The organism is Streptomyces sp. NPDC048417, from assembly GCF_040651615.1.
GTDB lineage: Bacteria > Actinomycetota > Actinomycetes > Streptomycetales > Streptomycetaceae > Streptomyces.
Genome location: NZ_JBEZKI010000027.1, coordinates 55,563 through 111,663 on the forward strand (window position 1 = coordinate 55,563; position 56,101 = coordinate 111,663).

At 71.2% G+C, this 56,101-nt stretch carries 51 protein-coding genes and 1 pseudogene (1 of these 52 running past the window's edge); 17 read left to right on the forward strand and 35 right to left on the reverse strand.

What is annotated here, in order from left to right; all coding sequences use genetic code 11:
- Together AB0D59_RS36040 and AB0D59_RS36045 are read left to right on the forward strand one after the other, a co-directional pair.
- Positions 1-1,142, forward strand: the 3' portion of a protein-coding gene (locus AB0D59_RS36040) for a dolichyl-phosphate beta-glucosyltransferase (protein ID WP_362574709.1). Its footprint begins 1,282 nt before the window's first position; the window shows 1,142 of its 2,424 coding nt (coding positions 1,283-2,424); the start codon falls outside the window, past its left edge; its stop codon occupies positions 1,140-1,142.
- Positions 1,143-1,231: 89 nt separating this feature from the next.
- Positions 1,232-1,882, forward strand: a complete 651-nt coding sequence (locus tag AB0D59_RS36045; protein ID WP_362574711.1) for a hypothetical protein — start codon at positions 1,232-1,234, stop codon at positions 1,880-1,882.
- A gap of 43 nt (positions 1,883-1,925) precedes the next feature.
- Here AB0D59_RS36045 and AB0D59_RS36050 read toward each other — a convergent pair whose 3' ends face one another.
- From AB0D59_RS36050 to AB0D59_RS36065, 4 genes are all read right to left on the reverse strand, one after another.
- Positions 1,926-2,330, reverse strand: coding sequence for a hypothetical protein (locus tag AB0D59_RS36050; RefSeq protein WP_362574881.1), 405 nt, complete (start codon positions 2,328-2,330; stop codon positions 1,926-1,928).
- Positions 2,331-2,335: 5 nt separating this feature from the next.
- Positions 2,336-2,599 carry a hypothetical protein gene (locus AB0D59_RS36055; protein WP_351708232.1) on the reverse strand — a complete coding sequence of 88 codons (264 nt, stop codon included), beginning with the start codon at positions 2,597-2,599 and terminating at the stop codon, positions 2,336-2,338.
- Between the two features lie 75 nt (positions 2,600-2,674).
- A complete protein-coding gene (locus AB0D59_RS36060; RefSeq protein WP_362574713.1) occupies positions 2,675-3,022 on the reverse strand; it encodes a hypothetical protein in 348 nt (115 codons plus the stop codon).
- A gap of 137 nt (positions 3,023-3,159) precedes the next feature.
- Positions 3,160-3,567, reverse strand: a complete 408-nt coding sequence (locus tag AB0D59_RS36065; protein ID WP_362574715.1) for a hypothetical protein — start codon at positions 3,565-3,567, stop codon at positions 3,160-3,162.
- Positions 3,568-3,691: 124 nt separating this feature from the next.
- Here AB0D59_RS36065 and AB0D59_RS36070 point away from each other — a divergent pair, with 124 nt between their 5' ends.
- Positions 3,692-4,534 carry a helix-turn-helix transcriptional regulator gene (locus AB0D59_RS36070; RefSeq protein WP_362574717.1) on the forward strand — a complete coding sequence of 281 codons (843 nt, stop codon included), beginning with the start codon at positions 3,692-3,694 and terminating at the stop codon, positions 4,532-4,534.
- On the forward strand, positions 4,531-4,770 hold the full coding sequence (locus tag AB0D59_RS36075; protein ID WP_362574719.1) for a DUF397 domain-containing protein: 240 nt from the start codon (positions 4,531-4,533) through the stop codon (positions 4,768-4,770). Before AB0D59_RS36070 ends, AB0D59_RS36075 begins: the two co-directional genes overlap by 4 nt.
- 1,180 nt (positions 4,771-5,950) lie before the next feature.
- Here AB0D59_RS36075 and AB0D59_RS36080 read toward each other — a convergent pair.
- Entirely contained in the window at positions 5,951-6,577 is a 627-nt protein-coding gene (locus AB0D59_RS36080) for a YbhB/YbcL family Raf kinase inhibitor-like protein (RefSeq protein ID WP_362574721.1), read from the reverse strand.
- Between the two features lie 146 nt (positions 6,578-6,723).
- Between AB0D59_RS36080 and AB0D59_RS36085 the strand changes: the two genes are divergently transcribed.
- Positions 6,724-7,581, forward strand: a complete 858-nt coding sequence (locus AB0D59_RS36085) for a helix-turn-helix transcriptional regulator (protein ID WP_362574723.1) — start codon at positions 6,724-6,726, stop codon at positions 7,579-7,581.
- On the opposite strand, the gene AB0D59_RS36090 is transcribed toward AB0D59_RS36085, so the two are convergent.
- From AB0D59_RS36090 to AB0D59_RS36105, 4 genes are all read right to left on the reverse strand, one after another.
- Complete coding sequence (locus tag AB0D59_RS36090) at positions 7,544-8,923, reverse strand: HupE/UreJ family protein (protein ID WP_362574724.1); 1,380 nt, start codon at positions 8,921-8,923, stop codon at positions 7,544-7,546. The genes AB0D59_RS36085 and AB0D59_RS36090 overlap by 38 nt on opposite strands.
- Entirely contained in the window at positions 8,920-10,263 is a 1,344-nt protein-coding gene (locus AB0D59_RS36095) for a DUF3500 domain-containing protein (protein ID WP_362574726.1), read from the reverse strand. The genes AB0D59_RS36090 and AB0D59_RS36095 overlap by 4 nt, the downstream gene beginning before the upstream one ends.
- Positions 10,264-10,547: 284 nt before the next feature.
- Positions 10,548-12,380, reverse strand: coding sequence for a 5'-nucleotidase C-terminal domain-containing protein (locus tag AB0D59_RS36100; RefSeq protein ID WP_362574728.1), 1,833 nt, complete (start codon positions 12,378-12,380; stop codon positions 10,548-10,550).
- A 336-nt stretch (positions 12,381-12,716) separates the two neighbouring features.
- Positions 12,717-14,000: an adenylosuccinate synthase gene (locus AB0D59_RS36105; protein ID WP_362574730.1), complete on the reverse strand. Its 1,284-nt coding sequence runs from the start codon at positions 13,998-14,000 to the stop codon at positions 12,717-12,719.
- Between the two features lie 197 nt (positions 14,001-14,197).
- On the opposite strand from AB0D59_RS36105, the gene AB0D59_RS36110 reads away from it, so the two are divergent.
- Positions 14,198-15,037 (forward strand): diacylglycerol kinase family protein, encoded by an 840-nt coding sequence (locus tag AB0D59_RS36110; protein ID WP_362574732.1) that lies wholly within the window; start codon positions 14,198-14,200, stop codon positions 15,035-15,037.
- A gap of 225 nt (positions 15,038-15,262) precedes the next feature.
- On the opposite strand, the gene eutC is transcribed toward AB0D59_RS36110, so the two are convergent.
- Both eutC and AB0D59_RS36120 read right to left on the reverse strand, forming a co-directional pair.
- Complete coding sequence (eutC, locus tag AB0D59_RS36115) at positions 15,263-16,030, reverse strand: ethanolamine ammonia-lyase subunit EutC (protein ID WP_362574734.1); 768 nt, start codon at positions 16,028-16,030, stop codon at positions 15,263-15,265.
- Positions 16,027-17,409 carry an ethanolamine ammonia-lyase subunit EutB gene (locus AB0D59_RS36120; protein ID WP_362574736.1) on the reverse strand — a complete coding sequence of 461 codons (1,383 nt, stop codon included), beginning with the start codon at positions 17,407-17,409 and terminating at the stop codon, positions 16,027-16,029. Before AB0D59_RS36120 ends, eutC begins: the two co-directional genes overlap by 4 nt.
- Before the next feature lie 160 nt (positions 17,410-17,569).
- On the opposite strand from AB0D59_RS36120, the gene AB0D59_RS36125 reads away from it, so the two are divergent.
- From AB0D59_RS36125 to AB0D59_RS36135, 3 genes are all read left to right on the forward strand, one after another.
- Positions 17,570-19,081, forward strand: coding sequence for an APC family permease (locus AB0D59_RS36125; RefSeq protein WP_362574738.1), 1,512 nt, complete (start codon positions 17,570-17,572; stop codon positions 19,079-19,081).
- A gap of 89 nt (positions 19,082-19,170) precedes the next feature.
- On the forward strand, positions 19,171-20,190 hold the full coding sequence (locus AB0D59_RS36130; protein WP_362574740.1) for a DUF6801 domain-containing protein: 1,020 nt from the start codon (positions 19,171-19,173) through the stop codon (positions 20,188-20,190).
- Positions 20,183-22,243, forward strand: a complete 2,061-nt coding sequence (locus AB0D59_RS36135) for an NACHT domain-containing protein (protein WP_362574742.1) — start codon at positions 20,183-20,185, stop codon at positions 22,241-22,243. The genes AB0D59_RS36130 and AB0D59_RS36135 overlap by 8 nt, the downstream gene beginning before the upstream one ends.
- 7 nt (positions 22,244-22,250) lie before the next feature.
- Here the strand turns inward: AB0D59_RS36135 and AB0D59_RS36140 are convergent, their stop codons facing one another.
- Positions 22,251-22,745, reverse strand: a complete 495-nt coding sequence (locus AB0D59_RS36140) for a MarR family transcriptional regulator (RefSeq protein WP_362574744.1) — start codon at positions 22,743-22,745, stop codon at positions 22,251-22,253.
- 83 nt (positions 22,746-22,828) lie between these two features.
- On the opposite strand from AB0D59_RS36140, the gene AB0D59_RS36145 reads away from it, so the two are divergent.
- From AB0D59_RS36145 to AB0D59_RS36160, 4 genes are all read left to right on the forward strand, one after another.
- The gene (locus AB0D59_RS36145) at positions 22,829-23,725 is read left to right on the forward strand and encodes an ABC transporter ATP-binding protein (protein WP_362574746.1); all 897 of its coding nucleotides are present in this window, start codon (positions 22,829-22,831) and stop codon (positions 23,723-23,725) included.
- Entirely contained in the window at positions 23,722-25,290 is a 1,569-nt protein-coding gene (locus AB0D59_RS36150; RefSeq protein WP_362574748.1) for an ABC transporter permease, read from the forward strand. Before AB0D59_RS36145 ends, AB0D59_RS36150 begins: the two co-directional genes overlap by 4 nt.
- 48 nt (positions 25,291-25,338) lie before the next feature.
- Positions 25,339-25,557 (forward strand): hypothetical protein, encoded by a 219-nt coding sequence (locus tag AB0D59_RS36155; protein ID WP_362574750.1) that lies wholly within the window; start codon positions 25,339-25,341, stop codon positions 25,555-25,557.
- An 83-nt stretch (positions 25,558-25,640) separates the two neighbouring features.
- Positions 25,641-26,180 (forward strand): hypothetical protein, encoded by a 540-nt coding sequence (locus tag AB0D59_RS36160; protein ID WP_362574752.1) that lies wholly within the window; start codon positions 25,641-25,643, stop codon positions 26,178-26,180.
- On the opposite strand, the gene AB0D59_RS36165 is transcribed toward AB0D59_RS36160, so the two are convergent.
- The 12 genes from AB0D59_RS36165 to AB0D59_RS36220 form a co-directional block, all read right to left on the reverse strand.
- Positions 26,166-27,377 carry a cytochrome P450 gene (locus AB0D59_RS36165; RefSeq protein WP_362574754.1) on the reverse strand — a complete coding sequence of 404 codons (1,212 nt, stop codon included), beginning with the start codon at positions 27,375-27,377 and terminating at the stop codon, positions 26,166-26,168. The genes AB0D59_RS36160 and AB0D59_RS36165 overlap by 15 nt on opposite strands.
- Before the next feature lie 52 nt (positions 27,378-27,429).
- Positions 27,430-27,900, reverse strand: coding sequence for a ricin-type beta-trefoil lectin domain protein (locus AB0D59_RS36170; protein ID WP_362574756.1), 471 nt, complete (start codon positions 27,898-27,900; stop codon positions 27,430-27,432).
- 140 nt (positions 27,901-28,040) lie between these two features.
- Positions 28,041-28,838 carry an MHYT domain-containing protein gene (locus tag AB0D59_RS36175; protein WP_362574757.1) on the reverse strand — a complete coding sequence of 266 codons (798 nt, stop codon included), beginning with the start codon at positions 28,836-28,838 and terminating at the stop codon, positions 28,041-28,043.
- 251 nt (positions 28,839-29,089) lie between these two features.
- A complete protein-coding gene (locus AB0D59_RS36180) occupies positions 29,090-29,755 on the reverse strand; it encodes a response regulator transcription factor (protein WP_362574758.1) in 666 nt (221 codons plus the stop codon).
- Positions 29,752-31,116 carry a histidine kinase gene (locus AB0D59_RS36185; protein ID WP_362574760.1) on the reverse strand — a complete coding sequence of 455 codons (1,365 nt, stop codon included), beginning with the start codon at positions 31,114-31,116 and terminating at the stop codon, positions 29,752-29,754. Before AB0D59_RS36185 ends, AB0D59_RS36180 begins: the two co-directional genes overlap by 4 nt.
- Before the next feature lie 108 nt (positions 31,117-31,224).
- On the reverse strand, positions 31,225-31,914 hold the full coding sequence (locus AB0D59_RS36190) for a response regulator transcription factor (RefSeq protein WP_362574762.1): 690 nt from the start codon (positions 31,912-31,914) through the stop codon (positions 31,225-31,227).
- Entirely contained in the window at positions 31,911-33,311 is a 1,401-nt protein-coding gene (locus AB0D59_RS36195; RefSeq protein ID WP_362574764.1) for a sensor histidine kinase, read from the reverse strand. Before AB0D59_RS36195 ends, AB0D59_RS36190 begins: the two co-directional genes overlap by 4 nt.
- A 10-nt stretch (positions 33,312-33,321) precedes the next feature.
- On the reverse strand, positions 33,322-34,560 hold the full coding sequence (locus AB0D59_RS36200; protein ID WP_362574883.1) for an acyltransferase: 1,239 nt from the start codon (positions 34,558-34,560) through the stop codon (positions 33,322-33,324).
- Positions 34,561-34,588: 28 nt separating this feature from the next.
- The gene (locus AB0D59_RS36205; protein ID WP_362574766.1) at positions 34,589-35,599 is read right to left on the reverse strand and encodes an alpha/beta hydrolase; all 1,011 of its coding nucleotides are present in this window, start codon (positions 35,597-35,599) and stop codon (positions 34,589-34,591) included.
- A 309-nt stretch (positions 35,600-35,908) separates the two neighbouring features.
- Positions 35,909-36,784 carry an alpha/beta hydrolase gene (locus AB0D59_RS36210; RefSeq protein WP_362574768.1) on the reverse strand — a complete coding sequence of 292 codons (876 nt, stop codon included), beginning with the start codon at positions 36,782-36,784 and terminating at the stop codon, positions 35,909-35,911.
- Positions 36,785-36,976: 192 nt separating this feature from the next.
- Entirely contained in the window at positions 36,977-38,158 is a 1,182-nt protein-coding gene (gene kynU / locus AB0D59_RS36215; RefSeq protein WP_362574770.1) for a kynureninase, read from the reverse strand.
- A complete protein-coding gene (locus tag AB0D59_RS36220; RefSeq protein WP_362574772.1) occupies positions 38,151-38,996 on the reverse strand; it encodes a tryptophan 2,3-dioxygenase family protein in 846 nt (281 codons plus the stop codon). Before AB0D59_RS36220 ends, kynU begins: the two co-directional genes overlap by 8 nt.
- Positions 38,997-39,332: 336 nt before the next feature.
- Between AB0D59_RS36220 and AB0D59_RS36225 the strand changes: the two genes are divergently transcribed.
- Positions 39,333-39,752 (forward strand): DUF3151 domain-containing protein, encoded by a 420-nt coding sequence (locus AB0D59_RS36225; protein ID WP_362574774.1) that lies wholly within the window; start codon positions 39,333-39,335, stop codon positions 39,750-39,752.
- 79 nt (positions 39,753-39,831) lie between these two features.
- Here the strand turns inward: AB0D59_RS36225 and AB0D59_RS36230 are convergent, their stop codons facing one another.
- The 10 genes and pseudogenes from AB0D59_RS36230 to AB0D59_RS36275 form a co-directional block, all read right to left on the reverse strand.
- A complete protein-coding gene (locus tag AB0D59_RS36230) occupies positions 39,832-41,277 on the reverse strand; it encodes an MFS transporter (protein WP_362574776.1) in 1,446 nt (481 codons plus the stop codon).
- Between the two features lie 57 nt (positions 41,278-41,334).
- Positions 41,335-42,357 (reverse strand): class II fructose-bisphosphate aldolase, encoded by a 1,023-nt coding sequence (fbaA, locus tag AB0D59_RS36235; RefSeq protein ID WP_351708122.1) that lies wholly within the window; start codon positions 42,355-42,357, stop codon positions 41,335-41,337.
- 169 nt (positions 42,358-42,526) lie between these two features.
- The gene (gene pyrE, locus AB0D59_RS36240) at positions 42,527-43,075 is read right to left on the reverse strand and encodes an orotate phosphoribosyltransferase (protein ID WP_362574778.1); all 549 of its coding nucleotides are present in this window, start codon (positions 43,073-43,075) and stop codon (positions 42,527-42,529) included.
- A gap of 25 nt (positions 43,076-43,100) precedes the next feature.
- Positions 43,101-43,889: an aldose 1-epimerase gene (locus tag AB0D59_RS36245; RefSeq protein WP_362574780.1), complete on the reverse strand. Its 789-nt coding sequence runs from the start codon at positions 43,887-43,889 to the stop codon at positions 43,101-43,103.
- 265 nt (positions 43,890-44,154) lie between these two features.
- Complete coding sequence (locus AB0D59_RS36250) at positions 44,155-44,877, reverse strand: SRPBCC family protein (RefSeq protein ID WP_362574782.1); 723 nt, start codon at positions 44,875-44,877, stop codon at positions 44,155-44,157.
- A 92-nt stretch (positions 44,878-44,969) separates the two neighbouring features.
- Positions 44,970-46,604, reverse strand: coding sequence for a polyamine aminopropyltransferase (locus AB0D59_RS36255; RefSeq protein ID WP_362574784.1), 1,635 nt, complete (start codon positions 46,602-46,604; stop codon positions 44,970-44,972).
- Positions 46,605-46,689: 85 nt separating this feature from the next.
- The gene (locus tag AB0D59_RS36260) at positions 46,690-47,220 is read right to left on the reverse strand and encodes a DUF2617 family protein (protein ID WP_362574786.1); all 531 of its coding nucleotides are present in this window, start codon (positions 47,218-47,220) and stop codon (positions 46,690-46,692) included.
- Positions 47,221-47,574: 354 nt separating this feature from the next.
- Positions 47,575-47,856, reverse strand: a complete 282-nt coding sequence (locus AB0D59_RS36265; RefSeq protein ID WP_362574788.1) for a hypothetical protein — start codon at positions 47,854-47,856, stop codon at positions 47,575-47,577.
- A gap of 1,006 nt (positions 47,857-48,862) precedes the next feature.
- Positions 48,863-49,105: pseudogene (locus AB0D59_RS36270) on the reverse strand (tyrosine-type recombinase/integrase); the annotation flags it as partial.
- Positions 49,106-49,358: 253 nt separating this feature from the next.
- A complete protein-coding gene (locus AB0D59_RS36275; RefSeq protein ID WP_362574790.1) occupies positions 49,359-49,721 on the reverse strand; it encodes a hypothetical protein in 363 nt (120 codons plus the stop codon).
- Between the two features lie 247 nt (positions 49,722-49,968).
- Between AB0D59_RS36275 and AB0D59_RS36280 the strand changes: the two genes are divergently transcribed.
- Positions 49,969-51,165 carry a pyridoxal phosphate-dependent aminotransferase gene (locus AB0D59_RS36280; protein WP_362574792.1) on the forward strand — a complete coding sequence of 399 codons (1,197 nt, stop codon included), beginning with the start codon at positions 49,969-49,971 and terminating at the stop codon, positions 51,163-51,165.
- A 75-nt stretch (positions 51,166-51,240) separates the two neighbouring features.
- On the opposite strand, the gene AB0D59_RS36285 is transcribed toward AB0D59_RS36280, so the two are convergent.
- Positions 51,241-51,519, reverse strand: coding sequence for a Uma2 family endonuclease (locus AB0D59_RS36285; protein WP_362574885.1), 279 nt, complete (start codon positions 51,517-51,519; stop codon positions 51,241-51,243).
- A gap of 417 nt (positions 51,520-51,936) precedes the next feature.
- Between AB0D59_RS36285 and AB0D59_RS36290 the strand changes: the two genes are divergently transcribed.
- Complete coding sequence (locus tag AB0D59_RS36290) at positions 51,937-55,692, forward strand: hypothetical protein (protein WP_362574794.1); 3,756 nt, start codon at positions 51,937-51,939, stop codon at positions 55,690-55,692.
- Positions 55,682-56,038, forward strand: coding sequence for a hypothetical protein (locus AB0D59_RS36295; RefSeq protein WP_362574795.1), 357 nt, complete (start codon positions 55,682-55,684; stop codon positions 56,036-56,038). The genes AB0D59_RS36290 and AB0D59_RS36295 overlap by 11 nt, the downstream gene beginning before the upstream one ends.
- Positions 56,039-56,101 lie beyond the last annotated feature (63 nt).

Genomic DNA, 56,101 nt, shown 5'->3' on the forward strand with positions numbered 1-56,101 from the left:
TGTTACTGGGCGAGGAGCCGTTCCTGCTCGCGGCGCTGGGCATGGCCCTGTTCGCCGTCGCCTACGCGGCCGTACGACCGCAGGTGGCGAAGGAGTCCTGGCGCCCGCTGGGCAAGGGCCTCCTGATCGCGGGCGCGGTCTGCCTCCCGGTCGTCGCCTTCCCGCTCTACTGGCAGTTCACCGGGCCGCAGAGCTACCACAGCGTCCTGCACGGCGACAACGCCGGAAACAGCCCGCTCTCGCTCCTCGCCTTCGCCGAGCGCTCGCTGCTCTTCGGGGACGCGGGCCGTGCCAACGAACTCGCCCTCAACCCCACCGAGCAGAACGCGTTCTACGGCTGGCCGCTGGTCCTGCTCGCCTTCGGGATCGTCGTACGACTGTGGGAGCGGCCGCTGGTCAAGGCGCTGGCGTTCACCTCCGTGGCCGCGGCCGTGCTGTCCCTGGGACCGAAGATCCGCGTCCCGCTGACCGACACCGTGTATCCCGGCCCCTGGGCGCTGGTGCGGAAGCTGCCGCTCTTCGAGTCGGTGATCGAGGGCCGGGTGGCGATGATCTGCGCCCCGGCGCTGGGTGTGCTGCTCGCGCTCGCGATCGAGAAGGTGCTGGCCACCCGTCGTATCGGCACCCAGTACCTCGGCCTGCTCGCCATCGCGCTCGCGGTGCTCCCGATCGTCCCCGCCCCGCTCAAGTCCGAGCAGCGGACGCCGGTGCCGGAGTTCATCGCGAGCGGGATGTGGAAGTCGTACGTGGGGAAGGGCGAGTCCCTCGTCCCGATCCCGCTCCCCGATCCCGGGTACGCGGAGGCGCTGCACTGGCAGACGGCGGCGGACCTCGGCTTCAAGCTCCCCGGCGGATACTTCAACGGCCCCTACGGCGAGGACCGCATCGGTATCTACGGTGCCGTCCCGCGCTACACCTCCAGCATGCTGCGGGACGTCCGCTACACCGGGAAGGTGCCGGTGATCGGCAAGAACTGGCGGGCGCAGGCGGCGAAGGACTTCGCGTACTGGAAGGCGGGCGTCCTGGTGGTCGCCCCGCAGCCCAACGACGACAAGCTGCGGCAGGCGGTCCAGGCTCTGACCGGAAAACCCGGTAGGTGGACCGGTGGGGTCTGGGTATGGGATCTGCACGAGGGGAGCTGACCGGCGCCGCACCGATTACTCTTCCCTGACCACCTAGCTGAGCACTTGCTGTGAACGCGCTGATATCGCGCTGATATGAGGAGCCCTCTTTGGCCTGTGACCTCTGGCTGGTACCGCTCGTCGACGTGTTGTGCCACACGCCCGACAACCCGTTCGCCGAGGAACTCGCACAATACAACAAGGTGCTCGCCGAGGCCGGGCTGCCGCCGGTGCCGGTGTACCAGTACATGCCGGGCCTGTCCGGCGAGGTCGCCCCGGTGGCGGGCTTCGACTACGACGCGCTGCACTTCCTGCGCCGCGCCTATCTCCTCCAGGTCTGCGGCCTCCCCGTCTCCCCGGTGGACGACCTGGGCGGTGACTACGAGCAGCTCCTGGAGATGTTCGAGTCGACGGCCCAGCAGTCGCATCTGGTCTGGCACTACGACCACGCGGGCGCGTACGTCCCGGTCGACTTCCCGAACCCGCTCTCCAGCGACGAACTCCTCGCGAGCGGCGGCCCCTTGGGCTCCTCCCAGTCGCTGCTGCGCGAGCTGGAGTACGTCGCCCCGTCGATCGGCATCGACCCGGCGAACCCGCCGGCGGCCCCACAGGCCCCTTCCGCCCCGACCGACCTGGAGGAACCGGCGATCCCGGCTCCCTACGACCCGAGCCCCTTCGCCCGCGAACGCCACGTCTGGCTCGGCCTGCACGCGGCGGCGACGCGGAGCCTGGCGCAGGGGTCGATGATCGTCTTCAGCTGACGGACGGGGCGCCAGGCGGAGAGGCGCCCCGGCCGGAGTGCGGTTACCGCTGGCGCGGCAGCCTGATCGTGCGGACGAGGGGCATGTCGGCGTAGAGGTCGGGGTCGACGGTCACCACATGGCGCCCGTCGGGCCAGTCGACCGTCGGCCGGGACAGATGGACCGCGTGCCCGAGCCGCCATTCCACGCCGTCCCGCAGCAGCGCGCCGACCGTGGAGGCACCGGCGAAGTCCAACTCCACGATCTCGACAGCCGGAAGCGCGCCGATGTGCTCCGCGACGCCCTTGCGCATGCCGTCGGCGGCGGCCAGGCAGAGCGCGGGGACGTAGACATGCCGGGTGGGTCCGTGCTCCGTGTTCGCCACGAAGTGGGAGGCCAGCGAGTTCCCCGAGCCGAGTGCCAGCAGGGCGGACTCGTCGAAGACGACACCGGTGGAACCGGCCCTCATCGCGCTCACAGGCTGTCCACGGGCCGACCGGCCTCAAGGTCCTGCCAGACCTTCTCCATCCGGTCGTGCTCCTCGTCGGTGAAGGTCACCCCGAAGTGCGTCTCGCAGTACGCCTTCGCCTCCTCATACCGCTTGCGCAGTTCCTCCTGCGTGGGCGTGGCCCCAGCGAGCTCGGCGATCAGGTCGCGCATGGTCATCCCACGCTCACGGGCGAGCACCATGAGGCGATCACGGACAGCGGGGTCGACCTTGACGGTGGTGTCAGCCATGATGCAAGTATACCTCCGGTATACCGTCTCGGGCCGATCAAGCACAGCGGTCATTACGTTCCTTTCTCTTTGGGACTAGGCCGCCACGGGGTGAACTTTTTGCAGTCCACCCATTGGTGGCCGAGATTCGTACGACCTCTCGAATACCTCGCAGGTCGTCGAGTACTGCCGCGTCACCGGATCCCGCCGCACCACCCGCCGCAGATAGCCCCGTTCCTCCAGCTCACGCAGGGAGGCGACGACCGTCATGCAGCCTTCCCGGCGCCGCGCCGCAAGCATGCGCTCCGTGATCCACGAGCCGCTCGGAAGACTCAAGAGGTACGCCAGTACGCCCGCCGCCGCCCAGGACAGACGTCGGTCCCCGAAACGGGAGTTGGCGAGGGCTGCGAAGGCGCGCAGGGGCGCCGTACGATGAACGCGCATCGGAGTGGTAGCTCCCGGTGTCGAGCCCCCGGGTGTTGGCGCACCGCGGGGGCAATCTGTTGATCGTGACTTTAGGGCCACACAAAGCGCCGCACGCAAGCCACAATCCCCTTTTCCTGGCTGTTTGTTCACGCATTTCACTCCGGCGAGTGAAGCGCGGTGCGCAGCAGTCGCGTGTGCACGAAACGGTCGGGGCAGGTCGGTCGATAGCGCCACGCCAACGGCCAGGTCATGTCGTCCAGCGCGGGGATCGGGATGTACGACACCCGGGCCGGGACGGCGGTCAGTCTGGTCACCTCCGGGGGCCACGGCAGGTGATCCGTGCTCCCGGCCGGGACGAGGAAGTACACACACCGCCGCCTGCTCGCGACCTCGATGACCGGCCCCGGATCCCCGCCGGTCATCCGCGCGAGCCGGTCGGCGAGCCGACGTCCCCAGTCGCCGTCGTCCACGCGGACGGCATCGAACTGGACGCCGGCCTTGCGGAGTTGGATGCCGCGGGTTGGTAGCCAGTCTAGGTTTAACTGGTCGCTTTGCGTGTTCATGGGACCAGTTTCGGCACGTAGGGCTACCGTCGCCATAACTCAGAGTCAAGAGCTGCAAACTCTGGGAATTCGAGGTCCGGTGGTTGTGACCGGTTGAGTTCGGTTGAGTTCGGGGGTGACCGCAATGGCGCGGACCGAGAACAAGGCGGAGGCGGGCAGCACGGCACAGCTCCTGGCCGCCCTCGCGAAGGCCTTCCGCGAGCAACGGCAGCTGACACAGGAGGAGTTGGGGCAGCGCATCGGCTACACCGGGTCCGCGATCAGCGCGATGGAGACGGGAGCGCAGCCCGCCAGCGACAAGATGCTCGCCAAGCTGGAGGAGGCGATCGGCGGCGGGTTGGGGATCTTCGAAAAGGCACGCAGGTTGGTACTGCTGGACAGGTATCCGGCGCAGTTCAAGAACTTCGCGTTGGTGGAGCAGGAGGCGGTGACGCTGTCGTCGTACCAGACGTTCGTGGTCGACGGTCTGTTCCAGACACCGGAGTACGCGCGGGCACTGATCGGCGGCGGCTTCCCGAAGCTGCCGGTGGAGAAGGTGGAGGAACTGGTCGAGGCTCGGGTGGAGCGGCGAGTGCTGTTCGACCGGGCGGACCCGACGGCCATGATCGAGCTGATCCTGGAGGAGTCGGTACTGCGGCGGCCGTTCGGGAGCTGGGAGGTGCTGCACGGCCAATTGCGGTCGCTTGCGGAGGACGCGGAGAGGGACAATGTGAGCGTCCAAGTGCTGCCGATGGAGCGGGGGTTGAGGGTCGGCCACGCTGGCGCACGCGGAGACATGCAACTGGTGGAGACCAAGGAGCACCACCGCCTGGTCTACATGGAGATCGAGGACGAAAGTGTGCTGGTCAGCGATCCCGCAAAGGTCGCTCGCCTCACCCACCGATATGCGAAGATCCGAACTCAGGCGCTGAGCTCGGACGACTCGCTGAGCCTCATCCGAAAGTTGGCAGGAGAAGAGCGGACATGACGACCCTGCGGTGGTTCAAGTCGAGCTACAGCAACGACAGCGGCGGGCAGTGCGTCGAAACCGCCTACACCTGGCGCAAGTCCTCCTACAGCGACGGCGGCGGCGGGAACTGCCTCGAAATATCCCCCTGCCCCCACATCATCCACATACGCGACTCCAAGACGGCCCCCGACGGCCCCCACCTCGCCCTCTCCCCCGCCGCCTGGGCCGGCTTCCTCACGCATCTCACGAAGTGACCGTCGGGCCACTCGCTTCTCGGCAGTGTCGTACTTCCGCGAGGTGAGTCAAGGGCGCTCCACTCCGCTGCGCTGCGTTCCGCGTCGGCTACGCCGATGGGCCTCCGGCCCACCCTTGACACACCTCGCTCCAGCACGGGTTAGAAGCGAGCGAGCGGCCGGAAAGACGCGGGGGCCCTGACCGGCGTTCGCGGTCAGCCGTCGGCCGCGTCCGCATCGTTGTCCGACGGGCGCGCTCCCACCTCGCAAGCACGCCGGGCCGGCCAAGCGGCGAACGGTGAGTCGTGGGCGCGCCCACGGCAGAACACTCGGCCTGGCTCCCAGCACCGCGGCACCTCACCACACGAGTCACGTGTTCCTCATCAGTCGCGGGGAGGGAGTGATTGGTGGATTTGTGCCGGGCCTCTGCCCGTCCTCCCAGGCAGGGCAGGCTCGGATCCGTTCGGACGTGGCACAAGTCCGCCAATCGTCCCCACCGCCGCCGCCGGTGGGCCGCGGAGCCGCCGGGCGCGGCCCCGAGCCACCTCCGCGACCAACCCCCACCGCTCGCCGCCAGCGCATCGAGTGCACCGACCGGCGGGTGGGCCAGGCCCGAGACGGGCGAAACTGGCGAGACGGGAACGCGCCCGCCACGCACAGCCCGCCACCCGCCGCCGGGCCCACCCCCCGCCAGGCCCACCCCCCGCCAGGCCCACCCCCCGCCAGGCCCACCCACCACGAGCCGCGCACCACCGACCATCGACCACCCGCCGCCCACCGCCTCGCCCACCCACCACCGGCCACCCGCCATCCGCCGCGCACCGCCCCACCCCCTGCCCCACCGGCCGCTCGCCCCACCGGCCGCTCGCCGCTTGGCCGGCCGGGCGTGCCCCCCCCACCCCGTCCGCGCCCGTCAACCGGCGATGACGGCTCGGCCGACGGCTGATCGTGAACGCCGGTCGGGACCCCGCGTTTCCGGGCCGCTCGCTCGCTTCTACCCCGTGGTGGAGCGGGTCGTGTCAAGGGTGGGCCGGAGGCCCATCGGCGCAGCCGACGCGGAACGCAGCGCAGCGGAGTGGAGCGCCCTTGACTCGGCCCGCGGAAGCACGACACTGCCGAGAAGCGGGCGGCCCCAACGGTCACTTGGTAGCGTGCGTGAGGCCCTGGGGCCATACCCCTGGCGATCGGGCGACTGGACGGCCTACCTGCGCGCCGTCGCCGTGATGGTCGCCGTGCTGATCACGTGGCTCGACATGGTGAACGTGGTGATCGCGGCCGGGGTCGCCGCGGGCAGTTGCAGGCTCGGGGTGTCCAGGGCGTAGACCGTGATCCGGTAGTGGTGGGTGATGTCGCCGACCGGCGGGCAGGGGCCCAGGTAGCCGGTCTGGCCGGCACCGTTCGTGCCGGCCACCGCGCCGGTCGGCAGGGCGGCGCCCAGCTGGGTGTCCGTGGCGGGGATGTCCCAGGTCAGCCAGTGCCACAGGCCGGAGCCGGTGGGAGCGTCGGGGTCGAACATGGTGACCGCGTAGCTGCGGGTGTCCTTCGGAGCGCCGTGCCAGGACAGCCGTATCTGCTGGTTGGCGCCGGAGCAGCCGAACGAGTCCGCGTAGGAGTCGGCCGGGATGGTGCCGCCGTTGCGGATGTCCGGGCTGGTGACCTTGAAGCGGGTGGCGGAGTCGGGGACGCCCTGGCGGACCCTGGTGTAGCCGTACCCTCCGTCGCCGGCCCGACCGGTGTGGGGGTGGCTGTCGGCGTTGGCGGTGGTCACGCTGGTGGTGACGGCGGCGACCGCGGCCAGTGCGGCGGCGGCTCGGATCGGTGCTCTCATCGTGCCCTCCTGGACGGGTGGTGCCTGTCGGTGCGTACACGATCAAGGACGGGGGGCAGTCGGAGGAAGGCGCTCGCGATCCTGGCATTCGGGATGCCAGGATCCGGGGTCGACAGGGCACGGCACGGGTCAGGATCATGGCGGGCATGGCGAGCGACCGGGCATCGAGGCGGGCGGAACTGGGTGAGTTCCTGCGTGCCATGCGGGCGCGGCTGCGGCCCGAGGACGTCGGGTTGCCGGAGCTGGGCCGGCGCCGGACGCCGGGGCTGCGGCGGCAGGAGGTGGCGCAGCTCGCCGCCGTCAGTATCGACTGGTACATCCGGCTGGAGCAGGGCCGGGTCGGCACCCCGGGTGCCGCCGTGCTGGACGCGGTGGCCCAGGCGCTGCGGCTGTCGCCCTCCGAGCAGCACCATCTGCATCTCCTCGCGCGGGACGAGACCCCGGTGACCCGGCACCTGTCCGCTCCGGTCGGCGACTCGCTGCGTGTGCTGCTGGCGGGGATGCCACTGCTCCCGGCGTATGTCGTGGACTTCCGTTTCGACGTGCTGGCGCACAACGCGGCCGCGACGGCCCTGTTCGGCGCGGACTTCGGCACCGCCGGGGAGATCACCGGCAACACCGCGCGCGTGCTGTTCCTGGAGCCGGGGATGCGCGAGGTCCAGCTGGACTGGGCCCGAGTGGCCCGCGAGACGGTCGGCAACCTGCGGGCGAACCTGGCCCGCCACCCGGACGACCCCCGGCTGCGTGAAGTGATCGCCGAACTGCGGGGCCGCAGCGTGGAGTTCACCGCATGGTGGGACGACCACACGGTGCAGCAGCGCGCCCACGGCCGCAAACGCCTCCGGCACCCGGTCGTCGGCGAACTGGCCGTCTGCTACGACACGCTGGCCACCCTCGACGACTCGGACCAGTGCCTGATCGCCGTCACCCCGGCCGACCCGGCGGCCGAGGCGGCCCTGCGTAGACTCATGATCGGCCCGGGTCTGCACGCCATCGGGGCCTGAGCCCCTGTGGGGTGCCGCGCAGGCGGGTGGCCAGGGTCCACCCGGCGCTGGTGAGTGCGGCCAGCGCGAGTGTGATCAGGAGCAGCGTGGTGTGGGCGCCGGCGCTGTCGGCCGCGCGAGCGACGGGGTTGGCCAAGCCGAGGCGGTCGACCAGCCAGCCGAGGGCCGCCACGCCCGTGAGCGCCGCGCCGGTCAGGCGGAGTGCGGGCTGGACGCGCAGCCGGGCCAGGACCAGGAGCGAGGGCAGGGCGAGGCAGACCAGCAGCAGCTGGACCAGCTCGATGCCCAGGTTGAAGCCGAGCAGGCTGGTCACCAACTGGCCGGTGGAGAGGTGCATTTCGGCCAGGACGAAGGAGAACGCCATGCCGTGGCCCAGGCCGAAGACGCCTGCCACGATCGCCTCCCGGCCGGGGAAGAGCGGGCGGATCGCGTGGATCGCGCCGACCAGGATGCTCGCCGCGATGAACGCCTCCACCGGCCAGGACGGGATCTGGAGGCGGCCCAGGGCGGTGGCGGCCAGGGCGACCGAGTGGCCCGCGGTGAAGGCGAGGGTGATGCCGCCGATGCGGGCCAGCGCCTTGCGAGGGCCCACCAGTCCGGTCCAGCGGCCGCCGGTCGCCGCCAGGGGGGCCGGCAGGAGCAGGATCAGCAGGAAGAGGAGGTGGTCGGTGCCGGTCAGGATGTGGTTGCCGCCGAGTTCGACCATAGCGACGAAGCCGCGCCAGGCGCTGCCGGGGCCGAGGTCGACCTTCAGGGCCGGGACCTTCATGTGCCGGACGTCGATCTCGATCGTGCCGACCTGGGTGGTGCCCTTGCCGTCGACCTGGCCGTTCGCCCAGTCCTGGCGGACCGTCACAAGAGTGACGTGGGTGACGACCTGGTGCACGATCACGTCGTAGCGGAAGGTGAAGTGGCGTACGTCGGCGCCGGCGGGCGGGGTGAGGACCGCGGCGACGGTCAGTTCGCGGTACGGACCGGTGGACGTCTGCTGGGTGGCGCTCAGACGCATCGCGCCGATGCCGACCCGCCACGCCTTCCCGCCGGTCGTGGTCGGGTGGATGTGCCGGGCGAGGTAGGTACGGATCGCCTTGGCCCGCGCGGCCGGGACGGCCTTGCCGGTGACGTCGTCCAGGTCGATGCCGCTGGCCCGGGAGAGGTCGGAGACCGGCAGCTCCAGCCGCGCGGACACCGAGGACCTGTACACGTCCAGCTGCACCACCGAGTGCGGCATCGGATGCGCGGCGGCCGGCGACGCCCCGAGCAGGAGCGCCGCCGGTACCGCGATCGCGATCCCGGCCACCAGGCGGAGCACTGTGGTCAGCCAGAGTCGCGGTCCGGTCATGAGAAGGAGAACTCGTTTCCGTAGTCGCGGGTGTGGTCCCGGTACACGGTGTGGTAGTGGACTTGGTCCCGGAACACGACGCCGTTCTGTACGACGAACTCGACCCACACGCTGGGACCGTCGATGCGCACGTAGTCGCCCTGGGTGTCCAGGCCGGTGCCGCCGGAGTAGGAGACGTAGGTCTGGTCGAGTTCCTTCGCGTACGTCTTCATCAGCTGCGCGGCGGTGGCGTCGTCCACGTCCGCGATCCAGGGGTGGATCGCCGCCAGGACCAGCTTCTTCTGCTTCGGCAACAGCTCGCTGACCTTGATGCCCTCCTTGGTCTCCGGGAAGTCGCCGTCCTTGCCGGGACCGAGCAGTACGTCGCCGAACGACTCCGACAGCTTGGCCTCGGCCAGCTGCGCGGTGCTCAGGCTGCCGGTCAGCTTCAGCAGGCCGTTGCGGAACTTCGCCAGCGGCGTGTACGTGGTGCCGTCGTCCGCGGTCCAGCTGGTCGGCTCGACGCCGGTGAAGAAGGGGCTCGCGCCGGAGACCTTGCCGTCCTTGTACGTGATGTTCACCGCGAGGTGGTGGCCGCCGAAGTGCAGCTGCCAGGAGCCGGACTTGGACGGGGTGCCGAGCAACGCCAGGTAGTAGGAGCCGCTGCCGTACGAGAAGCCGCCCGGGCCGCCGCCGGTACCGCCGGAGGGCGGGGCGCCGGTCGGGGCGGCGGCGGACGCCGTGTCGGTGGCCGTGGCGGAGGGGTCGGCCGAGGCCGAGTCGGATGCCGAGGCCGAGTCGGACGCCGAGGCCGAGTCGGACGCCGAGGCCGAGTCGGACGCCGTGGCCGAGTCGGACGCCGTGGGCGCGTCCGTCGGCGCGGCGGAGGCGGAGCTGGTGCTCTCGGCCGAGGCGAGCACGTCGTCGGCCTTGAGGGTCTGCAGGACGTGCTCGTAACCGGTGTCCTTGCCGGTGCCCAGGGCCAGCTTCAGCAGGTGCTCGGCGGCGGCCAGCTGGTCGTCCGACAGCGTGCTGAACTGGATGCCGGGGCGGCAGGTCCCGCCGCAGGGGAGGTTCGACCAGGCGGTCGCGTTCGCCTGGGAGAAGTCCAGCAGGGTCGAGGCCTGCTGGTCGGAGGTCAGGGTGTTGAGGAAGGCGTTGGCGGCGCTGACGACGGCCGCGGTGCCCTCGGCGTGCTTGTCGACCGGACGCTGGACGCCCGCGGCCGATTTCTCACTGCCGGCCGTGGCCGCATTTGCCACGGCGAATCCACCGCCGACCAGCGCCAGAGCCGCGGCGGCTCCGAGTACGGCCCTCCGAGTCCGCCTGGAGCGGACCGTACGGGTTCTCTCTTTGCTCATGTACTACTCCTTTGGCATGCCGAACTAGCCACACGGAGGTACCCGTTGGCTTGGACGGAAGATCGAGGGAAAGCACGGCGGACATTACCAACAACAATGTTGACACTCAATGCGAAAAACCCGACCGGATAACGGTGTCGAATTACAGCCGGTCCAAGATTTTCAGGATTCACAGAAACAATGGAATCCACAAATGAAATCGACAGGTTTCTCTTGTCCAGGGAAAAGAAAAAGTGGTGGCCCCACCCGAGGGTGGGGCCACCACACGACGAACCGGCGAGGCGCTAGAAGACGGGCGTCCCGCCCTGCGTCAGCTTCCAGTTGGTCGCCGCGAACGTCGACGGGTCGATGCTGCCCTTCGCCGTGGCGTAGGCGACCATCAGGTCGCGGACCTGGTTGGTGGAGCTGTAGGCGATCTCCGCGGCGGCGATGTGCGGGTAGCCGGAGCCGCCGTTGGCACGGTAGTTGTTGACGGCGACGACGAAGACCTGGTCGTCGGCGACCGCGGTGCCGTTGTAGGTCAGGTTCTTGATGCGCGAGCCCTCGGCCGCCGCGATGTCGATCTCGTAGTCGACGCCGGCCGCCATGTCGTACATGTAGTCCCAGAAGCTGTTGGCGTTGGTGAGGGTCGCGGTGTCGACCGCCGTGCCGGACGGGACCTGGTGGTAGTACTTCGCCGCGTACTCCAGGTAGTCCTTGAGCTGGGCGCCGGTGAGCTTCTTGCCGTACAGGGTGTTCTCGTAGACGTACAGGCCCGCCACGTCGCGGATCGTCACGTCACCGGCCGGGATGGTGGCCGTGCGGCTGAAGCACGCGGCCACCGAGATCAGCGGGAGCGCGGCGTCCGCCGCCGACAGGCCCGCCTTCACCGCGTCCATCTGGACCTGCTGGATGAAGTCGATGGCGGGGACGTCCTTCCAGCAGGCCTGAGCCGTCGACATCGCCACGGTGCTGGTGCCGATCGCGGTGTTGACGTACTTGACCACCAACTCGTGGTCGGCGGTGAGGAGTTCGGTGATCCGCAGGTCCTCCGCGACTGTGTTGCTGTTCAGGGTGGTGGCGGTCTTCTTGGTGACCTTCCAGGAGCCGTGCTCCCACTCCAGCTCGAAGTCGAAGACGGAGAGGCGGTAGCCGTAGCAGTACGGCTCGGACAGCAGGACGTCCTCGCCGGTCTCCGCGTTCTTCACCGTGTACGTCGGGACGTCGACGTGGGTGTGGCCGACGAGGATCGCGTCGATGCCGGGCACCTGCTCGGCGACCAGGTTCGACGCGTTCTCCACGTAGGGGAGTTCGTCGCCCCACGAGGTCGAGCCGTCCAGGCCCGAGTGGTCGGTGAGGAAGACGACGTCACAGCCGAGGGCGCGCAGCCGCGGGACGTACTTCTTCGCCTGCTCGACCAGGCCGGTGAAGGCCATCTTCCCGGAGACGTTGTCCTTGTCCCACAGGGCGATGCCCGGGTTGGTGAGGCCGAGGATGCCGACCTTGATGTCCGGGCCGTGCGGGACCTTGATGTGCTTGACGGTGTAGGGCCGGAAGGCGGGCTTGAGCGTCTTGGCGTCCAGGGCGTTGGCGCCGAGCAGCGGGAAGTCGCACTGCTTCTCGAAGGTGCGGACGACCTCTATGCCGTAGTTGAACTCGTGGTTGCCGAGGGCGGCCGCGTCGTAGCGCATCTCGTTCATGGCGATCGCCATGGGGTGCTTGGGGCCGCGCTTGCCGTCCTTGCCCGTGATCGGGTCGACGCTCGCGTAGTACGAGGCGAGGGAGGTGCCCTGGATGATGTCGCCGGCGTCGACGAGGAGGACCCGGCCCTCGCCCTTCTCCTTGCGGATGTTCTTCACCAGGGTGGCGATGCGGGCGATCCCGTAGGTGTTGCCCTTGGCGTCGACGGGCGCCGCGTTGGTGTAGTAGTCCCAGTTGAAGACGTGGCTGTGCAGGTCGGTGGTGCCCAGGATGGAGAAGGACCAGGTCTTGGGCGCCTTCGGGGGCTTGGCATGGCCGTGCCCGGACTCGGCGGCCTGGGCGCTGCCGGCGCCGACGGTTCCCGCGACGGCCACGGCGGCGCCGGTGACGGCCGACTTCTGCACGAACTCACGGCGGTTCATGGGATTGACGGGCATTCAGGACTCCTGGAAGGGCGGTGAGGACGGGCGTGGCGTGCGGGGCGGCGGGCTACCCGCGTAGATGCTTGCCGCACGCCCGCCTTCCGGGAACCAGGAACAACCCATGGCAGGGTCAAGGAATGGGCAGGAATGAACATGCCGGGCCGACCTGCCCACGCCGGCCACCGCCCGCAGTCGGCCCGCCGTCCGCCCGTCAACCTCAGTGTCACCGCAGTTGGTTGGCACTTCCACTTGAGAGCCAGGGCCTGACCGGCGGCGCCCCCGGTGGTCGTCACCGGGGGCGCCGTCGTGCCGTCCCGAGGGCTCTGCAGCCGTCGTACGGTCCCGAGGGCTCTACAGGAACGAGTTGATCTCGATCGTCTCGTCGCGGCCCGGGCCCACGCCGATCGCGGAGATCGGGGCGCCGGACATCTCCTCCAGCGCCTTGACGTAGTTCTGGGCGTTCTTCGGGAGGTCCGAGAAGGACTTCGCCTTGGTGATGTCCTCGGACCAGCCGGGCAGCGTCTCGTAGACCGGCTTCGCGTGGTGGAAGTCGGTCTGCGAGTACGGCAGCTCCTCGACGCGCTTGCCGTCGATCTCGTACGCCACGCAGACCGGGATCTGCTCCCAGCCGGTGAGGACGTCGAGCTTGGTGAGGAAGAAGTCGGTCAGGCCGTTCACGCGGGTCGCGTAGCGGGCGATCACCGCGTCGAACCAGCCGCAACGGCGGTCCCGTCCGGTGGTGACACCCCGCTCGCCGCCGATCCGGCGCAGCGCCTCGCCGTCCTCGTCGAACAGCTCGGTCGGGAACGGGCCGGCGCCGACGCGGGTCGTGTAGGCCTTGAGGATGCCGATGACCCGGCTGATCTTCGTCGGGCCCACGCCGGAGCCGGTGCAGGCACCGCCGGCCGTCGGGTTGGACGAGGTGACGAAGGGATACGTGCCGTGGTCGATGTCCAGGAGCGTGCCCTGACCGCCCTCGAAGAGGACGACCTTGTCCTCCTCCAGGGCCTGGTTGAGGACCAGGACCGTGTCGGCGACGTACGGAGCGAGCTTCTCCGCGTAGCCCAGCAGTTCCTCGACGACCTGCTCGATGGCGATCGCACGCCGGTTGTAGAGCTTGGTGAGCATCTGGTTCTTGACGTCGAGGGCCGCCTCGACCTTCTGGGTCAGGATCGACTCGTCGTAGAGGTCCTGGACCCGGATGCCGACGCGGTTGATCTTGTCCGCGTAGGTCGGGCCGATGCCGCGCCCGGTCGTGCCGATCTTCCGCTTCCCGAGGAAGCGTTCCGTCACCTTGTCGACGGTGACGTTGTACGGCGTGATGATGTGTGCGTTACCGCTGATCAGGAGCTTGGACGTGTCGACGCCACGCTCGTTCAGACCGCTCAGCTCGGAGAGCAGGACCGACGGGTCGACGACGACACCGTTGCCGATGACCGGAACACAAGTAGGCGAGAGGATTCCGGAAGGGAGGAGGTGGAGCGCATACTTCTGGTCGCCGACGACGACCGTGTGGCCGGCGTTGTTGCCACCTTGGTAACGCACCACGTAGTCGACGGAGCCGCCTAGCAGATCCGTCGCCTTTCCCTTGCCTTCGTCACCCCACTGAGCACCGAGCAGCACAAGTGCGGGCACGCGCGTACACCCCTTCCGGGCGGGGCATGTCCAAGGTCAGGGGCGTACGCGTAAGGTTCGGCGCCGCGTACCACCGCGACCGTCGTTGGCCGCACAACCGTCGGACCGGATGCCCCGGAATAGACGAAGCCCCTGGCGCAATAGCGCAAGGGGCTCTTGCACAGTGATGCTACCCGAGGAAGCGAGGCACGACCGAGGTGGCGACATTCGCGACGTCCGATCAGCTGCTGGTGATCATCGATCCGGCGGCACGGCAGACGGACGGTGAGTCCGTCCGGATCGTGAAAGACGTGCTCAGCGCGGGTGCGACCACGAAGGTGTGTCTGCCGGACGGCCCCGAGGAATTCGCCCGGGTACTTTCCCGCAGGGGGTCGCGGCGGCCGGTGGTGGTGGGCGACGACGGCGCGCTGATCCGTGCGGTGACCTTTCTGCACCGGCAGCGGGAGCTGGCCGAATGTGTGCTGTCCGTGGTCCCGGTGGGGGGCGCGCTGGGCGTCGCGCACGCGCTGGGGGTGCCCACCGGGGCGGTGGCGGCGGCGCGGGCGGTCCTGGACGGCGTGGAACGGCGCCTGGACCTGCTGGTCGACGACAGCGACGGGGTGGTGCTCGGCGCACTGCGGATCCCGCCGCTGGCGGCCGTGCCGGGGGCCGCGGAGGCGGTCGCGGCCCGGGGGTGGCTACGGCCGTACCAGACCCTCGTACGGTCCCTGTCCGCCCGCCCGGCCCAGGCCGTGCCCCGCCTGGGGCCCGCGCGGCTGCGGGTCGAGGTCGACGGGGAGACGGTGGTGGACCTCGACCAGGCGGTGGAGGGGATCTCGGTGACGCCCGGCCGCCGTGACGGGCTGGCCGAGGTGGAGGTGCGGCCGCTGTCGGTGGGCGCGGAGGCGACACCGATACGGGCCGCCGGGCGGACGGTGACGGTGACGGGCGCGGACTTCCGGTACCGGACCGACGTGGCGGTGGCGGGTCCGGTACGGCGGCGCACCTGGCGGGTGGTGGAGGGGGCCTGGGGGCTTACGGTGCCGGGGGCCTCGTAGCAGCGGGCTCGGCGACGCAGGGGACTTCCCGGGTCGCCCCGCGACGCAGGAGAACTCCCCGGGCCGCGGGCCGACCGCGGCTCAGGAGAACCCCCCGCGCCGCGGGCCGACCGCGGCTCAGGAGAACTCCCCGGGCCGCGGGTCGGCCGCGGCACAGGAGAGCTCCCCGCGCCGCGGGCCGACCGCGGCTCAGGAGAGCTCTCCCGGTCGCCGGCCAGCCGTGGCTCAGTGGGTCCGCTCGGGTATGTTCCCGTGCTCGGATGCGGATTCGTCCTTCAGCGCCACGCCCGTGACCTCCAGCTCCCGCGCCCTCCTCAGCAGATCCGCCAGCTTCCCCGCCGCCACCTCGTAGGTCAGCCCCAGCGGCGGCCGGATGTTGCTCAGGCAGTTCCGGTCCGCGTCCGTGGTCAGGCCCGGGACCGGCCGGTACGTCAGGTACGCGCCGAGGGAGTCCGCCGCCGACATGCCGGGGCGTTCGCCGATCAGGACGACCACCAGGGCCGTACCCATCGTGTGGGCGACGTCGTCGCCGAGGGCCACCCGGGCCTGTTCGGCCAGGACGACCGGGGCGACGCGCCAGTCGGGGAGGCGGGTCGCCGTGGCCCGCACCACCGCCGCCGCGTGCTCGTGCACCGCCCGGCTGGACAGCCCGTCGGCGACGACGAAGGCGACATCCCAGTCACCGGCCGGCAGGTGCGCCCGGTCCGTGGGGTGCAGGCGGCGGCCCAGGTCGGGGCGCTGGAGGTAGGTCAGCCGGTCGCCGGCCGCACTGCGGACCCGTACCGTCGGCAGCCCCGCCAGGCCCGCCGCCACCGCGTCCGGGTCGAACGGTGAGTGCACCGCGTCCCGGGCGGCCGCGTGCGCGGCCTGGAGGCCCAGCCGGTGGCGGGTGGGGAGGGCGGAGCCGGAGCGGCCGAGGCCGATCCTGGCCTGGGTGTGGCGGCGCAGCAGCGGCCACAGGTCGTCGGTTCCGTTGGCGGTCACCTCGGTCATGCGGCCAGCTCCCTTCCGATCGCCGTCAGCGGATGGCCGCTGACCTCGCGCACGCCGCCGTCCTCGGCCAGCAGCCCGATCGACTCCAGCCACGCCTCGAACTCCGGCGCCGGGCGCAGGCCGAGCACCTCCCGCAGGTAGAGCGCGTCGTGGTAGGACGCGGACTGGTAGTTGAGCATGATGTCGTCGCCGCCCGGTGTGCAGATCACGAAGGAGGCGCCCGCGACGGCGAGCATGGTCAGCATGGTGGCGATGTCGTCGTCATCGGCGTCGGCGTGGTTCGTGTAGCAGATGTCCAGGCCCATGGGCAGGCCGAGGAGTTTGCCGCAGAAGTGGTCCTCCAGGGCGGCCCGGAGGATCTGGCGGCCGTCGTAGAGGTACTCCGGGCCGATGAACCCGACGACGGTGTTCACCAGGAGGGGCCGGTAGCGGCGGGCCACGGCGTACGCCCTCGCCTCCACCGTCTGCTGGTCCACACCGTGGTGCGCGTCCGCCGACAGGGCGCTGCCCTGCCCGGTCTCGAAGTACATGACGTGGTCGCCGACCGTCCCCCGCCCCAGCCCACGGGCCGCCTCGTACGCCTCGTCGAGCAGGCCGAGGGTCACCCCGAAGGAGGCGTTCGCCGCCTGCGTACCGGCGATGGACTGGAAGACGAGGTCGACCGGGGCGCCGCGCTCCATCAGGTCCACGCTCGTCGTGACGTGACAGAGGACGCAGGACTGGGTGGGGATGGCGTAGCGGCCGATCACGCCGTCGAGGAGTTCCAGCAGGTCGCGTACCGCCTTCGGGCTGTCCGTCGCCGGGTTGATGCCGATCACCGCGTCGCCGGAGCCGAGAAGGAGGCCGTCGAGGAGGGCGGCCGCGACGCCCGCCGGGTCGTCGGTGGGATGGTTCGGCTGGAGGCGCGTGGCCAGCCTCCCCGGCAGGCCGATCGTGGAGCGGAAGGCGGTGACCACCCGCACCTTGCGGGCGACGGCCACCAGGTCCGCGTTCCCCATCAGCTTGGACACGGCGGCGGCCATCTCCGGGGTGAGGCCGGGCGCCACCGCGGCCAGGGATCCGGTGTCCGCCGCCAGCAGCCACTCCCGGAACTCGCCGACCGTCAGCCCGGCCACCGGCGCGAACGCCACCGGGTCGTGGGTGTCGAGGATCAGCCGGGTCACGTCGTCGGTCTCGTACGGGATCACCGGCTCGGTCAGGAAGGTGGCGAGGGGTACCTCGGCGAGCGCCCAGCGGGCCGCGACCCGCTCCCGCGCGCTCGCGGCGGCGAGGCCGGCCAGCCGGTCGCCGGAGCGTTCGGGGCTCGCGGCGGCCAGCAGACGGGCCAGGGAGTCGAAGCGGTGGCGTTCGCCGCCGAGGGTGGCCGTGTACGTGCTCATGGCGGCGACCGTACGAGCCGGGTGTTGCCGACAGATTGCGTCAGATTTCTAAAGGTCTGGTTGACAAACATTTAACGCCCCGAGACCCTCTACCGACTCATTCGGGCTACAGAGTTCCGGTCCAGTACAGCCAGCGAACAGCAGGAGAGGGGCCACCCCGATGGCAGTGGACGAGGGAGTCGCCCCGGCGACGAAGACAGACGGCGAGGGCGCGGTCCACCGGCTGAAGCCCAACGCGATCGGCCTGCTCGGGGTGGTCTTCATGGCCGTCGCGACCGCCGCTCCGATCACCGCGATGACCGGCAACGTGCCTTTCATGGTGTCGTCGGGCAACGGCATCGGGGCCCCGGCGAGCTATCTCGTCGCAATGGTCGTCCTGGCAATCTTTTCCGTCGGATTCACGTCGATGGCGAAGCACATCACGTCGACGGGCGCCTTCTACGGCTTCATCTCCTACGGTCTCGGCCGCACGGCGGGCCTGGCGTCGGGGCTGCTCGCCACCTTCGCCTACGCCGTGTTCGAGCCCGCGCTGATCGGCATCTTCTCGACCTTCGCCACCGGAACCTTCAAGGACCAGACGGGACTCGACATCCCGTGGTGGGCCTTCGCGCTGCTGATGCTCGCCGTCAACGCGACGGGCACCTGGTTCGGCGTCTCGGTCGCCGAGAAGCTCCTCGTGGTCCTGCTCGGCACCGAGGTGACCGTCCTCGCGGCGATGGCGATCTCGGTCGCCCTGCACGGCGGCGGCCCGCACGGCTTCACCTTCGGCCCGGTCAACCCGGTCAACGCCTTCAAGGGCACGTCGGCCGGCCTCGGTCTCTTCTTCGCCTTCTGGTCGTGGGTCGGCTTCGAGTCGACGGCGATGTACGGCGAGGAGTCCCGCGACCCGAAGAAGATCATCCCCAAGGCCACGATGATCAGCGTCCTGGGCGTCGGCGTCTTCTACGTCTTCGTCTCCTGGATGGCCATCATCGGCAACGGCGAGACGGAGGCCGTCAAGGTCGCCTCGTCGGCGAACCCGCTCGCCCTGTTCTTCAACCCCACCGAGCACTACGTCGGCCACTGGGCGGTCGACCTCATGCAGTGGCTGATGATCACCGGCTCGCTCGCCTGCGGCATGGCCTTCCACAACTGCGCCTCCCGCTACATGTACGCCCTGGGCCGCGAGGGCGTGCTCCCCTCGCTGAAGAACACCGTCGGCCGCACCCACGCCAAGCACGGCTCTCCGCACATCGCGGGCCTGGTGCAGACGGTGGTGAGCGCGGTGCTGATCGTCGGGTTCTGGGCCACGAGCAAGGACCCGGCCAACGCCCTCTACGTCCTGCTCGCCATCCTCGGCACGATGGCGATCCTGGTCGTGCAGGCGGTGTGCTCGTTCGCGGTGCTGGTCTACTTCCGCAACAACCACCCCGAGAGCCGGCACTGGTTCAGGACCTTCACCGCCCCGCTCGTCGGCGGCATCGCGATGCTCGCGGTGGTGCTGCTCCTGGTGTCCAACATGAGCGTCGCGGCCGGCTCGGAGTCCGGCTCGCCGGTACTGAAGGCGACGCCGTGGCTGGTGGCACTGGTGGCGGCGGCGGGCGTCGGCTACGCGCAGTACCTCAAGCGCCGCTCGCCCGAGCGGTACGCGCTGCTGGGGCGGACGGTGCTGGAGGAGACCAAGGAGCGGTAGGGGCGCACGGGTGCGACGGTTCGTGGAAGCGGAGTGAAGGTTCCACTGTCCGGGCTGACGCCTCGCACCCGCGTCCGTACGGTGCGTCCATGCCAGGTGAATTACCAGCGGGGCGTAGGGTCGTCGCCGCAGCAGCCGGACGTACGGTCGCCGCATGGGCCGCCGGCGTCGTCCTCGTCGTCACACCCGGGACCGCGAGCGCGGCATCCGCTCCCCGCACCTTCCAGTACACCTGCGATTTCGACGTCATCGGCGGCCAGCCGATGACAGCCTCGGTCGTGTGGAACGTCTCGGACACCCACGTGGTCGGCCGGCCCACGCCCCGACTGCCGGTGACCGCGTCGGCGACGGTCGGGGCGCTCATCCCGCAGGCACTGCGGCTGGCCGGCGCGGCAAGCCTCGAGGGCACGGCGAAGGTGACCGCCGTCGTGGCCGCGCCGCAGGGGAACGTCCCCGTCACCATGCCGATGGACGTGCCCGTGACCCAGATCCCGTCCTCCGGGTCGATGACGGTCCCGGCGAACGGGACCGCGCCGTCGCTGACCTTCACCAAGGCGGGCATCGCGACGATCGTCGTCGGCGCGATCGACCTGAGCATCACGCCGAGGCAGGCGGACGGCAGCGAGACAGTGCTGCACACGGTGAACGCGTCGTGCGGCGTGGACTCGGACCAGGACAGGGTTCTGGCGTCGTTCCGGATCCTGCCCAAGGCACAGCGGCAGCCCTCGCCCACGACGTCGGGGACGGGGGGTGGGGGCCATGGCTCCGGGGCGGGGTCGGGGTCTGGCTCCGGGTCGGGGTCAGGCTACGGGTCGGGGTCAGGAGCGAGGGCGGGGGCTCAGGGAAGTCAGGGGACCTCGGGAACTCATCCGGGTGCCTCCCGCAGTCCCGACCCGAGCGGCTCGGTCACCGCGAGCGGTACGGCATCGGCATCGGGCGGCGCTCCGACCTTCGCCGCGCCCAAGGCCGACTCCGACCGCCGCTCCAGCGCGCAGGACCGCACGGCCTTCCCGGTCCTGCTGCGCGCGGCGGCCGGCGTGCTGGTGGTGGCTTTGGCCGCGGTGGGCAGCGCGATGTGGTTCCGGCGGCGCCGAGGTGCCGATGGCTGAGGGCACGGCGGGCGAGGAGGAGCAGCCTCGTCACATCACCAACGCGAACAACTACGGCGAGGGCCCACTGACCGTCGCCGGATCCATCGGGGTGCAGAACAACAATTACGGCTCCCCCGAGCAGCCTCAGCACGGGCTGGCGGCGAAGGCGGACCAGTTGGCCGAGTTCGTCCGGCAACGCCGGCAGGACGAGGAGACACAGCTCGGCATCCGGGATCCCCAGCTGCTGCCCGTGCGCTGGGAACCTCCGGACGACAAGGCGTTGGCGAGGGATCACCCGGAACTCGTCTGGGAAGACGCGCGCGAGGGGAACCTGAGCGGAGGTCTGGACGGGATCGCCGCGTTCTACGGGAGCATCCCGTCCGGCCGCCTGGTGGTGCTGGGCAGGGCCGGCTCGGGAAAGAGCGTGCTGGGCATGCAGTTCGTACTGCAGTGGCTGAAGAGACGCCCCCGTGGCGCACCCGTACCGGAGATCTTCAGCCTCGCCTCGTGGAACCCGGAAGCGGAACCGCTGAACGAGCGGCTGAGCCACCAGCTGGGCCGTGACCAGCCCTGGCTGACCGCCGTCGCCTCCGACGGCGGGATGACGCTGGCCGAGAAGCTGGTGAGCGCGGGGCTGATCCTGCCCGTCCTGGACGGTTTCGACGAGATCCCCAGAAGCCTCCGCGGCGCCGCGCTGCGGCAACTCTCCGAGACATCCATGCCGTTCGTCCTCACCAGCCGCTACGGCCAGTACAAGAACGCGGTCAGGGGCAGGGGGCTGCACAAGGCCGCCGTCGTACGACTGGTCGACCTGCCCCCGGCCGACTCGGTGACATATCTCCGGTTCAGCAGTCCCCCGGACGCCAAGTCGGCGTGGGACCCGGTGCTGGCCGACATGGACGCCAACCCTTACGGTCCACTGCGCCAGGCGCTCTCCACACCGCTGATGGTCGCCCTGGCCGCGGCCGTCCACGGCGAGCGCGGCACCAGCGGCCCCGATGCGCTGCTGGACGCCGCGGAGTTCCCGACCCCGGACCGCCTTGAGCAGCACCTTCTCACCGCGTTCCTGCCCTCGGTGTACCGGCGCCCGGCGCAGGCACGACGCGCGCAACGCTGGCTCACCTACCTCGCCCACGATCTGGAGCAGCGCAAGACCCACAACCTGGCCTGGTGGGAACTCGGCACGACGCTGCCGCTCCGGCAGCGCACGGCCGTGATCGCGTTCCTCGCGGGCCTGTCCTTCGCCGTCGTCACCGCGATCGGGAACATCCCCGTCGATCTGGTCGCCACCTCGCACGGGCTCGGCTTCGCCGTCCGGCGCGGGCTGGTCGTCGGCTCGCTGCACGGGCTGCTGCTCGGCGCGGCGTTCGGATTCATCTACCACCGGGCGAGCGGCAACGACCTGCTGAAACCGTCACCGATCGAGATCACGCTCCGCCGCGATGCCCAACGGCAGCTGGGGGAGAAGCTGTTGAGCAGAATCACCATCGGTTCACTGGTCGCGCTGGCGGGCGCGGTCGCCATCGTCGCCGTCGACCGCTCCGTCGTGCCCTGGCTCGGCCTCGATGACGGGCTCGGCGGCGGGCTGGTGTCCGCGGCCCAGTTCCCGCTCATCGTGGGTCTCGGGACCGGACTGGTGCTCGGCATCACGGCCTGGCTGGAGGCAACGGTCGACGTGAACAAGTCCGTGAGCTGCGTCGGCCTGTTGCGGATGAACCGCAGGAACGTGCACGCCCACATCCTCGTCTGGGCGCTCGTGTTCGGCTTCATCGCCTGGTTCTCGGGCAGCTTCACCGAGACCCCGCTCCGCAGCATCCAGCTGGGCCTCGTCTTCGGCATCGAGGGCGCGTTCGCCGGCGGCCTCGGGTACGGGCTCTGTCTGACCGCGTGGGGGCAGTGGGTCGCGCTGGCCCGCGTCTGGCTGCCGTTGACGGGCCGGCTGCCCTGGCGGCTGGTCACGTTCCTCGAGGACGCGTGCGACCGACGGGCGTTGCGGCGGGCGGGGGCGGTGTACCAGTTCCGGCACGGACGGTTGCAGGAGCAGTTGACGGCACTCGACGAGAAACCCTGAGGGCACCTCAGTCCCGCCCGAAGAGCTCGTCCCGGTGCACCCGCCACCGCTCCATCATCTCCACGATCTCCCCGTCCACGAACTCGAAGAACGCGAGCGTCTCGGCCATCCGCCGTCCCGCCGGGGTGTCGGCGCCGAGGCTGCTCACGCCCTCCCGCAGCGCGCCCTCCCATCGCTTGATCACGGCATCCCGGCTGGTGAGAGCCTCGTACCACTGGTTGCTGTGCACCCGGTACCGCTCCCGCCGCGACCCCGGCTCCCGCTCGCGCGCGACCATGTGCTGCTGGGCCAGAAAGCGCACCCCGCCGGACACCGCCGCCGGGCTGACCTGCAACTGCTCCCCCAGCTCCGCCGAGGTCAGGGTGCCCGAGTCGGAGGACAACAGGGCTGCGAAGATCCGGGCCGGCATGCGCTGCATCCCGGCCTCCACGAGCTGCGCCGCGAAGCTCTCCACGAACTTCGAGACGGCCTCCTGATCGCGGCCCACCGCATCCGTAGTCATGGTCACCAGCCTATCCGGGCTTCACTCACTTTCTACGCTTCCTTAACTTCACAACTTTCTGAAGACAGCGTACGTTCTGAACCATGACGAAGGCAATCACGGTCGCCGGGCTGCACAAGTCCTTCGGCCGCACCCAGGCCCTGGACGGCCTCGACCTGGACGTCGAGTCCGGCGAGGTGCACGGCTTCCTCGGCCCCAACGGCGCCGGGAAGTCCACGACCATCCGGGTCCTGCTCGGCCTGCTGTGCCCGGACTCCGGCGCCGCGCAGATCCTCGGCCGCGCCCCCTGGCAGGACGCCGTGGAGGTGCACCGCAGGATCGCCTACGTCCCCGGCGACGTGACCCTCTGGCGCAACCTCTCGGGCGGCGAGGTCATCGACCTCTACGGCCGGTTGCGCGGCGGGCTCGATGCGCGTCGCCGCGCCGAACTGCTGGACCGCTTCGAACTGGACCCCACCAAGAAGGGCCGCACCTACTCCAAGGGCAACCGCCAGAAGGTCGCCCTGGTCGCCGCGTTCGCCTCGGACGTGGACCTGCTGATCCTGGACGAGCCGACCTCCGGCCTGGACCCCCTGATGGAGGAGGTCTTCCAGCGCTGCGTGGAGGAGGAGCGCGACCGCGGCCGTACGATCCTGCTCTCCTCCCACATCCTGAGCGAGGTCGAGGAACTCTGCGACCGCGTCAGCATCATCCGTAACGGCCGTACCGTCGAGTCCGGTTCACTCGCCGACCTGCGCCATCTCACCCGCACCAGCGTGACCGCCGAACTCGCCGGTCCGCCCAACGGGTTGGCCCACCTCCCCGGCGTGCACGACCTCGACGTCCAGGGCCACCGTGTCCGCCTCCAGGTCGACTCCGAGCAACTCACCTCCGTCCTGCGCTCGTTGACCGAGACCGGGGTGCGCTCCCTGACCTCCACCCCGCCTACCCTGGAAGAACTCTTCCTGCGCCACTACCAGGACGAGGCGGCCGTCCGATGACCACCCTCACGGGCACCGGCACCCTGCTGCGCTTCGCGCTGCGCCGCGACCGCCTGACGACCCCGGTGTGGATCGCGGTGAACGCGCTGATGGTCCTCTCCATGCCGAACACGCTGAAGACCCTGTACGGCACGGAGTCCGAACGCACCCATCTCGTCCGCCAGTTGGGGACCAACGCGTCCTTCCGGGCCCTGATCGGCCCGCTCCATGACACCTCGCTGGGCGGTCTGACGGCGTGGCGGGTGGGCGTGTACGCCGGTCTCCTCGCGGCCGTGACCAGCCTGCTCATCGTCGTACGGCACACCCGCGACGAGGAGGAGACCGGCCGCGCGGAACTGCTGGCCTCGGGCGCGGTGGGCCGCCGGGCGTCGCTGACGGCGGCCCTGCTGGCGGCTCTGGTCGCGAACGCCGTACTGGCCCTGCTGATCACAGCGGGCCTGGCGGGACAGGGGGCCGCCGGGGCACTGTCCTTCGGGCTCGGACTGGCCGCGACCGGCATGGTCTTCGCGACGATGACGGCGATCGTCGCCCAGCTGACCGAGAGCGCACGCCTGGCCAGGGGCCTGACGTCGGCCCTCCTGGGCGCGGCCTTCGTGCTCCGCGCGGCAGGCGACTCGGCGACGGACGACGGCTCGTCACCACTGACGTGGCTGTCCCCCCTGGGCTGGCTGGAGAACCTGCGCCCGTTCGCGGCCGAACGCTGGTGGGTGCTGGCGCTCTTCGCGGCAGCGGTGCTGGTGCAGGCGGCAGTGGCCTACGTCCTGGCCGGCCGCCGCGACCTGGGCATGAGCTTCTTCCCCACCCGCCCCGGCCCGGCCGCCGGCCGCCTCGGCTCCGCCGCCGCCCTGGCCTGGCGCCTCCAGCGGGGCGGGGTGCTCGGCTGGTCGCTCGGCTTCTTCCTGGCGGGGATCGTCTTCGGCGGACTGACGGACGGTGCCGCCGACCTCGTCGGCGACAACGCCAACGCCCGTGAGATCTTCGAGCGGATGGGCGGCCGGAGCGGGCTGACGAACGCGTTCCTCGCCTCGATGGTCGGGATGCTGGGCCTGGTCGCCGCGCTGTACGTCGTGGCGTCCGTCCTGCGCCTGAACGGTGAGGAGACCTCGGGCCGCGCCGAACCCCTGCTGGCCTGTGCGGTGGGCCGACTGCGCTGGGCGGCCGGGCATCTGGCGATCGCCTTCGGCGGCTCGGCCCTGATCATGCTGCTGGCGGGCCTGGGCTTCGCGGTCGGCTACGGCAAGGAGGTGGGCCCGGTCCTGGGCGCCTGCCTGGTACAACTCCCGGCGATCTGGCTGATCGGCGGCCTGACGCTGCTCCTCTACGGCGTCGCCCCCCGGCTGGCCCCGGCGGCCTGGGGCGTGGCGGTGGCAGTGCTGCTGATCGGCTGGGTGGGCCCGGCACTGGACGCCCCGCAGCTCGTCCTGGACCTGTCCCCCTTCGCACATCTGCCGAAGCTGCCGGGCGGGGAGACGGCATGGGGGCCGGTGCTGATCCTCACCGGGCTGGCGGCGGCGCTGACGGGCGCGGGACTGGCGGGGCTGCGCAGGCGGGACCTCACGACCTGACGGCCGGCCCCGGGAACCTCGCCCGGCCCGCACACGTCCCTCCCGGGCATGGGACAACGTATGCAGGCCGTGGCGGGCTGCCTGACGGCGGCCGTCGGCGCCGGTGCGGGACTCGCCGTGTGGACCGTCGACTTCCGGCACCGGTTCTCGCGCTTCGAACAGACCCCTGACTGGAGCGTGCTCTACGCCGAACTGCCGCTGGCGGTCCTCGGCGGGATCGCCGTGTCCCTCTGCGTCTGGGCCCTGGTCCGGCGCATCGGCCGCTGAGAAGCCTGCACGGTGCAACCATTTTCCGGCTCGCCGTGTCTTCTGCCACAACGTTGATCCGGACGATCCGGAGGGGGAGCCAGATGGCACGGCAGCTGACGGAGCGCGGAACCGCGGAGGGACAGAGGCAGCGGCGGATACGCCGGGCAGCCGTGTCCGGTGCCTGCGTGGCCGGTTGCGCGGCCGGCGCGGGACTCCTCTTCCAGGGCTACAACGCCCATCTCCCCTGGTGGACCATCTGGCCGTTCACCGCACTGTGTGCCGGCTTCGCCGCGTGGGCGGGGGCCGGGACAGGCCGTGAGAACAGGATCCGCAAGGAGACGCTGGAACCCGGCGAAGCTCTGCTGAGCACCTACACCGTGAAGCCGCCGTTCACCCCGGCACGCCAGCCGACGCCCTACGAGAACGCTCCCTACCAGCTGCGGCTGACCACCCGGAACCTGCAACTCTGGGAGCACGCCGACCTGCTGTGGACCTACCCCTGGAACGGCCTGCGGTTGCTGGTCGACGGGCCCCGGCTGCGCGTCTTCCACCAGGGCCAGGAGGCCGGCCTCCTCCAGCTGGAGCACCCGGGCGCGGTCCAGGAAGTCCTGCGCGCGGCACGCCGCCTAGGAGCCGCCTGACGTCACCCGCAGACCCTCCAGCCCCCTGATGACGAAGTTGGGCTTGCGTTGCGGCTCTTCCGCGAGGCTCAGCGTCGGGGCCTTCTCCAGCAGGGCCGTCATCGAGGCCGCCAGCTCGATACGGGCCAGTGGCGCGCCGATGCAGTAGTGGATGCCGGCGCTGAAGGAGATGTGGGGGTTCTCGCTGCGGGTCAGGTCGAGTTCCCCGGGGCGGTGGAACACCTCGGGGTCGTGGTTGGCGGAGCCGAAGAGCATCGCGATCTCCGCGCCTCGCGGGATCGTCGTGCCGTCGATCTCGATCTCGTCCAGCACCCAGCGTTCGAAGAGCTGGAGCGGGGTGTCGTAGCGCATCAGCTCCTCCACGGCGGTGGGGACCAGGGCGTGGTCTGAGCGGAGGGCGGCGAGCTGGGCGGGGTTGCGGAAGAGCGCGTACCAGCCGTTGACCGTGGCGTTCACGGTCGCCTCGTGGCCGGCGTTGAGGAGCAGGACGGCCGTGGAGATCATCTCCTGCTCGGTGAGCCGGTCGCCCTCGTCGTGGGCCGCGATGAGCCCCGAGATGAGATCCTCGCCGGGCTCGTCGCGCCGCTCGGCGATCAGCCCCCGCAGATAGTCGGAGAACTCCACCGAGGCCCGGACGGCCTTGACGGCCGTGTCCTGCGAGGGGTTCAGCTCGTACATGCCGCAGATGTCCGCCGACCAGGGCCGCAGCGGGGCCCGGTCCGCCTCCGGGATGCCCAGCATCTCGGCGATGACGGCGACGGGGAGTGGTTCGGCGACGTCGGCGAGCAGGTCGCCGCCACCCTTGTGGACCAGGTCGTCGACGAGTTCGCCGGCGAGCTTCGCCACGTACGGTTTGAGCCGCTCGACGGTGCGCGGGGTGAACGCCTTCGACACCAGGCGGCGGATGCGGGTGTGGTCCGGGGGCTCGAGGTCGAGCATGCCGTGGTCGTTGAGCGTGTGGAACGGCTCGTGCTCCGGCGGCGGTGCGGTCCGGCCGAAGTCCTCGTGGCTGAACCGGTGCTGGTACGCCCGCCCCAGCCGCCGGTCCCGCAGCAGCGCCGAGACGTCGGCGTGGTGCGGGACCAGCCACTGGTCGGTGGGCTCGAAGTACTGCACCCGGCCCCGGGAGCGGAGCTCGGCGTAGGCGGGGTACGGGTCGGCGAGGAAGTCCGGGTCCCAGGGGTCGAAGGCTGCCATGGACGGACGTTAGACCGCCGGTCCCCCTCCTGACCAGGGGTGTCTTTGGGGCTTACGGGTTGGGCAGGGTCCACCACTGCCAGGTGTTGGAGCCGCAGTTGCGGACGTTGATCCCCGCGTGCTCGCGCTGGTCGCCGTTGTTCTGGATGCTCAGGCACTGGCTGTTGACGTCCGAGCGCAGCCAGCTGCCGTCCTTGTACCAGCGCTGGTTGGCCAGGCCGTGGCAGTCGCCGACGACCTGGGCCGCCGCGTTGACCTCGCCGTTCTTCACGTCGAGACAGTGCTGCTCGGCGCCGTTGACGAGCTTCTTGCCCGACCAGTACCAGAGCTGGTTGCCGGTGCCGGCGTTGCAGGTCTGTACCTCGACGTTGTCGCCGTTGGAGGCCAGGCACTTGCCGTTCAGCTGCGTGGTGATCTGGAAGTACTGCGGCACCGCGGTCGCCTGGAAGGGCAGGGCGGTGACAAGGAGGGGGACAGCGGCCAGGGCGAGCGCGGTCAGGCCGCGCTCCAGGTACTTGATCATGAGTCCTGGTGTAGCGGGGTCATATGGTCCGCCAAAAGGCTGCGAGCAGGGGCTTCACCCGACTGGCGGAACGGTTTCACCGGCCTTGAGGTGATCGTTGCGGGCGCCACCGAGCGTGGCGCAGCTCCGCTCAAGCCACGTCAGGGCGTGAATCGCCGCGTCCTCACGGGTGCCGGGCGACCGGTGGGCTGCCGGTCGGATTGGCCGCCCACGACCTCGGGGTCGAACATGACGATCGCCCCGGCCAGGACCAGGGCCGTGACCGGGCCGGCCAGCATGACCAGGAGGAAGGACAGCAGGCTCGTCGAGGACTGGCCGCCCGTCTGCATCTGGGCGACATGGACGCTCACCGCGGCCATGCCGGTGTAGTGCATGGTCGACACGGCCGCGCCCATCACCAGGCTGGCCACGACGGTCGCCCACACCGCGCTGATCGACACCGCCGCCCAGAGCGCGGCGGTCGCGGCGAGCACGGCGATCACCACGGAGAGGACGACGACCGTGGCGTCGTAGTGCACGGTGCCGCCGGTGTGCACCGCCGTCATGCCGAGGTAGTGCATCGCCGCCACCCCGAGACCGGTGAGGACGCCCGCGGCGCCCAGGGTGACGGGGTCCGAGCCCCGGTAGCCGACCAGGAAGACGCCGACGGCGACCACCGCGATGGCGACGAGGAGGCTCAGCAGTGTCCGGCCGGCGTCGTAACTCACCAGGGCGCCGTCAACGCTGAAGCCGATCATCGCGATGAAGTGCATGGTCCAGATCCCGCAGCCGAGGGAGATCGCCCCCAGGGCCAGCCAGCCCAGCCGCCTCTCGCCACGCCCGCGGCCTATCGAACGGGTCGTGCAGCGCAGGGCCAGCACGGCACCCAGACATGCCATCAGATACGCGACTATCGGGGTGATCAGGCCATAGTGGAACTCGGACACGTCAGCGGTCATCGCGGGCAACTTTCTTCACGCGAAACGGGGCGCCGGCACCTCCCGCCGGGGAGAGCGGGAGGGAAGCGAAAGAGTGGGGAGTGAAGGGGGGAAAGAAGGAAGGGGAATCAACAGGGCAGCTGAAACAAGCCATCTGGCCGATTCCTTCACTATTCAAACACAATATGAGCACACTGTGTCCGCAGCTGTACGGCTCGCGACCGAATCGCAACAACGATCATGCTTATGGCATGTGCGCCCCAGTTCTTCCGCTAGCCCGGTGTCACCAGCCGTGCCTCGTAGGCGAAGACCGCCGCCTGGGTGCGGTCCCTGAGGCCCAGCTTCACCAGGATGCGGCTGACATGGGTCTTGATGGTCGACTCGGCCACCACCAGGCGTTCGGCGATCTCCGCGTTCGAGAGGCCCTGGGCGATGAGGACGAGGACCTCCGTTTCGCGGTCGGTGAGGTCGCCGTAGGCCGCGTGGGCCGTGGGCATCACGCGCGGCGTGTCGGAGAGTTTGGCGAACTCCGTGATCAGGCGCCTGGTGACCGAGGGGGCCAGGAGGGCCTCACCCGCCGCCACCACCCTCACCCCGTCGGCCAGTTGGCGGGCCGAGGCGTCCTTGAGGAGGAAGCCGGAGGCTCCGGCACGCAGGGCCTGGTAGACGTACTCGTCCAGGTCGAAGGTCGTGAGCACCAGAACCTTCGCCATGCTGTCGGCGGCCACGATCTCCCGCGTCGCCTCGATGCCGTTCAGCTCGGGCATCCGGATGTCCATCAGGACCACGTCGGGGGCGAGTTCACGGACGCGGTCCACCGCCTCACGGCCGTTGACCGCCTCGCCGACGACCTCGATGTCCGGCATCGCGTTCAACAGGACCGAGAAGCCCTCGCGCACCATCATCTGGTCGTCCGCGATCAGTACGCGGATGGTCATGCATCACCTTCGGTAAGGGCGACGGCCGGCAGGAAGACCGTCACCTCGTAGCCTCCCTCGGCCGTCGGGGCCGCTGTCATCTCGCCGTTCAGCATCGACACGCGCTCCCGCATACCGGTGATGCCGTGACCGGCGCCGGGAGAGGGCTTGAGGAAGGCGGGCTGGGGGGCGGGGCCGTTGACTATGCGCAGGCCCAGGCCGCCGATCACGTATCCGATCTCCACCCGGGCCGGCGCGCCCGGCGCGTGGCGCAGGGTGTTGCTGAGAGCCTCCTGGACTATGCGGTACGCCGACAGCTCCACGCCCTGCGGGAGTTCACGGACCGCACCGGTCACCCCCTTGTCGACGGCCAGGCCCGCCTCCCGCACATTGGCGAGCAGCGCGTCCAGGTCGGCGAGGGTGGGCTGCGGGGCGTCCGGGGCCTCGTAGTCCTCGGCACGGACCACGCCCAGGACCCGGCGCAGCTCGGTGAGCGCCGCCACCGCGTTCTCCCGGATCGTGACGAACGCCTTCTCCAGCTCCGGCGGGGGGTTCTTCACCCGGTACGGGGCGGCCTCCGCCTGGATGGCGACGACGGACATGTGATGGGCCACCACGTCGTGCAGTTCACGGGCGATCGTCGTGCGCTCTTCGAGGAGCGTGCGCCGGGAACGCTCGTGCGCCGTCTCCGACTGCTGGGCGGTCACCGTCTGTTCGGCCTCCCGGCGGATCTGCCGGACGGTGGCGGCGAGCAGGGCTATCGCGGAGACCACCAGCATCGGCCCGACGTTGTCGTCGTAGTGGCCCCCGCCGAAGGCCGAAACAGCCGCGAAACCGTAGAGCGCGGTGAACACCCACATCCAGGCCGCCGTGCGCGGGCGGGTGCGGACGGCCACGACCGTGAGCACCACCAGGTGGGAGATGAAGTTCCCCGGCGCCCAGGGCCATTCGTCCCAGGCGCTGCCCAGCACGGCGCCGACCCAGGTCGCGACCAGGGACAGCCAGAACGCGGCGACCGGGCGCGCCAGCGTGAGCAGGACCGGCGCCAGCGCGAACAGGCCGGACACCAGGGCCCCGATCTGCCCCTGCGGGCGGTCCGTGACGGACGCCAGCAGCGCCACCCCGCCGGCCGTGGCCACCGCCAGATGCGGGGTCCAGACCGCGTACTCCCGCAGCCAGCCGGGGAGCCGGCGGACGAACGGGCGGTCGCCGCTCAGCGGGGGAAGCGGGCGGTAGGCGAAGGCGTCGTGGAACAGGTCCTGCCGCAGCCTGCGCAGGGCGTCCATCGCCGCCCGGGACTCCGGGCTGCGCGGCTTGTACGGCTCGAACGCGCTGTCCGGCGGCTCCGGTGGCGTGGAGTTCGTGTGGGTCGTCTCGGTCACATACACGACCGTAGGCGGAGGCCGGGGTCGCCGTCGTCACCAGTGAGAAGGGTCCTTCGGCATCCCTCTCAGGTACTACGAGGACTGCCCCAGGGGGTCCGGGGGCCGTCAGTACCCCGACGGCCGCACCAGCCCCGACTCGTACGCGAACACCGCCGCCTGGGTGCGGTCCCTGAGGCCCAGCTTCACCAGGATGCGGCCCACATGGGTCTTCACGGTCTGCTCGGCGACGACCAGCCGCTCGGCGATCTCCGCGTTCGACAGCCCCTGCGCGATCAGCGTGAGGACCTCCGTCTCGCGCTCGGTCAGATCACCGACGCGTGTCTTCAGCGGGGCGCGCACCCCGCCGCCGTCCAGCTGGGAGAACTGGGCGATCAGCCGACGCGTGACGCCGGGTGCGAGCAGCGCGTCGCCGGCCGCCACCACCCGGACCGCCTCGGCGAGCTGGTCCGCGGACGCGTCCTTGAGCAGGAACCCGGACGCCCCGGCCCGCAACGCCTCGTACACGTACTCGTCCAGGTCGAAGGTGGTCAGCACCAGCACCTTGATGTCCGGGCGTTCGCCGACGATCCGGCGGGTGGCCTCGATGCCGTTGAGCTCGGGCATGCGGATGTCCATGAGGACGACGTCCGGGGTGAGTTCGGCGACCTTCACCACGGCTTCCAGCCCGTCCACCGCCTGGCCGACCACCTCGAGGCCGGGCTGGGCGTTCAGCAGCACGGTGAAGCCCTGCCGGACCATCTGCTGGTCGTCGGCGATGACCACGCGGATGGGGCTGCTGCCATTGCTGCTCGTCATGCGCGGCCGTCCTTCGAATCAAGGGCAGGGATGGTGCCGGTGCGATCCGTGGCACCGGGCAGGGCGCCGGGGGTGTGGCGGGGCGCCAGGGCCGCGGCGGCACCGGCGGCCGGCAGCCGTGCGAAGACCTGGTAGCCGCCGTCCGGCCGGGGCTCCGCCGTCAGCGCGCCGCCCAGCATCGCCGCCCGCTCCCGCATGCCGAGCAGTCCGTGCCCGGCGCCCGGCGACGGCGGAGCGGGCCGGGTCGGCCGGGTGTTTCCGACCCCCACCAGCAGCCCGTACGACATGTACTCGATCTCGACATGGGCGGTGGCCCCCGGCGCGTGCCGCAGGACGTTGCTCAGCGCCTCCTGCACGATCCGGTACGCCGACAGCTCCACGCCCGGCGGCAGCGGGCGGCGGTTGCCGACGATCCGCGCGGTGACCGTCAGACCGGCCGCCCTGGTGTTCTCGACCAGCGCGTCCAGCCGGTCCAGGGTCGGCTGCGGGCTGTGCGGGCCGGCGCCGGTGTCGTCGGGCGGGTCCTCGTCGGGGCTCTCCGAGCGCAGGACGCCCAGGACTCTGCGCAGTTCGGTCAGCGCCTCCAGGGCGTTGTGCCGGATGCCGTCGAGGTTCTCGCGCAGCTCGTCCGACGGGTTGTCCACCAGGTGTGGGGCGACCTGGGCCTGGATGGAGATGACCGACATGTGGTGGGCCACCACGTCGTGCAGTTCGCGCGCGATCCGGCTGCGCTCCTCCAGCAGGGTGCGCCGGGCCCGCTCCTCGGCGGTCAGGGTGGACTGGTGACTGAGCTCCGCGCGTGCCTCGCGGCGGCCGCGCAGCGCCGCGCCGAACGGGATGACCAGCGCGGACAGGGCGATGGTCACCACCGTGGTGGACACGTGCGGTCGCCCGCCCAGCTGTCCCTCCAGGAAGAGGGTGACGAACGCGGTCAGCACCAGCGCCTCGACGGCCACCCGGAACCGGACCCGTAGCGAAAGGAGCAACAGGACCAGCAACTGCGCGATGATCCCGGTCACCGGCCACGGCCAGGTGAACCGCATTCCCGGGGGCGTGTCCAGCCGGTCGAGCAGCGCCACCGCGCCCACCACCATGCCGCCCGTCGAGAGCCACCACGCCGGGATCGGCCGCCACATGGCGAGGACGACCGAGCCGCCCTCCGAGAGCGCGAGCAGGAAGGCGCCGCCGAAACCCAGCCGTCCGTGGTTCTGCAGCTCGGACAGGCCGGCGAACGTGATGACGACCGCCGTCAGCCACAACACCCCGTGCGGCAGCCAGCGCAGCCACACCGAGGGGGGCAGGGGGTCCGCCCGCACGGTCCACAGGTCGTCCCGCAGGATCCGCAGCCCGAGCAGGACGCGGCCCGCGAACGCCCGCCGGCTCCCCGTTTCCGTCACGTCGGCCAGCCTAGACACGACGGGCTCCGATCGGTGTCGCCTGATCGGACGAGCGGTGGTCCGTGACCACGTGCGGGCGGGTGGTGTCCGGCCGGCAGACGGCGACATGCGAGCGGGCGCGGGAGCGGTGGGGCGCGCCGGGGCGCTCGTACGTGTGGAACGCCGCCCAGCAGACGGCGAGCGCCAGGGCGAACACCGGGAGCCACATCAGGCGGGCCGCGGCCCAGGTGAGGTGGTCGGGGGGTGTGTGGAGGCCGGGGAGGCGGCCGCACAGGAGGCCGGTGGCGGTGGTCGCCATCAGGGCCGTCTGGTGCCAGAGGAAGATCGTCATAGCGGAGAGGTTCACCAGGGCCACCGCCGCCCAGGCGAGCGGGCGGCGCATCGTACGACGCAGTCGCTCGCGCAGGAGCAGGGCCAGGCCGCACTGGGCCAGGCCGAAGGTGACGGCGGCCAGCGTGGGCGGGTCGAGGTTGGAGACGGACGCGCCGGGGACGCCGACCATCGAGGCCGGATAGCCCGCGCACGCGACGAGCCCCGCCGTCGCCGCCGTACCGCCGACGAGCAGGACCCAGCCGGCGCGTGGCTGGTCCGGTTCACCGCGTGTCCAGGCGGCGCCCAGGGTGTACGGCACCAGCCAGCCCGCCGCCAGGTTCACCCAGCCGAGGGCGGCCGGAGCGCCGAAGCCGAAACGGAGAAGGTCCACGTGAAGGACGACGGCCAGCGGCCACAGGGGGTTGAGCCGGGCGACGAGCGGGGTCGCCGCCGTGAGCGCCGCGAAGACCACGAGGAACCAGAGCGGGGACAGGGCGAGTTTGGCGAGGGTGTGGACGGTGGTGACGTCGGTGCCGGAGAGCAGGAGGGCGGTGGTCGCGATCGTCCACAAGGTCAGGACCGCGGCGACCGGCTTGAAGAGACGGGACAGCCGGGACTTCAGCCAACGGTGGTAGGGGGTGCCGGCGGCCTGTGCGCTGATGTGGCTGCGGGTTGCCGCATGACCGCCGACCAGGAAGAACACCGCCAGGGTCTGGAAGATCCAGGAGATCGGGGCCAGCCAGGGAAGCCGCTGGAGGGGGCTGCTGGTGTGCAGCCTGCCGCCGTCCGCCACCAGCGCCGTGACCAGCCAGTGGCCGAGCACCACGCCGAGGATGGCGAACGCGCGGAGGGCGTCCACGGCGCGGTCCCGGTCGGGTGGGGTGACGGTGTCGATGCGGTGGGCGAGAAGGCGTACGCGGTGGGCGAGATGACGTATGCGGTTCGGGAGGCGGGGTGGCGGTGACTCAGGCACGGGTGACCTCCGTGGTCTCGCCGAGGACGATCCGGGCGAGGTTGGCCAGAGAGACCGAGCCCGGGGTGAAGTAGGCGCTGTGGCCGCCGGGGCCCGCCGCGAAGACGCGGGCGCCGAAGGCCCGGGACACGGGGTCGGTGCCGAAACCGACGGTCGTGCCGAAGAGGTCGGCGGTGACGTGCGGGACCTCGGCTATCCAGTCGCCGGCGCCTCGGGCCGCCCAGACCCGGGCGGACGTGTGCAGGGCCCTGACCGAGCCGGCGCCGGTGCCGGGACTGCCGACCAGCGCGATGTCGGTGACACCGAGGCCGGTGAGGGCGGGGGCGGTGCGGGCGCAGACCACCGTGCCGTAGGAGTGGCAGAGGAGGGAGACCGCCGCCGGCCCGGGGGCGGTGAGCGTGTGCAGTTCACGGATGAACTCGCGCAGACGCGGGGCGGCCTGGTCGGCCCGGCCCGGAGTGAGGACGGTGGTGCTGATCGTGGCGGGGGTCCGGTAGCCGAGCCAGGCGACGACGGCGCTCCGGGTCCGCGGGTGCTCGTGGGCGAGGCGCCGGTGGAGGGACTCGGCCGCGGTGTGGAAGCGGGCGTAGGTGTCGAGGGTGGTGTCGGACCCGGGGACGAGGACGGCGACGCGGCCGGCGTGCGCCAGGTCGCCGAAGACCTCGGTGGCCTGGCCGGTGCCGCGGGCGTCGAAGTGGAGGAGACGGCGGGAGGGGGAGGCGAGGGCGCGGTCTGCGGCGGCGCGGGAGAGGTCGCCGTGGGCGGCGGCCATGCGGGCGGCTTCGGCGGCGTTCTCGCGGTTGACCCGGTAGGCCGTGGTGACGGCGGCCGGGGTGCGGGGTGCGGAGAGGGCGGCCGGTGCCGGAGCCGGGATCCGGGGCTGGGTGGCCGCGGAGAGGGGCAGGACCACGGCCGCGGTGAGGAGGGCGGCGAGCGTGGTGCGGCGCAGCCTGTGACGCCAGTCCCCGCGCCCCCGGACAGACCTCTCCCGCTCCCCCGTCATGGTCGGCCCCTCCCCGTCAGTCCGCCCGGCCGTCGGGCTTGTCTGAACGGGAAATTACGGAGCGGGCGACGTCGTTCGCGTCCCGCCAGAGAACTCACCTGGCGGGTAGCTCTCAGGTACTACGGGTATGTGGGGGGAGGTTCAGGGGCAGGTCGCCACGAGGTCGACCGAGCCCGGCAGGTCGTCACGAGGTCGGCCGAGCCCGGCAGGTCGCCACGAGGTCGACCGAGCCCGGCAGGTCGCCACGAGGTCGACCGAGCCCGGCAGGTCGGCCCTGCAGGTCGGCCCGGCACAGGGGGCCGGCCGGGCTCAGTACGCCAGTTGGGCGATCTCCTCCGCCACCACCGCGCACGCGTCCGCCGCCGGGTCGATCAGCGGGAAGTGGCCGACGTCCTCCAGCAGCGTCAGCCCCACCACCTCGCCCGCCTTCGCCGCCGCCTCCGCGTAGGCCTCGGCGACCGCCTGCGGGACGACGTTGTCCGTGCGGCCCTGGACCAGGGTGGTCGCGATGCCGGTGGGCAGCAGCAGCGCCGGGTCGGCATAGCGCTGCCGGTCGGTGAACTGGTCGCCACCGCCGAGGAGTTGGAGCGCAGCGTGGCCGCAGACCTCCAGCTTCTCCGCGACCGCGAAGTCCGCGATGGGGGCCAGGGCCACCACGCCCCGCAGCGACGCCGGGCCGGACGTGCGCCACACGGCGTCCGCCGGGAGGACGTGCCGGGCCGCCGCCCACAGCGCCAGGTGGCCGCCGGCCGAGTGGCCGGTGAGGACCGTGCGGCGCAGGTCCGCCTGGGGCAGCGCCTCCCGGGCCAGCGCGGGCAGCGCGTCCAGCGCGGCCGCGATGTCGTCGAAGGTGTCCGGCCAGCGGCCGGCGATCGGGGCCGAGCCGCCCTGCGCGGGAAGCGTCGCACCGCGCCGGTACTCGACGTTGGCCACCGCGAAGCCGCGCCGGGCCAGGAAGTCGGCGAAGGGGGTGAGGTGGCCGCGGTCGTACGGTGCCCGCCACGCGCCTCCGTGCAGGACCACGACCAGCGGGGCCACGGGCTCGCCGCCGCGCGGGACGTAGAAGTCGATCACCTGGTCGGGGTGGTCGCCGTAGGCCGCCGTGGCGTCGGGCGCGACATGCTCGTGCGAGAAGGCCGACTCCTCCTCGGCTGCGGCCCGTTCTGCTGCGGCGTCGTCCGGCATGCTCCAACCTCTCAGCGGCGTAATGAAATTGGCGGACCAGGTGGGGAATTCGGCCGTTGGCCGGGACGGTATCAGGCCGGTGACGTGCGGCGACACGTGGATGTCACGCACGGTGAGGATTACACGGTTCTGTACCGTCCCGGCCTTTCCCAACCGGGTCGTCGTGTCCGTATGTCGACTCGCCGCAGGGTGCTACACGACCTCCGCCAGCACCCGCGCCGCCCGTTCCGCGTCCGCGAAACCGACGTACAGCGGGGTGAAGCCGAAGCGGAGGACGTCGGGATGCCGGAAGTCCCCGACCACCCCCCGCTCGATCAGCCGCTTCATCACGTCCCCGGCGTCCGGGCAGCGCAGCGCGATCTGGCTGCCGCGCTCCTCGTGCGCCACCGGGGTCACGCACTCGACGCGACCCGCGGGCAGGTACGCCTCGACGCACTCCAGGAAGAAGTCCGTCAGGGCCAGGGACTTGGCGCGCACGGCGGCCACCGGCACCCCGTCCCAGACCTCCAGCGCCGCCTCCAGGGCCAGCATGGAGAGGATGTCCGGGGTGCCGACACGGCCGCGCATCGCGCCCGCGGCCGGCTCGTACTCCGATCGCATCCCGAACGGCTCGGCGTGCGAGTTCCAGCCGGGCAGCGGCGAGTCGAAGCGGTCCTGGAGGTCGCGGCGGACGTACAGGTACGCCGGTGAACCCGGGCCGCCGTTCAGGTACTTGTAGGTGCAGCCGACCGCCAGGTCGACCCCGTGCTCGTCGAGGCCGACCGGGAGCGCGCCCGCGCTGTGGCACAGGTCCCAGACGGCCACGGCCCCCACCGCGTGGATCGCGGCGGTGAGGGACGGCAGGTCGTGCAGCCGGCCCGTGCGGTAGTCGACGTGGTTGAGCAGGACGGCGGCCGTACGGTCGCCGAGCGCGGAGCGCACCTCCGCGGGCGCCACCGGCCGCAGCGTACGGCCGGTGAGCCGGGCCGCCGACTCGGCGATGTAGCCGTCGGCGGGGAAGGTGGTCGCGTCGACCAGGATCTCCGTACGCCCCTCCCCCGCGAGCCGTACCGCGCCGACAAGTGCCTTGAAGACGTTGACACTTGTGGAGTCGCCGACCACGATCTGGCCGGCCGCCGCGCCGACCAGCGGGGCGATCCGGTCGCCGATCCGCTCCGGCGCCGTCCACCAGCCGCTCTCGTCCCAGGACCGGATGCGCAGCTCGCCCCACTGCCGCCGGACCACGTCCTCGACCCGGCCGGGCACGTGCGCGGGCAGGGCGCCCAGCGAGTTGCCGTCCAGGTACGTGACGTCGTCGAGGGCGAAGCGGGAGCGCACCCCGGCCAGCTCGTCCGCCGCGTCCAGTTTCTCCGCCCGCAGGGCCAGTTCAGACATGGGACCTCGCCGTCCACAGCTCCGGGAACACGTTCTTGCGGGCGCGCTTCTCCAGCCAGGCGACCCCGGCCGAGCCGCCGGTGCCGGGCTTGGCGCCCATGGCGCGGCGGGTGGCGACCAGGTGGTCGTTGCGCCAGCGCCAGACCAGTTCGGCCACGTCGGTCAACGCCTCGCCGAGCCGCGCGAGTTCGGCGTCCCCGTCGCCCGAGTAGACGGTGGCCCAGGCGGCCTCGACGGCGTCCGAGGCGTCGTACCGCCGGGACACGTCACGGTGGAGCACCGCGTCCGGGACCGGGTGTCCGCGGCGCGCGAGGAGCCGCACCACCTCGTCGTACAGGCTCGGCTCGTACAGGGCCTTCTCCAGTTCCGCGTGGACGCGGGGGGCTCCGCGGTGCGGGACGAGCATGGACGCGGACTTCTCGCCGAGCAGGAACTCCATCCGCCGGTACATCGCCGACTGGAAGCCGGAGCCCTCGCCGAGGGCCGAGCGGTAGGAGTTGAACTGGGCGGGGGTGAGCCGGCCGAGCGGTTTCCAGGAGGCGTTCAGCGCCTCCAGTTCCCGGGTGGACCGTTTGAGCGCGTCGATCGCGGTGGGGATGTCGTCGCCGCGCAGGGCGGCCGCCGCGGTCTCCCACTCGTGGACGATGACGGTGAACCACAGCTCCATGACCTGGGTCGTGACCAGGAAGACCATCTCTCCGGGATCGTCGGAGAGGGTGTGCTGGAGGTGGGTGAGCACGTCCGCCCTGACGTAGTCCTCGTACGGCGTCGTGCCCGCGAAGTCGAGATGCGGGGTCTCGGGCTCCGAAGCCTCGTCGGGCTGAGCCTGAAGGGACATCGCTGTCTCCTGTTGTGTACTCCGGGTAGCGGTCCGCCCCTGCCGTTGTCGACACGGGGGCCCCGGTCCCCACCCGCATCTTCCGCAACGTACCCCGCACACGGCAAGGCCCGCCCACTGCCAGACGGGCCACACCGGTCACCACCGGGACCGGATCACCCGGTCGGCCCACCCGGTTCCGGGCCGCCGGAACCGGCTGGGCCACGACCGCGCGTGCTCCCTCTACGGCGATCTGCGAGACGGCGGTCCGGAAGACCACGGAACACGCGGTGCGGCCACCGCCGGTCGTCGCCCTCCCCTGGGCTCCGGCGCGGGCGGCGGTGGCAGACTGGCGCCATGACGACGCACACGAACCTGCTCGGCGGCCCGGAGCCGACCTATCTGCCCGAGAACGAAGAGGCGTACCGCCTGTTGGGTGAGGAGTCGCTGGCTCCGGTCGAGGTGGCGGCGAAGTTCCCGACCTTCTCGCTGGCCTGGGCGCTGCTCGCCGACGACGCGTTCGAGCGCGGCGCGGTCGTCGAGTCGTACGCCTACGCACGGACCGGCTACCACCGTGGCCTTGACGCGCTGCGCCGGGCCGGGTGGAAGGGGCACGGTCCGATCCCCTGGGAGCACCGGGCCAACCGCGGGTTCCTGCGCTGCCTCGCCGCGCTCGCCCGGGCCGCCGGGGTGATCGACGAGAAGGACGAGAAGGAGCGCTGCTGGCAGTTCCTGAAGGACAGCAGCGCCGAGGCGTACGACGAGCTGAAGGCGTAGCTCCCCGGCGGCACGGGCGCCCGGAGCCCGGCGGCGCACCACGGCGAAGGCCGGTGCCGCCCGGCGGCCCCGGCCGTCGTCAGGTACGGCTCACGGGCTCCAGCGGCGGCGAGGTCACGTTGCCGTGCGTGCGGCATTCGGGGCGGCGGCAGCCGGGGGCCGGGCGGCGTACCAGGGTGAAGGCCAGCGCCGCCCCGACCACCAGCACCCCCGCGCAGATCGGCATCGCCCGGCGGAACGCCGCGTTGAACGCGTCCGCCGAGCGGTACGCCTCCGGACCCATCCCCGTCAGCAGCGGCAGCGCGGCCACCGCGATCAGGCCGGCCGCCCGCGCCGCCGCGTTGTTGATGCCGCTGGCGATGCCCGCCCGCGTGGTGTCCACGGAGGCCAGGACCGTCGCGGTGAGCGGGGCGACCAGGGTGACCAGGCCGACGCCCATCACCAGCACCGCCGGCAGGACATCCGTGAGGTAGTTCGCGTCCTTGCCGATCCGCAGCATCAGCAGCATCGCGCCGGCGCACAGCAGCGGGCCCACCGTGAGCGGGATCCGGGGGCCGATCCGGTCCGCCAGGGCGCCCGAGCGGGCCGAGAAGAGCAGCATCAGGGCGGTGGTCGGCAGCAGGGCCGTACCGGCGGCCAGGGCCGAGTAACCGGCCACCACCTGGAGTTGGAGCGCGGTCAGGAAGAAGTAACCGCCGAACGCCCCGTACACGCACAGGGTGACCAGATTGAGCGCCGAGAACTGGCGTGAGGCGAAGATGCCGAGCGGGAGCATCGGATCCGGGCGCCGCTTCTCGACGTAGACGAAGGCCACGGCGGTCGCGATCCCGAGAGCGCCGACGACGTAGGCCACCGTCCCGCCCTGGATCAGCGCGTAGGTCACCAGACCCAGCGCGAGCGCGCCGAGGACCGCGCCGAGGATGTCGAAGCGGCCGTGCACCCGGCCGTCGGCGGACTCCGGGACATGGCGCAGGGCGACCGGGACGCAGAGCAGCGCCAGCGGGACGTTGAGCAGGAACACCCAGCGCCAGCCCGGGCCGTCCACCAGCCAGCCACCCAGGAACGGGCCCACGGCCGCGCCGATACCGCCGAAACCGGACCACAGTCCGACCGCCCCGGCCCGGTCGTCGGGGTGGAAGGACGCCTGGATCAACGCCAGCGAGCCCGGTGTGAGGAGCGCGCCGCCGATGCCCTGGAGCGCGCGGGCACCGACCAGGACACCGGCGGTGGGTGCCAGGCCGCACAGCAGGGACGCGGACGCGAACCAGACCACGCCGATCACGAAGAGCTTGCGGCGGCCGTACTGGTCGCCGAGCGAGCCGCCGAGCAGGATCAGCCCGGCCAGCGTCAGCATGTACGCGTTGACCGTCCACTGCAGAGCCGACAGGCTCGCGTCCAGGTCACGCCCGATGCGGGGCAGCGCGACATTGACGACCGTGGAGTCCAGCATGGCCATGCTGGAACCGAGGACCGTGGTGAAGAGGATCCACTTGCCCTGCGGTGAGGCGAGCCGGACATCGGGCATGGTTCCAGGTATACAGCGGACCCGGCGCCGTAGCACCGGGTCCCAGGAAATGCCCGACTACTTGATCTTGTTGCCCGCGGAGCGCAGGTTCTGGGTGGCCTCGACGACACGCGCGGCCATGCCCGCCTCGGCGAGCTTGCCCCAGGTGCGCGGGTCGTAGGTCTTCTTGGAGCCGACCTCGCCGTCGACCTTCAGGACGCCGTCGTAGTTCTTGAACATGTGGTCGGCGACCGGGCGGGTGAAGGCGTACTGGGTGTCCGTGTCCAGGTTCATCTTCACCACGCCGTTCTCCAGCGCGGTGCGGATCTCCTGCTCGGTGGAGCCGGAGCCGCCGTGGAAGACGAAGTCGAACGGCGACTGCTTGCCGAACTTGGCGGCCACGCCGTCGGCCAGCTCCTTGAGCAGGTCGGGGCGGAGCACGACGTTGCCCGGCTTGTACACACCGTGCACGTTGCCGAAGGAGGCGGCCAGCAGGTAGCGGCCCTTCTCGCCCAGGCCCAGCGCCTCGGCGGTGCGGATCGCGTCCTCGACGGTGGTGTAGAGGGAGTCGTTGATCTCGTGCGAGACGCCGTCCTCCTCGCCGCCGGTCGGGGTAATCTCGACCTCGAGGATGATGTTGGCCGCGCGGGCCTGCTCGAGGAGCTCCTGCGCGATGGCCAGGTTGTCGGCGAGGGTCTCGGCGGAGCCGTCCCACATGTGCGACTGGAACAGCGGGGTCAGACCGGCCTCGACGCGCTTCTTGGAGATCGCGATCAGCGGACGCACGTACCCGTCGAGCTTGTCCTTCGGGCAGTGGTCGGTGTGGAGCGCGATGTTGACCGGGTACTTCTCGGCGATGACGTGCGCGAACTCGGCGAGCGCGACCGCGCCGGTCACCATGTCCTTGCTGTACTGGCCGCCGAGGAACTCGGCACCACCGGTAGAGATCTGGACGATGCCGTCGCTCTCCGCCTCCGCGAAGCCGCGCAGCGCAGCGTTCAGGGTCTGGCTCGAGGTGACGTTGATGGCCGGGTAGGCGAACTTGCCTGCCTTCGCCCGGTCGAGCATCTCGTTGTAGACCTCGGGGGTTGCGATGGGCATTTGTCCGCTCCTTGAGTGTGCGGGTCGGCGTACTGCTGGTTCTCTACGGCCCTGACCTAGACCTTGAGGTACGACGTCATCGTCGTCCCCATCTTTCCAGACATGAACCGATGCTCCGGGCGCCGGTCGCCGGTCGCATCCGGGTCAATCCCACTCGTCGACCGGGGTGTCAGTCCAGCCCCAGTTCATCCTTCGAGAAGGCGAACAGGTACGGCACGCCCGCGCCTTCGCGGATCTTCTCGTCGGCGCCGGTGGCCCGGTCGACGATCGTCGCGACGGCGACGACCTCGGCACCGGCCTCGCGCACGGCCTCCACGGCGGCGAGCGGGGACCCGCCGGTGGTGGAGGTGTCCTCCACGACGAGCACCCGCCGGCCCTTGATCTCCGGCCCCTCCACCCGGCGCTGCAGCCCGTGCGCCTTCGCCGCCTTGCGGACGACGAAGGCGTCGAGGCGGCGGCCCCGCGCGGCGGCCGCGTGCAGCATCGCGCCGGCGACCGGGTCGGCGCCCATGGTGAGGCCGCCGACGGCGTCGTACTCCAGGCCGTCGGTCAGGTCGAGCAGCACCTGGCCGACCAGCGGGGCGGCCGTCCCGTCGAGGGTGACGCGGCGGAGGTCGACGTAGTAGTCCGCCTCCAGCCCCGACGACAGGGTCACCCTGCCGTGCACCACGGCCTTGTCCTTGATCTGTTGCAGCAGCTCAGCGCGTACGTCCGTCATGCCCATCAGCTTAGAGGCGGCGCGCTCACAGGCGGCGCCAGGTCCAGGTGGTGGTGGCTTCCAGCGGCTCCAGCGGGGTGACGAGCCGGGGGAGCGTGTTCAGGCCGTTCGGCGGGCCGGTCTGCGGCTCCACGCACACGGCCGCCTCCTGCTCGTCGTAGACCACGACCCAATGCTCACGGCTGGCCACCTTCAGCTCCAGCTGCCCCGGCCAGGTGAGGGTGACGTCGACGCCGTCGGGCATGCCGAAGCAGTCGTCCCAGGGGCCGGGCCCGGGGTCGATGCGGTTGCCGGTGGGCAGGTGGTCCGCGCCGCGCTCCTCCTGCCAGGCCGGGGCGAAGTCGATCCGGGCGTCCTGGCCGCCGAGGTTGCGGTTGAACCAGGGATGCCAGCCGATCTGCGCCGGGAAGGAGTTGTCGTACGTCTCCACGGCCATCGTCAGCGTCAACGAGTCCTCGGTGAGCCGCACGGCGTGCGTGACGCGCGCGGGGTGCGGCCAGGGGTCACCTAGTTCGCACGTGATCACGGCCTCGTCCGCGGAGCGGCGGGCGGTGCGCCAGGCGCCGTCGCGGGCGGTGCCGTGGATGGCGTGCGGCGGGGAGTTGAGCGGCATCTGGACGATGTCGGCGCCGTCGCGGAAACGGCCGTCCCGGATCCGGCCGCACCACGGCACCATCGGGAAGCAGCCGAAGCGCTCGCCCTGGCGGAGGAGTTCGAGGGAGCCGACTTCCAGTCCTGCGATCCGGCCGCCGTTGCCGGGGTGCAGGTGGAGGGTGGCGTCGCCTGCGGTCAGCGTGATGTCTTCGTTACTCACGGGATGACAGTACTGGGGGACGCGCGTCGAGTTTCGGGTGCGGGTGGGTGGGGGTCGCTCGCGCCCACGCGGCAGCCGCCGCACATGGAACACGGCCCCGCGCCCCTGAAGGGGCGCCTCGGCCGCGGGCAGTCGTGCCTCTCCCAAGTGCCTCAAGGGCCTGGGAGGTGCCCCCAGGCGGCACGGGTGGGCGCTGGGGGTACCCCTCTGGGGGAGGCACCGCGCAAGCGCGGGCGAGTGGCACCCCCTCCTGCGGCGGCCCCGCTCAGCGGCGTCTCCGCAATGCCCTCGTCACCACGATCGCCGACGCCAGGGCCAGTGCCGCCGCCGGTGCGGCCCAGCGCAGTGCCGAAGCCGCCGCCACCGTCTGCGGTGCCGGCACCGGCGCGTAGCGGCCGCGGGGCGGGGCGTGGTCGACCTCCTCCGCGCTGCGGCCGATCATCGTGCGGCGGGCGTGGGCCGCCTCGGCGAAGATCTCGGGCAGCGGCTCCTCGACCGGTTCGGGCGCCAGGGACGGCTGCGGGACATCCGCCTCGAAGATCGACACCGGCTGGTCCGGGGGCTCGGGCCGCGCCTCCCCCAGACCCTCCACGAAACGGTTGAGCAGCCGTGTCGCCGCCGACTCCACCGCCCCCGCCGGCAGTTCCGCGACCCGCCCGCCGGCGGAGGCCGTGCCGGTCACCGTGACCTGGCAGCCCTCGTCGGTGTCCGCGAGGCGGAGCGTGAGCGCCAGCTTCACCGTGCCGGTGCCGCGCGCCTCGGTGGCGTCGCCGTCAAGCGCGTACGAACCGTCGTCATGGGCGCTGACCCGCAGGGAGCCGCGGTAGGTGATCGAGTGGCTGCCGACGCGGACCTTGACGCGGCCGGTACCGGGGGCGGCGCCGGTGTCCTGCTGGAGGCCGGGGAGGGCCCGGGCGACCCGCGCGGGGTCGGCCAGCGCCTCCCTGAGCCGCGAGGCCGGGGCCGGGACGTACACCTGGTGCTCCATGCCGACTGAGCCTACCCAGGAGTCAAGCCGACGTACCCTCCATGACGCACGGCACGCTGCCGGGGCCCGGGCTCCTTGACGGCGGCCTCCGCTCAGTACCGCGGATCCACCAGCGTGGAGGCCGGCAGGTGCGCCGACGGCGTCTCCAGTGCGTCTGCGCGCAGGTCCCGCCGGGTCAGCGTGCGCGGTTTCGGACCGTCGGCCGGCAGCCGTAGCCGCGGCCCCCGTGGACCCTCCGCCGCCAGGAGGAAGCCCCAGTCGTGCGGGGCCCTGGACTCGCCCGCCGAGCGGTCGGGGCCGGCGGTGAGGCCGGGGTCGCGGCCGAGGACCCGGTAGGGGGTCGCGGCCAGGCCGGCGGCGCGTATGGTCGCCGCCACCGTCCAGAAGTCGCGGGGGCGGGCCCGGACCGGGCCGGCGTGCACGACCAGACGGCCGCCGGGGGCGAGGGCGCGGCGGGCCAGGCCGTAGAACTCCTCGGAGTACAGCTTGGTGCTGGCCGTGATGCCGGGGTCGGGCAGGTCGGCGATCACGACGTCGTACGCGGCGTGCGGCGCGGTCCGGCGCAACCAGCAGAAGGCGTCGGCGCTCGCCACGTGGACGTGCGGGTCGTCGTAGACACGGCCGTTGAGCGCGGAGAGGGCGGGGTCCTGGCGGGCGAGGCGGACCAGGCCCGCGTCGAGTTCGACGACGTCGACGCGGTCGACGCCGGGGTGGCGGAGCACCTCGCGCGCGGCCATGCCGTCGCCGCCGCCGAGGATCAGCACGCGCGCGTGCGGGCCGCTCATCGCCGGGTGGACGAGGGCTTCGTGGTACCGGCGTTCGTCACGGCCGCCGACGCGCAGCCGGCCGTCGAGGAAGAGGTCGAGGGGGCGGCCGTGGGTGCCGCCGGTGAGGACGACCTCCTGGACGTCTGTCTGGAGGGCGACCCGGACGTCGTCGCCGTAGACCGCGTGCCGTGCGGCTCGTTCGAAGTCGTCGACGTGGGCGGCGGCGGAGGCGAGGACGCCGAGGACGGTCACGTTGGCGACGAGGAGGGTCCAGCGGGCCCGGCGGGACAGGTCGCGGCGGAACAGGCCGAGGACCAGAGCGCCGCCGGCGACGACGTTGACCGTGCCGGTGAGCAGGGTGCCCGTCAACTGGCCCAGGAAGGGCAGCAGGAGGAAGGGGAAGGCCAGGCCGCCGACCAGCGCGCCGACGTAGTCCGCCGCGAACAGGTCGGCCACCGCGCCGCCCGCGTCCTGGCGGCGGATGCGCTGGATGAGCTCCATCAGGAGCGGCACCTCGGCGCCGATCAGCAGGCCGATGGCGAGGGAGAAGGCGACCAGGAGGCAGCGCGGGCCGGCCGACCACAGGCCGCCCCAGCCGCCGGTCCAGGCGAAGACGGCGTACAGGGCCAGGGCACTGCAGCCGCCGACCAGCGCCAGCGCGGCCTCCACCGCGCCGAATCCGGCCGCCGCGTGCCAGCGCAGCCGCTTCGCGGCCAGCGAGCCGACGCCCATCGCGAAGACCATCACGGACAGCACCACGGAGGCCTGGGTGACCGAGTCGCCGATCAAGTACGAGGCGAGGGCCACGAGTTCGAGTTCGTACACCAACCCGCAGGCCGCGCAGACGAAGACGCACGCCAGGACCAGGAACCGGCCCGTCCCCGGCCGCACGGGCAGCGGCGCGGGGGCACCCCAGGGCGGCGGTGCGCCGGGAGGGGCGGGTGCGTGCGGATCGATCACTCTGCGACGTTACGTCACTCGCTCGGTACGCTTCGTCACCCACACGTGTGGAAATCGGCCGCCCTTGACGCCTTGGTGGTTTATGTCATCCGGGGAGGGGTCGGGGTACCGGGACCCGTACGCCGACCCTCGTCCGGGTCGCCACCAACTGGCCGTCCTGCGGGTACGCGTGCCAGGTCCGCCAGTGCACCTGGCCCTCGTGGCGCTGGGCGAGCAACGCGGTGAACGCGTGCGGGCTGCCCGGGAAGACTCCGGCGAGGCCGTGCGGATGCTCGGAGACGAGGGCGAGCAGTTCCTGGGCGCGGCCGGCGAAGGAGCCCGGTGACAGCACCTCGACGCGGGCCGCGAACTCGTACTCCCAGTCGCCGATGCGCTTGGCGACCCCGAGGGGCAGGGGGGTGCTGGACCCCTGGATGCACGCCACCGTCTCCGAACAGCCGCCGCACTCCTCCTCCAGAAGCACCTGGTGGGACGCTCCCAGTAGTCTGAGCTGCAGTTTCGCCCCGGACAGCTCCAGGTCGAGGGTGGCCAGGGCGGGCAGCGGCTCGCGCCCCAGGGCCCAGGCGAGGTCGGCCGCGCGCGTATCGGTGTAGGTGGTGTTCAGGGTCGTGAGCATGGATCGGCTCCGCTAACACGCAAATGGGGAGGAGGGTGGTCCGGCGCACCTCGGTGGACACCGGGAGATCGGCCCGGCCGGCCCAGCCGGGGGAGGGGTGTCGTCAGGACGTCCGAGGCGCTGCTTTGGTGATTTAGAGGGAATCATGAACTGTGGCGCTGCCACAGCGTTTTTACCCAACTTCGTGGGGTTTCCATCCCTCAGAGGGCTCCACAGCTCAACTGTTCAACCACGTGATGCGCCCTGCTCCCTCTGGCGCACGCCGGGGCGCCCGGGAAGAGCCCCCCGCTCTCCGCCCGGACGCCCCGGCTCCCCCGGCTCCCCCGCGTGTCCCGGATCCCCCGGATCCCCCGGTCAGCTGCCCCCGCCGCAGCCGCCCCCGCCGCCGCACGACGACCCGCCCCCGCAGGAGGAGTGCCCTCCGCCGCACGAGTGACCCCCGTGTCCCCCATGCCCGCCGTGGCCGCTCGAGGACGACGATCCCGAGTCCCCTGCCCACCAGCTGCCCGAGCTGTCGTAGGAGGAGGAGTCGCCCCGGCCGGACGCCCCCCTGGTCACCCCGCCCTTGCGGACCGCGGTCCCGACGATCACCAGGCAGACGATCGCGGCCGCCGCCACGATGAAGACGATGCCCATGGCGTCACCTTCTTTCGGTTCGCACGGAGCGACCCCCCGTGGGCGCCCCGGCCGCCGCGCGAGCGCGGCGTGAACGGGGGATGCCCGGCCCTGCCGAGTGCCAAAGCAGAGTTGAGGAACTTCTGAGGGTCAACACATACAAAAGGCCCCTGACCTGCACAGAAGGGCAGTTCAGGGGCCGTCCGGACGTCACCGGGCCGTCCGTGGGCCGTCCGTGGGCCGTGTACAGCCTGCAAGACATGCCGAAGCGTCAGCGGCCTACTCCCTGTTGGCAAGCAGAGACGACCGGCAGCCTGCGAGGACTGCGCACGTCAGGAAGTCACGCCGTTGTAGCAAACGACCTGGGCGGTAAGTGTCTGGGGCCCACTACCGGTGTTTCTGGCGCTTACAGACCAGCCATTTGGATTCGGGGCGACACCCGCTACAAATGTAGAGGAGTTCACTTGCCAGGAGTCGCCGAAGTTTCCAGAGAAACCGCCGCCCGTCGGCGTCTTCCCGGCGGGGCACTGCGCACTCGCAAAGGCAACCTCTCCAGGCTGCGCGGTGGCGGACCCGGTTCCAACGTCGAACCCAGTCAAACCGTTGCCGCTAGGGGGTGGCGTTGTCCCCGTCGCTGAAGCCGACTGGCTACAGTTGATGTTTTGGTTGCCCTTGAAGGAGTTTCCCTGACCCACCTGCCCCGCCGGGAAACAGGCGAGCGTGACGGAGGGCGTGTTGAGGAGACCGAGGCCGAGCAACCCCCCGTCGCTATCTGCGTGGGCCACAGTGCCGCCGAAGAGCACGCTGGCTGCGGCGGTCGCGCAAATGGCACTAACTCTCCTGGCTGGCTTCACTCAGTTGTCCTTGCTGGGAGTGACGTACGCCGTGGCAGTTTCTCGCTTGGCGCCTGGGCTACCAGAAAGGATGCCGAGCGGGCTGATGGCTCTCACGTTTGCCACACACGATCCGCGAAGGCTTCGCCCGTTCAGCGTTGGCGGGTGCGCCGGATGGCCGAGGCCAGGCTGCTTCACTGTGTCTGCTGCGGCCCCTGGTTCTCCCCGGAACTGCGCTGAAACACCAGGTCGATTGCGTGGCGGGCACGCTGGCGACTGTCGGGCATCAGGTGGGCGTACACCCGCAGTGTCATCGCCGGATCGGCATGCCCCATGTACTCACTGCCGGCTTTGATGTTCTCGTCGGCGTCCAGCAGCGCTGAGGCGAAGAAGTGCCTCAGGGCGTGCATCCCGTGCTCGCGCGCCGAGTCGTACTTGCCGTTGTCATCCGCTTCCTTGCCCCGGACCTCGACGGACGCTACTTCGAAGCTAAGAGCGTGTTGACGCGGGCCGCCCTCGCTTGAGGATCGACCTGATAAGGATGAGCACAGACCTCAAAGCCTTTGCACGGGTGCCGTCGTCGCTGCCGGGCCGGCGTCCGTCATCGGGGGGTCTGCGGTCCCCCCGCTGGATTGCCGCCTTCCCCACCCGCGCACAGGACGCCGCCGTACACGCCGTCCGCTCATGTCATCAGGACTCAACCGAGCAGACTCTGGCCTTGATGCCGATCAGCTCGCACCTGGCCGCGTCCTGCGCTCCCCCGGAAAGCCGCTGGACGACCTCCGCAGCCGAGCGCGTCCCGGCATCAAAACAGGTCGGGTTCTGCTTCACGACCCCGGCAAGGATCTCGGTCTGCGCTGTGACCACTTGCCAGCGGTCATCTTCTTTCTGTACCTGCTTTTTGAGCTCATCGGCGCGCTTCGCGAATTCCCGCGTGGTCTGTTCGCATTTCGCGGTTGCGCCGTCGTGGCCGCCCGCGCCTATGGCGTACCCACCGCCCGCAAGCACAACTGCCGCCCCCGCGCTCAACAGGGCAGTCACTGATCGTCTCATGACGCGGGATGGTATAGCCCCTGGTCAGGGGAGGAACATCGGCCCCTCTCCGGCAGATCGCGCCCTCGGTCAGCGGGCCTTGGATGCTCTGAGCCGGGCCGTCTGTAGGCCGTCCGGGAACGACCGACGGCGACAACTGACGACAGTCGACGACAGCCCCGCCCCTGCTCAGAGGCGGCACACCGTGAACTGGCGCGGGTGCCCATCAGCGAAGGTAAGTTGAGGAACTCCAGAGCTTGGGCGCAGGATGGCCGGCATGACCTCCAGCGAACGCCCTCTCCTCAACCGCCGGCTGGCCGAGTTCGGGACCACGATCTTCGCCGAGATGTCCGCCCTGGCGCTCAGCACCGGATCCATCAACCTGGGGCAGGGATTCCCGGACACCGACGGCCCCGAGGAGGTCAGGGAGGCGGCCGTGCGGGCGCTGCGCGACGGGCACGGCAACCAGTACCCGCCGGGGCCGGGCGTCCCCGAGCTGCGCACCGCGATCGCCGCGCACCAGAAGCGCCGATACGGGCTGTCGTACGACCCGGACGCGGAGGTGCTGGTCACGGCGGGCGCGACGGAGGCGATCGCGGCCGCCCTGCTCGCCCTGGTGGAGCCGGGTGACGAGGTCGTCGCCCTGGAGCCGTACTACGACTCCTACGCGGCCTGCATCGCGATGGCCGGCGGCACCCGGGTCCCGGTCACCCTCCGCCCGGACGGCGCCACCTTCCGCCTGGACCTCGACGAGTTGCGTGCCGCCGTCACCCCCCGCACCCGGCTCCTCCTCATCAACACCCCGCACAACCCGACCGGCACGGTCCTCACCCGCGCCGAGCTGACCGCGATCGCCGAACTGGCGGTCGAGCGGGACCTGCTGGTCGTCACGGACGAGGTCTACGAGCACCTGGTCTTCGACGCGGCCGGGCACCTCCCCCTCGCCACCTTCCCCGGCATGCGCGGGCGCACGGTCACCATCGGGTCGGCCGGCAAGACCTTCTCCTTCACCGGCTGGAAGGTCGGCTGGGTGACCTCGACGCCGGAACTGGTCACGGCGGTGCGCTCGGCGAAGCAGTTCCTGACGTACGTGGCCTCGGGCCCCTTCCAGTACGCGGTCGCCGAGGCCCTCGCCCTCCCGGACTCCTACTTCGAGGCCTTCCGCGAGGGCATGCGGGCCAAGCGCGACATCCTCGCGGCCGGCCTGAAGGAGGCGGGCTTCAAGGTCTACGACACCGCCGGCACGTACTTCATCACCACCGACATCCGCCCCCTGGGCGAGACGGACGGCTTCGCCTTCTGCCGGTCGCTCCCGGAACGGGCGGGGGTCGTCGCCATCCCGAACGCGGTCTTCTACGACCACCGGGAGGCGGGCGCGCCGTTCGTGCGGTTCGCCTTCTGCAAACGCGTCGAGGTGCTGGAGGAAGCCGCGGCCCGGCTCAAGACTCTCGGAAGTCAGCGCTGAAGGCCAGGTTTTCGAGGTCGGTGGGGCAGAAAGCACTGGCCAGGTAGCGGACCTGGCCGCACCGGGTTGCCGACCTCAGCGGGCGTCCGCCTCGGGCTCCGGGAGCGGGAGTTCGTCGAGGTCGAGGGTGAAGGTGCGGCCGTCGGCCAGGGGGATGGGGAGCTTGCCCGTGCCGTACTTGTGGGTGTGCGCCGCGATGTAACCGGTGGCGGTCGGCTGGGTGTGCAGGACGACTTCCTGGGCGTAGGGGTCCACGACCAGGTAGACGGGGATGCCGTAGCGGCCGTACTTCGCGGTGCAGTCGTCGTAGTCCTTGCGTGCGGATGAGGTCGAGACGACTTCGGAGATCAGCAGGACGTCTTCGAAACGCCGTGTTCTGCGACGACCGGGAGGCGGGCGCGCCGTTCGTGCGGTTCGCCTTCTGCAAACGGACCGACAAGTTGCGCGAAGCAATGAAGAGGCTCGCCGAGCTGTGCAAACAGTAGGGCCGCCCGGCGTTCCTTCACCTCAGTGGCCCGGGCAGGAGGAACCCCTCTACCGAACTCCTGTTTCTTGTGAAATTCTTACCAAGCCCTGGGGGAGAGGGCGCGGGGGACGTGTGCCTGACCAGCGCACGCGATATTCGACCGGCTGACCGCTCATCTCGACGAGAGCGCGTCGGCAATCCGACCAAGGCTGTCGCACAGCCATGCCCGCCTGCTCTCTTCCTGGGCCGAACCAATCGTCCAGAAGACAGGCGACAACATGCGAAGAGCCTTGCGCTCAAGGGGGATGGCGGGCACCGCGCTGGTGGCGGCTTCCGCCGTACTGACGGGACTGGTGTACGCGGCGCCCGCCCGGGCCGACGATCCGCCGCCTCAGGATCCGGACACCGGCCGGCTGCGGATCAGCCTCGGCGAACAGCCCCGTGTCAACCGATGCATCGCCGGTGTGGCCCTGCACATTGGCGGCCCCGCCCTGAAGTCGGCGGCCGCGAAGGCGTTGAACGGCACCGATGCCGATCTCGCCACCGCACTCGACGGCGTTCTCTGGAAGCTGGGCCCCCTCGGTGACGCCCTGTCCAAGGACAAGGACGGCGTCACCCAGTACCTGAATCAGTCCCGCGCCCGCAAGGAGGGCTGGGAAGGCGCGAACAAGATCTACGCCCAGACCGGGTGGGACTCGGGCACCAGCTACCACGCCCCCGAGTTCGACGCCGACGTCGTGGCGTTCACCCTCGGCCCGCAGCAGGACCTGTACGGCCGGCTGGGGCAGGACGGCCGGGGCGTACCCACGCCGGCCTCGGTCGAGCAGGCGAAGAAGATCGCCGCCGCGATCAAGGGCCAGGACACCTGGAATGATCTCGCGGCCGACTCCATGTTCCGGGACAGCGACGTCAAGGGGCCCCACAACTCGACCACCGCGAGCGACGTCGCCTCCTTCCTGCGCCACGGCGGCTTCGTCACCAAGCCGCTGGAGGAGGGCTCCGCCGAGTACCGCATGGAGGTGGAGGCACTCAAGGTCGCCTGGGGCGACTGCGACAGCTTCAATCCCGTCGACGCCCGGCGGATCCTCACCCCCGTGGTCGCGACGGCCGGCCAGGAGTGGGAGCAGGAGTACGCCGCTCAGGCCAAGCCCCGCGCCACCATCATGACCGCAGAGACGAACGCGTCCGCGGAGGCCCGCAAGGCCACCGAGGCGATGATCGAGTCCATCGGGCAGGCATGGCTGGCCGACCAGATCCTCCTCTGGCAGAAGTACTGGGCCGCCCAGCCCAAGGACAACATCCACCGGCCCAAGCCCGCGGTCTTCACCCAGGCCAAGACGGACCTGGCCACCGCCCAGAAGAAGGCCGCCGATCAACTGGCGCTGGCCAACAAGGCGGTGGCTGCCGCCAAGACGGCCGCGGAGCAGGCCGCCACCGCGCAGAACGACGCGTACGTCATCGCCGACGCTGACAAAACACCGCGCGGTCGCGGGCTGTTGTACGCACAGCAGTCGGTGCAGGTCGCCAAGGCCTCGTACGCCGCGGCCCAGGCGGCGGCGAAGGCCACGCAGACCGCGGTGAACGCCGCCAAGGCGACGGTGGCCGACAGCAAGGCGCTGTTCGCGCTCTCCCAGAGCCAGGCGCACGCCATCAACACGGAGTTCCGGCGGATCGCCGCGCAGGAGGCGGCGGCACAGGCGAAGGCGGCAGCCGTGTCCGCGGACGCGCTGGCCAAGGAGGCCGCCGCCAACGCCACCAAGGCGAAGAACGCGCAGGCCACCGCCGAGCGGGCACAGGAGACGGCTCGCGTCGCCGCAGAGACCGCCAAGGCGCAGCGGGCCAAGGCCGAGCAGGAGAAGGGCCTCGCCTCGAAGGAGCGCCAGAACGCGGCCGAGGAACGGGCCAAGGCCAATGCGGCCGAGCAGCGCGCGGCCGAGGAGCGCGAGACGGCCGGCTCCGCCCGTAGCCGGGCGGAGGACGCCGCGAGGACGGCCGACGAGCAGCTCACCACGGCCCTCCTCGCCGAGGGCCGGGCCTCCTCCGCGCGCGAGAAGGCCGAGGAGGCGGAGCGCAACAAGAAGGCCACCGCCGCCCGGGCCGCCGCCCTGGAGTCGGCCGCCGCCGCGGCCGTCGGCACGAGCGCCGCCGGCGAGACCCGGGAGGCGGCCACCGCCGCCCGTACCGCCGCCGACGACGCGGCCGGCGCGGCCACCCGGGCGCACGCCGCCGCCGGCGAGGCGAGCACCGCGGCGCAGAACGCCCGCGCCGCCGCCACCCGGTCCGATGCCGCCGCGCAGCGCTCCCGCGCGGCCGCCGACAAGGCGTGGTCGGCCTACCAGACGGCCGTCGCCGCGGGCGCGGTCGCGCACGCCGCGGCAGCCGAGGCCATCGACGCCTCCGAGGCCGCGTCGGCGAACGCCGCCGAGGCCGAGAAGGAGGCCAAGAAGGCCCAGGCCGCCTCTCTCAAGGCGAGCCAGGAGGCCCAAGCGGCCCGCGACGAGGCCGCCAAGACCAGGGCTTGGGCGGCGACGGCCGCCGGACACGCGTACGCGGCCGGCCAGGCGGCCGCCGCGGCCCGCGACTCGGCGACCGAGGTGATCAAGCCCGCCAACACCGCCATCGCGGCGGGCACCCCGTACCGGGAGTCGGACACCGCGGCCGCCTTCGCCGTGCTGATCGGCCAGACCTCCATGTCGCTGTCCGAGCAGCAGGCCGCCGCGGCTGCCGCCAAGGCCAAGGAAGCGGCCAAGGCCGCCGCCGACGCCAAGGCGCTGGCCGACAGGGCCGCCGGCGACGCCAAGCTCGCCGCGCAGGCGGCAGCGGCGGCGGCAGCCGACGCGGCGGCCGCGCTCAAGTCCGTGGCCGAGGCCCGTGCCTCGGCAGCGGAGGCGGCCAAGGCCGCCGAGGCGGCGAAGAAGGCCGACGCCAAGACCAGCGAGTACGTCGCACAGGCGGGCACCGACTGGTTCTACGCCGACAGCGCCGCCCGCGACGCCTCCAGCGAGGCCGCCGCGGCGAACAACGAGGCCACCGAGGCCGAGAAGAGCGCCACGAACGCCCGCGCCTCCGCCGGCGCCGCCACCCGCGACTCCGGCGCCGCGGACTCGGCGGCCACCCAGGCGGAGAAGGACGCCGACACCGCGGAGAAGTCCGCGGCCAACGCCAACGAGGACGCGAAGGCGGCCGACGGGGCGGCCGACCGCGCGGAGCAGGAGTTCCTCAAGGAGCAGGAGGAAGCCCGCAAGGCCGCGCTGGAGGGCCCCAAGCCCGACACGGGAGCGGACCTCACCCAGAGCGAGGAGGCGCTGCTCCTCGCCCAGTGCGGCCAGTCCTGCGTGGACGACTTCCGCGCGGCCAGGCAGCTGCTGGCCATGGACGTCATGGACTGGGTGGTCGACAACGGCGGCCAGATCCTCCTCGACGAGCTGGGCTACACCGACGCCAAGAAGTGCTTCACCCAGGGCGACGTCGAGGGCTGCCTGTGGACGCTGGTCAACGTCATCCTCGTGGGCGCGGCCGTCACCAAGGTTCCGGCCGTGGGCAAGGCGATCTACCGGGTCAGCAACGGCATCTACTCCTTCTGGGAGAAACTGGACAAGGCCAAGGACACCCTCGACCGGCTCCGTACGGTCCTGGACCGGGTCAAGAAGGGCCAGAGCGCCGTATCGTGCCTCCTCGCGGCAGGCACCGCCGCCCGACCGGCCGCGTTCCACGGGGCCTCCGCGAAGAACGGGGCGCTGGCCGCCGCCGGCAAGCCGAAGATCTGCGTGACCTCGGCGCTCGGCAAGAACAGCAAGCTCGCCAAGCTCGCCGAGAAGTCCACGAAGAACGAGGACGTGCAGCGCGAGATGAACCAGCTCATCAACAAGCTGCTGGACGGCAACGACCAGCCTGGCAAGGGCTCCAAGGCGCTCTCGCACGGCATCCGGTACCTTCGGGGCGACAAGGGCGCACGGCTCTTCTTCCGCGAGGTCGAAGGCGGCTTCGAGATCATCGGCAAGTCCGACAAGCCGAACGAGCCGAACGTCATCAAGGAGCTGCTGAAGATCTATGGCTCATGAGCCGCTCGTGACCGTGGAGACGGCCGACTTCTCCGTCACGTACGTACTCGCCCTGGATGACGACGCCGACACCGTGGAGGACGTCGACGCGGTCATCCGCGCCCGTGACGGCAAGGGGTGGACCGCGACCTTCATGACCCCTCGGAAGATCGCCGAGGTGATGGACCACCGGTCCACCACCGGCGAGTGCGCCGACGGCCTGTACCTGCGGATCCCCGACCTCGTGATCGTCCGCGAAGGCGGCCTGGACGCCATGACCAGGGCCCTGGTCGACCTCTTCGGCACATACGGCATGGACACCGACGTCCTGCCGCGCTTCGAGGCCGACGAGGACGAGGGCGACTGACCTCAGGTACACGACTGTGCCCCGCCAGGTCGATCCTGGCGGGGCACCACCACGTCCGACGAG

Excerpts from the sequence above, each read along its gene's own strand:
- AB0D59_RS36050 (WP_362574881.1), bottom strand. The coding sequence starts at position 2,330 with ATGAGGGCCGGTTCCACCGGTGTCGTCTTCGACGAGTCCGCCCTGCTG.
- AB0D59_RS36055 (WP_351708232.1), bottom strand. The coding sequence starts at position 2,599 with ATGGCTGACACCACCGTCAAGGTCGACCCCGCTGTCCGTGATCGCCTC.
- AB0D59_RS36060 (WP_362574713.1), bottom strand. The coding sequence starts at position 3,022 with ATGCGCGTTCATCGTACGGCGCCCCTGCGCGCCTTCGCAGCCCTCGCC.
- AB0D59_RS36065 (WP_362574715.1), bottom strand. The coding sequence starts at position 3,567 with ATGAACACGCAAAGCGACCAGTTAAACCTAGACTGGCTACCAACCCGC.
- AB0D59_RS36070 (WP_362574717.1), top strand. The coding sequence starts at position 3,692 with ATGGCGCGGACCGAGAACAAGGCGGAGGCGGGCAGCACGGCACAGCTC.
- AB0D59_RS36075 (WP_362574719.1), top strand. The coding sequence starts at position 4,531 with ATGACGACCCTGCGGTGGTTCAAGTCGAGCTACAGCAACGACAGCGGC.
- AB0D59_RS36080 (WP_362574721.1), bottom strand. The coding sequence starts at position 6,577 with ATGAGAGCACCGATCCGAGCCGCCGCCGCACTGGCCGCGGTCGCCGCC.
- AB0D59_RS36085 (WP_362574723.1), top strand. The coding sequence starts at position 6,724 with ATGGCGAGCGACCGGGCATCGAGGCGGGCGGAACTGGGTGAGTTCCTG.
- AB0D59_RS36090 (WP_362574724.1), bottom strand. The coding sequence starts at position 8,923 with ATGACCGGACCGCGACTCTGGCTGACCACAGTGCTCCGCCTGGTGGCC.
- AB0D59_RS36095 (WP_362574726.1), bottom strand. The coding sequence starts at position 10,263 with ATGAGCAAAGAGAGAACCCGTACGGTCCGCTCCAGGCGGACTCGGAGG.
- AB0D59_RS36100 (WP_362574728.1), bottom strand. The coding sequence starts at position 12,380 with ATGCCCGTCAATCCCATGAACCGCCGTGAGTTCGTGCAGAAGTCGGCC.
- eutC (WP_362574734.1), bottom strand. The coding sequence starts at position 16,030 with ATGACCGAGGTGACCGCCAACGGAACCGACGACCTGTGGCCGCTGCTG.
- AB0D59_RS36120 (WP_362574736.1), bottom strand. The coding sequence starts at position 17,409 with ATGAGCACGTACACGGCCACCCTCGGCGGCGAACGCCACCGCTTCGAC.
- AB0D59_RS36125 (WP_362574738.1), top strand. The coding sequence starts at position 17,570 with ATGGCAGTGGACGAGGGAGTCGCCCCGGCGACGAAGACAGACGGCGAG.
- AB0D59_RS36130 (WP_362574740.1), top strand. The coding sequence starts at position 19,171 with ATGCCAGGTGAATTACCAGCGGGGCGTAGGGTCGTCGCCGCAGCAGCC.
- AB0D59_RS36135 (WP_362574742.1), top strand. The coding sequence starts at position 20,183 with ATGGCTGAGGGCACGGCGGGCGAGGAGGAGCAGCCTCGTCACATCACC.
- AB0D59_RS36140 (WP_362574744.1), bottom strand. The coding sequence starts at position 22,745 with ATGACTACGGATGCGGTGGGCCGCGATCAGGAGGCCGTCTCGAAGTTC.
- AB0D59_RS36145 (WP_362574746.1), top strand. The coding sequence starts at position 22,829 with ATGACGAAGGCAATCACGGTCGCCGGGCTGCACAAGTCCTTCGGCCGC.
- AB0D59_RS36150 (WP_362574748.1), top strand. The coding sequence starts at position 23,722 with ATGACCACCCTCACGGGCACCGGCACCCTGCTGCGCTTCGCGCTGCGC.
- AB0D59_RS36155 (WP_362574750.1), top strand. The coding sequence starts at position 25,339 with ATGGGACAACGTATGCAGGCCGTGGCGGGCTGCCTGACGGCGGCCGTC.
- AB0D59_RS36160 (WP_362574752.1), top strand. The coding sequence starts at position 25,641 with ATGGCACGGCAGCTGACGGAGCGCGGAACCGCGGAGGGACAGAGGCAG.
- AB0D59_RS36165 (WP_362574754.1), bottom strand. The coding sequence starts at position 27,377 with ATGGCAGCCTTCGACCCCTGGGACCCGGACTTCCTCGCCGACCCGTAC.
- AB0D59_RS36170 (WP_362574756.1), bottom strand. The coding sequence starts at position 27,900 with ATGATCAAGTACCTGGAGCGCGGCCTGACCGCGCTCGCCCTGGCCGCT.
- AB0D59_RS36175 (WP_362574757.1), bottom strand. The coding sequence starts at position 28,838 with ATGACCGCTGACGTGTCCGAGTTCCACTATGGCCTGATCACCCCGATA.
- AB0D59_RS36180 (WP_362574758.1), bottom strand. The coding sequence starts at position 29,755 with ATGACCATCCGCGTACTGATCGCGGACGACCAGATGATGGTGCGCGAG.
- AB0D59_RS36190 (WP_362574762.1), bottom strand. The coding sequence starts at position 31,914 with ATGACGAGCAGCAATGGCAGCAGCCCCATCCGCGTGGTCATCGCCGAC.
- AB0D59_RS36205 (WP_362574766.1), bottom strand. The coding sequence starts at position 35,599 with ATGACGGGGGAGCGGGAGAGGTCTGTCCGGGGGCGCGGGGACTGGCGT.
- AB0D59_RS36210 (WP_362574768.1), bottom strand. The coding sequence starts at position 36,784 with ATGCCGGACGACGCCGCAGCAGAACGGGCCGCAGCCGAGGAGGAGTCG.
- kynU (WP_362574770.1), bottom strand. The coding sequence starts at position 38,158 with ATGTCTGAACTGGCCCTGCGGGCGGAGAAACTGGACGCGGCGGACGAG.
- AB0D59_RS36220 (WP_362574772.1), bottom strand. The coding sequence starts at position 38,996 with ATGTCCCTTCAGGCTCAGCCCGACGAGGCTTCGGAGCCCGAGACCCCG.
- AB0D59_RS36225 (WP_362574774.1), top strand. The coding sequence starts at position 39,333 with ATGACGACGCACACGAACCTGCTCGGCGGCCCGGAGCCGACCTATCTG.
- AB0D59_RS36230 (WP_362574776.1), bottom strand. The coding sequence starts at position 41,277 with ATGCCCGATGTCCGGCTCGCCTCACCGCAGGGCAAGTGGATCCTCTTC.
- fbaA (WP_351708122.1), bottom strand. The coding sequence starts at position 42,357 with ATGCCCATCGCAACCCCCGAGGTCTACAACGAGATGCTCGACCGGGCG.
- pyrE (WP_362574778.1), bottom strand. The coding sequence starts at position 43,075 with ATGACGGACGTACGCGCTGAGCTGCTGCAACAGATCAAGGACAAGGCC.
- AB0D59_RS36250 (WP_362574782.1), bottom strand. The coding sequence starts at position 44,877 with ATGGAGCACCAGGTGTACGTCCCGGCCCCGGCCTCGCGGCTCAGGGAG.
- AB0D59_RS36260 (WP_362574786.1), bottom strand. The coding sequence starts at position 47,220 with ATGCTCACGACCCTGAACACCACCTACACCGATACGCGCGCGGCCGAC.
- AB0D59_RS36265 (WP_362574788.1), bottom strand. The coding sequence starts at position 47,856 with ATGGGCATCGTCTTCATCGTGGCGGCGGCCGCGATCGTCTGCCTGGTG.
- AB0D59_RS36275 (WP_362574790.1), bottom strand. The coding sequence starts at position 49,721 with ATGAGACGATCAGTGACTGCCCTGTTGAGCGCGGGGGCGGCAGTTGTG.
- AB0D59_RS36280 (WP_362574792.1), top strand. The coding sequence starts at position 49,969 with ATGGCCGGCATGACCTCCAGCGAACGCCCTCTCCTCAACCGCCGGCTG.
- AB0D59_RS36290 (WP_362574794.1), top strand. The coding sequence starts at position 51,937 with ATGGCGGGCACCGCGCTGGTGGCGGCTTCCGCCGTACTGACGGGACTG.
- AB0D59_RS36295 (WP_362574795.1), top strand. The coding sequence starts at position 55,682 with ATGGCTCATGAGCCGCTCGTGACCGTGGAGACGGCCGACTTCTCCGTC.